We start from the raw sequence: 57,671 nt of genomic DNA on the forward strand, positions 1-57,671 counted from the left end.
TGAAACTGGAACAGCCAAGCTGCAAAGTGGTCAGCAAAGAACGCAGCGAAGTGACCTTCACCCAGCAATACCACTCGCAAGACTACAGCGACACCGTGCAAAAGACGCTGGAGCTGGTGCAGGAAGGTGGCAAATGGAAGATCCAGCGCGAGCGCGTGACCAGCGGTCGTACTGAGTAATACTACCCCCACCTATTGGGCTGCAGGCATTAGCCATAATGCCTTGCAGCACAATACCCGCTTAGATTGGAATACGCATGAGTCAGTTGATTTATCTGCTCAGCCAAGATGCCGGCCTGCTTAAGCACTGGCAGCAAGCGTGGGGGGAGCGTTGTCAGCCCGTCGCTTATCCACTGCCGGATTTGGCTCCGGACAGCATCGTGGTGCTGGATACCCAGCACCCGGCGTGTCAGATTGTTGAAAAATGGCGGGCCGCTTTACAGCGCTACGCCAGCATTGCTACCAGTACCGTGCCCAGCGATGAGCAAGGTCACCAGTGGCTGAGCATGGGAGCACGCGGCTACTGCCACGCGCTCGCACCGAATGAATTATTGCAGCAAGTTATGGCCGTGGTTAGTGCTGGCGAAATCTGGGCCGGCCGCAGCCTGGTACAGCGGATTCTGGCCGCGATCAACCATTTACCCGCGCAACAGGCGCCCGATTTATCGGCCCTGAGCGAGCGGGAACTGGAAACCGCCCGCTACGCCGCCAAAGGCTATGCCAATAAGGAAATCGCCCGCTTTTTGAATATTTCCGAACGCACGGTCAAGGCGCACTTGACCAGTTGCTACGAAAAACTGGGCATTGCCGATCGGGTGCAGCTCACCTTGCGCTTAAATGGCCTGAACTAAACCCCGCCTTAAGCTTGGGCTGGCACAAAGTAACGCAGGCGATGGCCATCAATATCGGCCAGCACCAGCGTCGTGCCAAAGTCCATTTCCGTAATCGGCTGGATTAGCGTCCAACCCGCCGCGAAACCGGCGGTTTGGGCGGCTTCCAGCGCTGCCAGATCAGCTACCGTACTGCACAATTCACCCCGCGCGCCCTGCCCCTCTGCCATCGGCAAGACCCCAGCCTGCTGCCACAAACCCAATTTGCGCCCAGACGGCAGCACAAACAACGCAAACGTCGCGCTCTGCTCTACTGGCGCTTGCCCCAGTAAGCGCTGATACGCGGCCGCACTGGCTTGCGGGTCTTGGACATACAGCAATACATAGCTAGGGTCAAAAGCAGTCATGGTCATTCTCCGTGGTTTGGTCAGTGGGCCGGCCGCTGCGGCCTGCCCGTACCGCCACTATGCGCCATGCCAGTGTCAGAAAATGTCAGCAGTCGCCACGCTGCGGGCAATGCCTTCTTGCGCGCGCCAAGCCTGCAGTAACTGCGCCCGCGAGCCAGCATAACGCGCCCCCGATGGTTCGCAATGGCTAATGCGGTCGGTGCGAAAATGGCGAAAACTCTGGCGCAGCTCGCACCAGGCCACGAGCACCCGCACTTGCTCAAAGTAGCCAATCGCCAGCGGCCAGATGGCGCGGCGGGACGGAATCTGCTGCAGATCGAGGTAATGTATCTCCAGCACCTGCTGGCGGCGTATCGCCTGGCGCAATTGCGCCAGCAAGGTATTACTCTCTGGCGCCAAGGGCACAGGCCCCACCAGCTGCACAGCTTGCCCCGGCAGCGGGCGGCGCTCCGGCGGCAGTACAGCACTGATTTTGGCCAAGGCCTGCCGCGCGGCGCTTTGCAAAGCCGGATCGGTACGCTCGGCCACCCAGCTCAAACCAAGCAAGACAGCATCCAGCTCATCTTGATCAAACATCAGCGGCGGCAAAACAAAGCCGGGCTTGAGCACATAGCCCAGCCCGGCCTCGCCGCTAATTTCCGCGCCCTGCGCTTGCAGGGTGGCAATATCGCGGTACAGCGTGCGCAAACTGATACCCAGCTCCGCCGCCAGCACCTGCCCGCTCACCGGAAAACGATGCTGGCGTAAGAGCTGCAGCAAATCCAGCAAGCGGGCTGCGCGCGCCATTTTGATTAAGCCCCCGCAGTTTTAGATTGGATGGTACAGAGTGAGGAAGGTAATCCATGTGAGTTGTTTTGAGTGCACGCAAAGAACTCACTATCGTTAAACCTACAAGGTGCCCCAAGGTTATCTGGAATAAACTGACAGTTGATAAATTGGCATTCAACAAATCGGCAGTCTGCAAATGCTGCGCCGCGAAAGACGCAATTTTCAAATCGAACTTGAACGAACACTGCCATATTAAACAATGCCCAATACCAATCACATTGCTTAAAGACACAAGCGTAAAAGATTGAGTCGATCTGAGCACCTTCACCAGATATCAGCTCAAATTCACAATGTCGATAAGCATGCTCAGACCAAGAAGCGGGCTTTAACAAGCGATCTGTAAAGTGTTCATTGACGAACAGTCTGGGCGTAATTGGAGCTTGGGACATTTAGTGCACCGCTTTAATCAGTTCTGCCAAACGACATAGAGCACGGTATACCGTGGCCGCCCTGATCTGTGAACGGTTTCCGGCAAATACCTGCCGTTCGGTCACAATACCAGCCGGGGTCGCCCAAGCCAGCCACACCGTACCAACCGGTTTTTCTGGCGTACCGCCGCTCGGCCCGGCGATGCCGGATACCGCAATCGCCCAGCGGGCGCTGGCATGGCTCGCCGCGCCTTGCGCCATCGCCGCCACGACCGGCTCGCTCACCGCGCCCAGCCCGTCAATAAACGCCGGTGGCACATCCAGCATCTCGGCCTTGGCGTGGTTGGCATAAGTGATATAGCCGCGCTCAAACCAAGCGCTGGAGCCGGCAATCTCGGTAATCGCCGCCGCAATCAAACCACCGGTGCACGATTCAGCCGTCGCCAGCGTTTCACCCCGCGCGAGCAAGAGCTGGCCAATTTCGGTGGCCAGTGCGTCAACTTCGCGGGCAAACGGTGCAGGAAAATCAGTCATCGCCGCTCCTGGGCCGAATGCTTACGCGTCATCTTCTTCGGTTTGCAGTAGCGTCACATCCACGCCCTGCCCCGGCAGCTTGATGAAATGCTCACGGTAAAATTTCATCTCGTCGATGGATTCCTGAATATCCGCCAAGGCCGTGTGCGCGCCACGTTTTTTAAATTGCTTAGCCACTTGTGGAGCCCAGCGTTTGCACAGCTCTTTCACGGTAGAGACATCCAGATTGCGATAGTGGAACCAGCTTTCCAGTTGCGGCATGTATTTCACCAGGAAGCGGCGATCCTGATGCACCGAGTTGCCGCACAAAGGCGAGGCGCCTTTGGGGCAATATTGCGCCAGAAACTCGAGCATTTGCGCTTCAACCGCGGCTTCATCCAGCGTTGAAGCTTGCACGCGGGCGGTAAGGCCGGAATTGCCGTGCGTTTTCGTGCACCATTCGTCCATCGCATCGAGCACGCTCGCGGGCTGATGCACCACCAGCACCGGGCCTTCGGCCACGATATTCAGATGGCTGTCGGTGATGATCAGCGCGATTTCCAGTACGCGGTCGGTTTCAGGCTCCAGGCCCGTCATTTCCATATCAACCCACGCCAAGTAGTTCTGGTCTTGTGGCATACTTACTCGCTTGAATTTAATCCAAACCGCTATTTTAGCCGCAAACCGTACCGCTGGGCGCACGCCCGCTACGGCCGGCTTGCCCACCGATGACTGCCAGCCAATTTTCTATTCTGTTTGTGTTTGCCCTTGTCTCCAGCGTTGCGCTGCAGCTATGGCTGGGCATGCGCCATATCAACCATGTTTTGCGCCATCGCCAGACGGTGCCGGCGGAATTTGCCGCGCAAATCAGCCTCGAATCGCATGGCCGGGCGGCGGCCTATACCGTGGCCAAAACCCGCTTTGGGCTGTTTGTGAGTATTTTTGATGCCATGGTGCTGGCCGCCTTCACCCTCGGCGGCGGTATCGAGTGGTTTAGCCAGCTGAGCCAAAGCTGGTTCAGCCATGAAATCGCCCAAGGGTTGGCCCTAATCAGCCTCTTGGCCATCGCCAATTCGCTGCTGAGCCTGCCGTTTGCGTGGATTTCCACCTTTGTGATCGAAGCGCGCTTTGGCTTTAACCAGATGAGCCCCAAGCTCTTTATCGCCGACACCCTCAAATCCACCGCGCTGGCGGCGCTGATTGGCCTGCCGCTGGTCGCTGCGGTGCTGTGGCTGATGGGCCGCATGGGCGAGCAATGGTGGTTGTATGTCTGGGCGACGTGGCTGGGCTTTTCGCTGCTCTTGATGTGGCTATTTCCGACCTATATTGCCCCGCTGTTCAATCGCTTTGAGCCGCTGGCCGATGGCGAAATGAAAACGCGGATTGAAGCCTTGCTGGCGCGCTGCGGCTTTCAAAGCAATGGCCTGTTTGTGATGGATGGCAGCAAACGCTCCAGCCACGGCAATGCCTACTTTACCGGCCTGGGCAAAGCCAAGCGCATTGTGTTTTTCGATACCCTGCTCAACCATCTGGCTCCGCAAGAAGTGGAAGCCGTGCTCGCGCATGAGCTGGGGCATTTCAAACACCGCCATATTGCCAAACGCCTGATCTGGACTTTTGCCCTGATGCTGGGCCTATTGTGGCTATTGGGCCAACTCAAAACCGAGCTGTGGTTTTATCAGGGCTTGGGCGTGCAAAGCGCTTCAACGGCCAGCGCTTTATTGCTGTTTTTCCTGGTCTTGCCAGTGTTTACCTTTATCTTTTCGCCGCTGGGCTCACTGATGTCGCGCCGGCATGAATATGAAGCCGATGCCTACGCCGCCAGCCAGACTGCGGCCAGTGATTTGGTGGCGGCTTTGGTGAAGCTGTACCGCGATAATGCCGCCACGCTCACACCCGATCCGCTGCACAGCATGTTTTATGACAGCCACCCACCGGCCAGCTTGCGAATTGTCGCCTTGCAACGCTTAGCCCAAGGATGAGATTGCGCTGGCGAGGGTAAAAAACCGTGCTAGAAAGACACTGTTTACCCCCGCCAAATAAGGAGCGCACCATGGCATTGGCTGACGAACACTGCGCCGCAAAAGCAGACAAACTCGACGAAGTCGCCGCCGAAATGTTGTGCACCGAGGTGCACGACTGGATTATCAATAATGGCTCGCTGGAAAAAATATTCCGCTTTCGCAATTTCCACGAGACCATGGCCTTTGCCAACGCGGTGGCTTATCTTGCGCACCAGCAAGATCACCATCCGGCCATGGAGTTAACCTTTTCACGCTGCAAGCTGAGCTGGAATACCCACTCGGCCGGCGGCCTTTCACGTAATGATTTTATTTGTGCCGCGCGGGTGGATTTACTTAAGCCCTAGCGACTTCAGGACCTCATGACCGACACCACCGCCCGCATCGTTACCAGTTACGGCAAAGTTTATATTGTGGAATTAGCCGATGGCCAACGCCTATCGGCCTCCACCCGTGGCAAAAAGACCGATTATGCCTGCGGCGATCGGGTAGCCATCACCGTACTGAATCAAGAGCAAGCGGTGATCAATAAGGCACTAGAGCGGCAAACCCTGCTCTATCGCTCTGATCAGTGGAAAAGCAAACTCATCGCAGCCAATGTCACGCAAATCATCATCGTGGTGGCGCCAGTGCCCAGCTTTTCGGATGAACTCATTGGCCGGGCCCTTTTGGCCGCCGCCGAGGCCGGTATCCGCCCACTGATTTGTCTGAATAAATGTGATCTACCCGAAAGCGAGCAAGCCCGCGCGCGGCTGGCCTACTATCAGCGCTATGAATATCCGGTCGTTGAAATCTCGGCCAAACAGGATTTAAGCCCCTTGCGGCCATGGCTAGCCGGCCAGGTGAGCGTACTAGTGGGGCAATCGGGGATGGGCAAATCCACCATCACCAATGCACTGATTCCTGACGCGAATGCGCGGGTGAATGAGATTTCACAGGCGCTGGATTCCGGCAAACACACCACCACCCACGCGCAGCTATATAAGCTGGACGAAACGGCCGAGCTGATTGATTCGCCGGGTTTGCAATCATTTGGGCTCGCCCACGTGGCAGCTGAAGACTTGCCGCGCTTGATGGCCGATTTTGTGCCGTATATTGGCCAATGTCGCTTTGCCAATTGCCGCCACCGGCAAGAGCCCGGCTGCCAAGTCACCGCCGCCGTGGCCAGCGGCGACATCGCCCCCGGCCGACTGGAGCTTTTGCACCGGCTGCAGGATGAAATCTACCTGGCCAAAAACAATTACTGAGTCAGAGCACTAGCTGCGGTAAAAAGCGAGCGATTAGTTCGCTTTTTTATACCCGCCCTCAGTATTGGCCTGTACACGTTGATTACGCTTGGCTACCGAGCGATACACCGATAGGCGCCATCCCAGCTGCACCAGTACAAACGCCCCGAGCGCCAGCAAAATCCCCAGCAGCGGCAGCCCAACCAATAAAGGCGCGCCCAGTGCCGCCAGCCAATCTGGCAACGCCAGCAGCCAATCCCACAGCCCCAGTTGCCACAGCGACGGCATTTGCGCCATAGTGGCAACGCCATCCTGGCCCGTCACCCAACTCCCCAAGGTGAAGGCCAGCCAATACAATGGGCCAATAGTCAGGGGATTGGTATAAAAAGTGCCCAGCACCGCCACCGGTAAATTCACCCGCCACCACCAGGCCAACAGCGAAGCCGTGATAATCTGTAAAGGCCCCGGAATCAGCCCCCCCAGCATGCCGGCCGCCAAACCACCCGCCACCGAGCGTCGATTAAGATGCCAGTAATTGGGGTGCTCAAACCAGTGCGCAAAGCGCCGTAGCACCCGGTTTTCTTGCAACTGGGCTTGATCTGGCAAATATCGACGCAATAGTTTTCTGGGCATGACAGGTTTCAGTTCATAATTTCGCTATCACAGACCCACTATTTTCGGCAAAATTCAGTGTGCTGGCAGTTTTTTCTGCCAATCGGAGCTCACCGGCGCCTGCCGGCACCCGCTTGTGCCCGTTTTGCTGGCCGCCCGACTGTTAGAGGCTACGTTTTTCATGGTTGCAGTTACCCGCCCCCTTGCCCAATCGATTGCTGAAGCGGCCGACCCAGATCGCTGGCTGGCCGCGCTGGCCGAGCGCTATGCTCCGGCCGAGCTCACGCGCCTGCGCGAAGCGCTGGACTGGATTGCCGAGGTGTATGGCGATGCACTCAATACCGATACCGACGAGCCGCTGTTTTTACACGCGGTGGCGAGTGCCTCTATCGTGGCCGATTTGCGCATGGATGCCAACGCCGTCATTGCTAGCCTGCTGTTTTGCATCCCCGATAAACTGGATAAATCCGCCGAGGCGATTGAAAAACGCTTTGGCCCAGTGGTCAGCAAACTGGTGGATGGCGTGAGCAAAGTGCGCAAGCTGCGCGCCTTGGCCAAACCCGCCAGTGGTAAAGCCGATGACTACGCCCAGCAGGTTGAAGCGCAGCGCAAAATGCTGCTGGCGATGGTGGAAGACATTCGCGCAGTGCTGATCAAATTGGCTTGGCGCACCCAAACCATGCACAGCATTGCCAAATTGCCCGAAGAGCGCCGCCGTAAAATCGCGCAGGAAACACTGGATGTGTTCGCACCGCTAGCCAACCGGCTGGGGGTGTGGCAAATCAAATGGGAGCTGGAAGACCTCGGTTTTCGCTTCCTGCATACCGACACCTACAAAAAAATCGCTAAGCTCCTGGATGAGCGGCGGGTAGATCGCGAGCATTTCATCACCGATGTGCTCGAGACGCTGCGGCACGAGCTGGCCAAAGCCGGCGTCACCCACGTGGATTTGATGGGGCGGCCCAAACACATCTACAGCATCTGGAAAAAGATGCAGAAGAAAAAGCTCGATTTTTCCGAGCTCTACGATATCCGCGCCGTACGCGTGCTGGTGGATGATGTGAAAGATTGCTACACAGTGCTCGGGATTGTGCACAACCTGTGGCAGCCGATCCCGGGCGAATTTGACGACTATATCGCGCAGCCCAAAGGCAATTTCTATCGCAGCCTGCACACGGCGGTGATTGGCCCGCAGGATAAAGCGGTGGAAGTGCAAATTCGCACTTTTGAGATGCACGATCATGCCGAACATGGCGTGGCGGCCCACTGGCGCTACAAAGAAGGCGGTCATGGTGATGCGCGCTATGAAGAAAAAATCGCCTGGCTACGCCAGCTGCTGGATTGGCGTGAAGATGTCGCCGCCGATGATAAATTCACCGACGCCTTCAAAGCCGAGCTGTTTCAGGACACCATCTATGTGCTCACCCCCGCCGGGCGGGTAATTGCCCTGCCCAAGGGCAGCACGCCGGTGGATTTTGCCTATCACCTGCACACAGATCTGGGGCATCGCTGCCGTGGGGCCAAGATCAACGGCCAGATCGTGCCCTTGAATACCGCGCTGGAAAACGGCCAGCGCATCGAGATTCTGGCCACCAAAGAAGGCGGCCCTAGCCTTGATTGGCTGCACCAAGGTTATGTGAAAAGCCACCGGGCGGCGCAAAAAATCCGCCACTGGATTCGCCAGCAAAATCTCGATGTAGCGCTCGAAGCGGGCAAAAACCTGTATGACAAGGAAGCATCGCGCGCCGGCGCGAGCAATCTGAATCAGGATACCGTCGCCAGCCGCCTGCAGTGCAAAACCATTGATGAGGTGTATGTTGGCCTGGGCCAAGGTGAAATCAGCCTGCGTGAGCTCAATCTGGCCTTTAGCGATGCACAGCGCCCCGCCGAACCACCGGCCGAAGAAACACCAGAAGATTTCGTAAAAGCGGCTCGCGCCAGCCAGTATGGTGAGGGGATCTTGATCGAGGGCATCGACAAACTGATGACCATGCTGGCCAAGTGCTGCAAGCCCGTGCCACCCGATCCGGTCATGGGTTATGTGACCAAGGGGCGCGGCATTTCGATTCACCGTTGCGATTGCTTAGCGCTGAAACGCCTCGCCGCCGATACACCAGAGCGACTCATTAAAGCCGAATGGGGTAATTTGCAGGGTAATGGCCATGTATTTGCGGTCGATATTCAAGTGGAAGCCAATGAGCGCCCTAATTTATTGCGCGATCTCACCGATATTATGTCGCGCGAAAAAATCAATGTGAGCGCGGCGAATATGCAAGCCCGTGATGGCCGCTCGCGGATCGCGCTCACAATTGAAATCCGCGACAACGAACAATTACAAAAAATATTCGCCAGAATTCAGGAAGTGTCAGGCATTATTCGCTGCCAACGCCATTGATGCTATTAAAAATGCGACAGCAGAAGCGCATAGAATTCAATTACTTGAAATAAAGGCGAAAGCCAAACCCATGTTGGCTTTCCATCCCTAAACCGGCCCTTTAGAATTTGGCAATATTACCGATCTTGGTCTATTGCTAGATAACCACCTCGCAGTTCAAAAGGGCCTCACTATGTTTACTTCTCTGCGCGTTCGTCTGATCGCCTTCGTTGCCGTTCTGGTGCTCATCATCGCCTCCCTGCTCACGATGGGCGCATACATCAAGATGCGCAGCCAGATGTTGGAACAGGGCTTACGCAGTGAAGTGAGTGGCATTGCCACCGGTTACAACGTGATGCTACGTAACTGGATCGACGACAAAAAAATGATCGTCAGTTCTGTGGCTAAAGCCCTAGAAACTGCACCAGATCCGATCCCTACCTTGCTGCAAGCAGAAAAAAGCGCCAAATTTGATTCGGCCTACTTGGGCGTACACGACAAACAAATGATCACCACTCGTGATCTGGGCCTGCCTCCCGGCTACGACCCAACTGGCCGCCCTTGGTATCAACAGGCGCTTAAAGAAGACAAAACGGTGATGACCCCGCCTTACATTGATGCGGGCACCAAAAAACTGATTTTGTCGTTTGCCGCCCCCGTCAAAAAGCAAGGTCAAGTTTATGGCGTGATCGGTACCGATATTATTCTGGATGACATCGTTAAAGACGTACTGAACATCAAACTCATCGGCGATGGCTACGCCCTGCTGGTGGATAAAACCGGTGCCGTTTTGGTCGCCGCGGATCAAAGCAAAGTCACCAAACCCAGCACCGAGGTGAGCCCAGCCCTGACTGCCGATGCGCTGGCGGGCATTGCCAGCAGCGCTGATATGCTGCGTGCTGATGTCGCAGGTGCCGGTAAATTTATCTTCGCCCGCGCGATTGATAACAGCGATATTTACCTAGTGTTGATTATCGATGAAGCCGCAGTACAACAACCGCTGCAACAATTGCTGCTGCTAGCCGTGGGTACTTTGGTGGTGATTCTGCTGGTGATCGTACCGGTGGCAAGTGTGCTGGTGAATCGCATGCTCAATGGCCTGCGCCGCGTCCGCGATGGGATGATTGAAATTGCCCAAGGTGAAGGTGATCTCACCCGCAAAATTCATATCGAAGGCAATGACGAAATCGCCGAAACCGCCAAAGCCTTTAATCAGTTTACCGATCGCCTGCGCCTCATGTTTAGCGACCTGCGCAAGGAAACAGAAAACCTCACCAGCGGGGTGCAGCAGATTAATCAGGTGATCAATACACTAGCCAATGATTCACGCGTACTGTCGGATATGGCCGCCACCAACGCCGCCACCATTGAGGAAATCACGGTCAGCATCAGCCACATTGCCGACAACGCGGGCGAAGCCAATGATCTGGTGAACAACACCGGTGCCCTCTCGGCCGATTCAGCCAAAACCATGAACGAAGTCGCGGCCGAAGTGGGCAAATCAGCCAGCGAAGTCAGCGAATTGTCTTCCCTGCTCGATCGCCTGAATCAGCGTAGCCAAGAAATCAGCGGCATTATTCAGGTCATTAAAGAAATTGCCGACCAAACCAATCTGCTGGCGCTGAATGCAGCGATTGAAGCGGCGCGGGCTGGCGAGCAAGGCCGCGGGTTTGCCGTGGTGGCGGATGAAGTGCGCAAACTGGCCGAACGCACCAGCTCGGCCACGCTGGAAATTACCGGCATGATTGACGGGATTCGTGGCGAGACCAACGCAGCCGTGCGCAATATGGAATCGACACTGAATGCAGTTCAAAGCGGGGTAAGTTTGTCGAACGAAGCCGCTGGCAAGATTGTGGATATTCGCCAGAATATGAGCCAAGTGATGGAGAAAATGAGCGAAATCGCGCTGGCCACCAAAGAGCAGCAAGATGCCACTACCATGATGGCGCAAAGCGCCGAAAACATCACCAACCAGATGCAGCAATCCGATGCGGCGCTGTATCGTGCCAATCAGTCAGTAGAGCAACTCAACCACTTGGCCGGCTTCCTGCGGCAAATGTTTGGGCGCTTCAAAGTTTAATACTCAATCCGGGTATTGCCAGGTAAGAATTAAATTGAAATGCCTTCAGAGCAATACCCCATTAAAAAGCCACCTTACGGTGGCTTTTTAATGGGCGAAACAAGCTCCGCCAATTAGCAGCTTAGCGGCCGGAAAAACCCGCTTTCACAATCTTCAGGCAATTAGTACCGCCACCTAAGCCAACAACATCGCCAAAGGTGAAAGCAATCAGATCGCCTGGCTGCACAATCCCACGTTTAAGCATTTCACTCTCGGCGCGTACCAGCAGCGATTCGCGATCCGTGTTGTCATGCGAGAGCATCACAGGCTCAACATCACGGAACAAGGCCAGCCGGCTGTAGGTTTCAGCTTCCGGCGTCAGCGCATAAATCGGTACACCCGAAACCACGCGCGACATCCACAATGCAGATGAACCTGACTGGGTCAGCGCCGCGATCACCTTGATATTCAGATGGTTGGCACTAAACAGGGCAGCCATCGAAATGGCCTGATCAATGCGCGAAAACTCACCGTCCAGCAAGGCTGCACTGCTCACCTTATAGTCTTGCGATTGCTCGGCCTCCAAACAAATTCGCGACATGGCTTCGACGGTTTCCACCGGATACTGGCCTGAGGCGGTTTCGGCCGACAACATCACCGCATCGGTCCCATCCAGCACCGCATTGGCCACATCCGACACTTCGGCGCGCGTCGGCACCGGGCTGGAAATCATCGATTCCATCATCTGGGTGGCGGTAATGGTCAGTTTGTTCTGTTTGCGGGCAGCCTTGATCATGCGTTTTTGCAGCGCCGGTACGGCTGCATCGCCCACTTCCACCGCCAGATCACCGCGCGCCACCATAATGCCATCGGAAGCTTCAAGGATTTCATCCAGATTGATAATCGCTTCGGTGCGTTCGATCTTGGCGATCAGCAGCGCTTTGCTACCCGCAGCGCGCAGCAAGGTGCGCGCCATATACATATCGGCCGCACTTTTCGGGAACGACACCGCCACATAATCTGCATGCAGCTTCGCGGCCACTTTGATGTCTTCCATATCTTTGGCCGTCAGCGCTGGCGCAGTCAGCCCACCGCCTTGGCGGTTGATACCCTTATTATTGGAGAGCACGCCCCCCACCAGCACGGTGGTATACACTTTCGGGCCTTCGACCGCATCGACAATCAGCTGGATCTTGCCATCGTCCAAGAGCAAAATCGCCCCCGGCTCCACATCGTTGGGCAGCTCTTTATAATCCAGCCCCACGGTATCTTGGTCGCCCATTTCGCAATTGGCATCCAAAACAAATTTGGCCCCTTTGGCTAATTCAATTTTGTTTTTCTTGAATTTGCCGACGCGAATTTTCGGTCCTTGCAAGTCGACCATAATCGCCACGGCCCGACCTAGCTTTTTCGCCTGCTCGCGCACCAGCGCCGCGCGATCCAGATGATCCTGCGCGGTGCCATGCGAAAAATTCAGCCGCACCATATTCACGCCCGCCGCGAGCAAACGCGCCAAGGTAGCTGCATCTCCCGAAGCGGGCCCCAAGGTGGATACAATCTTTGTGCTACGTAACATGCAGGACTCCTTTGCGGATTAATTCGAAGACTGACATCGACCGGTCATGGTCCAATGATTGTTAAGTATTGTGACAAGATATGGCGCTCAGGCTCTGAGCATGATCAATTTCCGCCAAATTGCTTTCAATAATAGAAAAAATGTGGCGTAAACGCAGAAAAGTACGGTGAGAAGATGGCGTCCCCAGCGGGAATCGAACCTGCATCAGCCCCTTAGGAGGGGGCCGTTTTATCCATTAAACTATGAGGACGCAATGCCGAATGGCAGGCGCCATTCTAACAAGAAAGCCGCCTCGGCGCACGGTATGTCGCGCGAGGCAAAGCGCAATCAGTGCTCGCGGCGGATACGGCTATTAAAATCATCGAGGATTTTTTGCTCGCGTTTGTTTTCTTTGGCCATTTCGCTGCGCTCGTGCCGATCGCGTAGGGCTTCGAAGGCTTTCACCTTACGCTCACAATCCTGCCAGCTGATTTTGCGCTCTTGATACAACTGGGCCAGCCGCTGCACCTCATTCCCCTGCTGCTGGGCGGCGCCATCCAGTTTGGCCAGAAAAAGCTGAAAATCCCGCCACTGAATCACCGACATGCCTTGCTGGCCATTTTGGGTCAGGCGGGCACGGTATTCATTGCGGAACGCGTCCACCTGCTCGAGTTTGGCTTGCGCTTGTAGCCACGCGGCTTGCGCGGTTTGCATCGCGCGCGAGGCTTCCTCGCGCTCATCCAGCGCCAACTGCAGTAAAAAAGCAAAACGGAATGCGGCCACGATCAATCCCTAGCGGGTGGCTTAGCCAAAGAGCTGCGCCAGCTTCATTCTAGCGCCCTCATACCCTTCACGCTCGGTGATGGCCTGCTGCAAGAAAGCCTCAAAGGCCGGATGGCGACGAATGGCCTCATCCAGCACCGGATCGGAGCCGGGCACATAGGCGCCGACGCTAATCAGATCTTTACTGCGCTGATAGCGCGAATACAGATATTTAAAGCGGCGTACCAGCTCGAATTCGTCGTGGCGGATAATGTCGTGCATCACCCGCGAGATCGAGGCTTCAATATCAATGGCCGGATAATGGCCAGCCTCGGCCAGCTGGCGGCTTAACACAAAATGCCCATCCAAAATAGCCCGGGCATTATCGGCAATCGGGTCTTGCTGATCGTCGCCTTCCGAGAGCACGGTATAAAAAGCGGTAATCGAGCCACCACCTTCGCGGCCATTCCCGGCCCGCTCCACCAATTGTGGCAGCCGGGCAAACACCGAGGCCGGATACCCTTTGGTGGCGGGGGGCTCGCCCACAGCAAGGGCAATTTCGCGCTGCGCCATCGCATAGCGGGTCAGCGAATCCATAATCAGCAGTACATTCCGCCCCTGATCACGGAAATACTCGGCAATACTGGTGGCATAAGCCGCACCATACAGCCGCAACAGCGGCGAGGTATCGGCTGGCGCGGCCACCACCACACTGCGCGCCCGGCCTTCTTCACCCAGAATATTCTCGATGAAGTCCTTCACCTCGCGGCCGCGCTCACCAATCAGGCCCACGACCACCACATCGGCTTCGGTGTAGCGCGCCATCATCCCCAGCAAGACCGATTTACCCACACCCGAGCCCGCGAACAAGCCCAAGCGCTGCCCACGCCCAACGGTGAGCATGGCATTAATGGCGCGTACCCCTACATCCATCACGTGGCGGACGGGCTCACGATCCATCGGGTTGTAGGCGCGGGAAAACAGCGGGTAGTAGGCTTCGTTATGTAGCGGGCCTTTGCCATCGAGCGGGCGGCCCAAGCCATCCAGAATCCGCCCCAACAAACCCCAGCCTACCGGCACTTGCCGGCCATGATCTTCGGCGCGGCGCTGCGCGGGTCGTGGCCGGCCGTATTCGGGCCGCCACGCCGCCACGTCTTCACGTGGCATCACGGCCGCCCCCGGCTCTACGCCGTAAATCTCGGTAATCGGCATCAGAAACAGCCGCTGCTCGTGAAAGCCCACCACCACGGCTTCGACTTTATGCCCGCTAGGTGTCATCACATCGCAGGATGCGCCAATGGGTAAGCGCAGGCCCACAGCTTCCAGCACCAAGCCGGAAACCCGTGTGAGCCGTCCACGTGGCAACCATGGCCGCACCGCCTGCACCGCGGCGCCGCAATCACGCAGATAGGCCTGCAGATCATTAAGCATGGCGATTAGCTGTCCGGCGCGGCTGGCGCGGCATCATCCGGATCGCGCAGCAAATATTCATCCGCGACTTCGGGCTCGGCAAGCGGTGCAGTCGGAGTAGTCGCAGATACATCACCCATGTATTGCTCGCCAGACCATTCAATAGGCTGCTTTAAGGGCAATACCCCGGTTATTTTATCCCAGCGACTAGCCAGCGAATACTCAAGCTGGGTCACCGGGGTTTCGATTCGGCAGCTACCACTGGCCAGCTGCTCATCGGGGATGATTTTCCAAACATCGGGGGGTAATTCAAACTGCAAATCTTGCGCCAGTAAATCCAGATCGCTGGGCGCCAGATACAGTCGTGAAGGATTGCTAGGGCTGGGGATCAGATCGAGCGCCTCGCGAATCTGCGCTAGGCGCAATTTCGGGTTCTCGTGCATTGCTTCACCCACCATTTGCCGCGCCACCAGCAAAGCCAGTTCCAGCACGCTATCGGCCAAAGTGGGCTCCGCTGCTTGCAGCTGCGCGGTGGCATTACTGAGCACGTTTTGCAATTGCTGCAACTCGGCGGCCGCTTGCGCTCGGCCTTCAGCCAAGCCCGCCTGATAGCCTTCTTCATGCGCCTGCTGCTGAATCGCTTCGATTTCTTCGGCCGTTGGATACGGCATCGCATCGGCCACTGGGGCGAGATCTGCAGCCACATCCGCCTGCTCTTGCTCTACCGGCTCGTGCGCTGGCTCAGCCAGTTCCGCAGCTACTGGCTCAGCCTCGACTGACGCGCTCATTTCGGCAGTGGGCTCGGCCTCGGCGCTTGCTGGTATATGCGCCAGTGGGTCGAGAAAAGCCGGGCGCTTATGGTCGCCCAGTAGCGAATTAAACTGCCAGCGCTGAAACTCCGAAAGCTCTTCGCTCGGGATAATACGACGGTTTGGTGCAGTCACAGCGCGCCTTATTCAATCATGCCTTCGCCGCCGCTACCGCCAAGGACAATCTGCCCTTCATCGGCCAAGCGACGAACGATTTTGAGGATTTCTTTCTGCTCGCCTTCCACCTCGGACAATTTAACCGGCCCTTTGGCTTCGAGGTCTTCGCGCAGCATTTCTGCCGCCCGCTGTGACATATTTTTGAAGATTTTTTCGCGCAGCGCCTGGCTGGTGCCTTTCAGAGCCACCACCAGCGCATCGGATTGCACTTCGCGTAGCAGCAACTGAATACCACGATCGTCGATGTCCATGACGTTGTCGAAGGTGAACATCTTGTCCTGAATCTTCTGCGCCAGCTCGGGGTCGTATTCGCGAATATTGGCCACCGCCGAAGCTTCGACCACGCCGCCCATAAAGTTGAGGATGTCGGCGGCCATTTGCACCCCGCCCATCGCACTTTTCTTGAGTTTATCCGAGCCGGACAACAGCTGGGTCAGCACATCATTCAGCTCTTTGAGCGCAGCTGGCTGCACGCCTTCCAGCGTGGCAATCCGCAGCAAGACATCGTTACGTACCCGCTCGCTGAAATTACTCATGATTTCGGACGACTGATCGGGCTCGAGGTGCACCAGAATCGTGGCGATAATCTGTGGGTGCTCATTGCGGATTAATTCCGCCACCGCGGTGGAATCCATCCACTTCAGAGATTCGATGCCGTTATTGTCATTGCCCTGCAAAATCCGGTCGAGCAGATTGGCTGCTTTATCGGTACCCAGCGCTTTGGTCAATACCGAGCGAATGTACTCATCGGCCGCGCCCAGATTAGCGCGGTTTTGCGTAGCGGCGATAAAGTCGCCCAGCACCGAGTCGATTTGCTCGCGGGTAACCGATTGCATATTGGCCATTTCAAAGCCGAGCTTCTGCACTTCTTTCGGGCCAAGAAACTTAAACACCTCAACGGCGGCTTCTTCACCCAGCGACATCAGCAGCAGCGCGCTTTTGTGCACACCATCTTCATTCATATTGGACGGCATATGAGCTCCTGCTTACGCGACCTTGTTCGGGTTTTTGTCCTTCTCATCCGGTGGATTCATCCACTCACGCAAAATGGTGGCCACCATCCGGGGATCATTTTTAGCCAGCTCTTTAGCCTGCTGCAAGAGATCGGCAAAGGCCGCCATTTTGTTCTGTTCTTCCGGTGATTCATCACCTGTGCCCTGCTCCAGCGCAAAGATATTGCCGCTGCCAGCCTCGCCCAAATCGAGCTCGACATTAGTTTCCTGCTCTTTGCTGCGAGTCAGGTCTTTCATCAGCGGCCGCACCACGAAGAACAGCAGATACAGTGAAGCAATACCGATCACCAGCATCTTAATCACGTCGAGCGCATTGTTCTGTACGTAGGTCAGCGCTTTATCCTGTAGCGGTTTTTCTTCCAGCGGAATCGACTCCGCAAAGGCTGCATTCACCACATTAATCGAATCACCGCGCTCTTTGTTGTAGCCAATGGCTTCGCGCACCAGATTATTGATCTGGGCCATTTCCGCTGGGGTAAATGGCACGTAGGCCACTTTACCACTCTTATCCTTGCCCGCTTTGTAGTTCAGCACCACCGCCGCCGACAAGCGCTTGACCACGCCAACGGGCTGTTTCACATGCTGAATGGTTTTATCCACCTCGTAGTTGGTAGTGGCTTCTTTGCGCAAATTGGTGGCGCTCACCGCCTCCGCCGCCGAAGCGCCACTGGCGACTGGCGCTGTAATCGGCGCAGTAGCCGCGCCTGGCGGCTGGTTGGACAACGCACCCGGCACGCCCATCGCGCTATCGCTGGCAGAGCGCCCGGACTGATCCAGCGTCTGCTGGCTGCGAATAGCGGCAGCATTGGGTGGCGAGTTGGGTTTAAAGGATTCGGAGGTTTGCTCGATTTCGGCAAAATCAATTTGGGCAGTCACTTCGGCCCGCACATTGTCTTTGCCCACAATCGGGGTGAGGATGGCTTCAAGCCGCTCAACAAAGCCGCGTTCGATTTGCCCGACATATTGCAACTGCCGCTGATCAAGATTCCCACGCGCATTTAGATCGGCACTGCGCGACAAGAGATTGCCATCCTGATCAACCACGGTAACATTCGCCACCGGCATACCGGGAATGCTGGAAGAAACCAGATGGATAATCCCAGCAATTTGCCCACCATCCAGCTGACGGCCCGGATGCAGAGTAAGCACCACTGAAGCTGAGGGCTTTTGCTGATCCCGCAGAAATACCGTCTGCTTGGGGCTCGCGAGGTGTACGCGCGCTTTTTCTACCGCCGAGATGGATTCGATCGAGCGTGTCAGCTCACCTTCCAGCGCGCGTTGATAATTTACTTGTTCGGCAAACTGCGACACCCCGAATTTCTGGTTGTCCAGCAATTCAAAGCCTACATTGCCGGCTTTGGGGAGACCTTGGGCAGCCAGCTTGAGGCGAACATCATAGATCTGCTCGGCGGGCACCGAGATCATGCCGGCATCGAGTTTGTAGGAGATTTTCATCTGCTCGAGCGACTGAACGATGGCGCCGCCATCTTTGTCGGGCAGATTAGTAAACAGGATACGGTAGCTTGGCTCGCGGGTATAAAGCAGTGAGCCCGCAATCGCCGCAATCAAAACGGCGAACACCACCATGGCAAGAATCTTGCGGCCAGCAGGCAGCGCGTCAAAGCGTTGCCGCAGACCACCAATATTTCTTCCCGTCACCAAGGTGTTATCTGCCGCGACGCCTGCTTCTGCCATACCCTACCGATAAGCTGGTTGCAGGATTAAACCTGCATGTTCATAACTTCCTGATAGGCAGTCACCAGCTTATTGCGGACTTGGACCATGGTTTGAAAACTTAAGCTCGCTTTTTGCAACGACACCATCACATCTTGCAAATTGGCATCCGGGTCGCCTGCTTGAAAAGCGACCTGTTGAGCTTGAGCATTCTGCTGCACTTGGTTGACTTGATCGATCGATTGCTTGAGCACGGCCGCAAAATCGGGGCCTTCGGTCGCACCTGTCGGCGCATTTGCTGGTTGCCCAGCAGCCAGAGCCGACATCGATCGTAATTCACCGAGCAGCTGATCAATTCCTTGCACGCTCATGACTACTTACCTTCCTTGCAAAATTGTAGGGGCGCACGCTGCGGGCAGCAAGCACTTCCTACACCCTGTCGTCTTTTAAATGGGCAATTCGCCATCTTCTTCACGGTATTGCGCTAGCTTATAGCGCAGAGTCCGCTCACTCATCCCTAATCGTTCTGCCGCTTGCTTACGTACGCCGCCACAGGCCAGTAATGCATCGAGGATCATGGTCTTTTCCATATCCTTGATATTTTTGCCTACCGGCATGGGTTCAAGCGTTGATTCAACGTCCGCAACCGCGGCAAAACTTGCCGCTGCATGCGGCAAATGCAAATGTTCGGCGGCAATTTCTTCCGCCGGCGCCATAATTAAGGCTCGCTGAATAACATTGTCGAGCTCCCGAATATTGCCCGGCCAGCGATGCGCACATAGGGCTTGCTGGGCACTGAGCAGTAAAACTGGCACTCGGCGTTTTTGCGCACCGGCATACCGATGAAGCATGTTTTGTGCCAACGGCAAAATATCCGCCGCCCGATCACGTAGCGCCGGAATCGCCAACGGAAACACATTCAGCCGATAAAACAGATCCTCGCGAAAGCGCCCTGCTGATACCTCCGCCGCTAGATCTCGATTGGAGGTGGCCAAGACCCGGATATCGAGTGCAATCGGCTTGTGTCCGCCCACTCGTTCCAGCTCGCGCTCTTGCAACACCCGCAACAACTTGGCCTGCAGTGCCAGAGGCATTTCACTCACTTCATCTAGCAGCAGTGTGCCGCCCTGCGCCTGCTCAAACTTACCCAAATGTGTGGCCGCAGCGCCAGTAAACGCCCCTTTTTCATGGCCGAATAAAGTGGATTCCAGCAGTTGCTCTGGGATCGCCGCACAGTTAATCGCCACAAATGGCTTGTTCGCACGAGGGCTTTGCCGATGAATAAAACGTGCCATCACCTCTTTGCCGACCCCCGACTCACCAGTCAACATGATCGAGGCATCTGAACTCGCCGCCCGCCGCGCAATTGCCAGTAGTTGCTGCATTGGGGCCGACTCGGCCACCATCGCATCCTCGCCCAAATCAGGTAACAGGAAGCGCTCCACTTGCTCCAGCAATTTGTGTGGCTCGAAGGGCTTGGGCAAGTAGTGACTGGCGCCGGCATGCATCGCGGCCACGGCCTTCTCGATCACTCCATAGGCGGTCATCAAGATCACCGGCAAGCATGGGTAGCGCAGCTTGATTTCCTGTAGCAGGGTTTCGCCATCCATAGGCTGCATCTGCACGTCCGACACCACCAATCCCACTTGATGATTTTCCAGAATTGCCAACGCGCTTTGGCCATCTTCCGCCACGAGCACGCTATAGTGATCCAGCTCCAGCGTATCAATCAGTGCCTCACGCAGATCATCGTCATCTTCAACGATCAATACCGGCAAACCCATCCATTTTTCCTTTTTACTTCAAATCACTCAGCGCAATCTTGCTTCTGAAAATGCGCATTAAATCCGTAACGCGCGGCTACTATTGGCATTTACCCACGCCATTACGCGCTGCGACATATCTTTCAGCGGCACAATCTCGTCCACGCCGCCCATCGCAATCGCTTCTTTCGGCATGCCAAACACCACGCAGCTTTGTTCGTCTTGCGCAAAATTGTGCGCCCCCGCCTGATGCATTTCCAGCATGCCCTGGGCGCCGTCTTTACCCATTCCGGTAAGGATCACGCCTACCGCGTTGCGGCCGGCGATATTGGCTGCAGAGCGAAACAAAACATCTACCGAAGGCCGATGCCGATTAACCGGCTCGGCTTTCGAGAGCTCGCAAATATAGTTGGCTCCGGATACACCCAGCAGCAAATGCGAATGCCCCGGCGCAATATACGCGTGCCCCGGCAAAATACGCTCGCCATGCTCGGCTTCTTTCACGGAAATACGGCATAAGCTATCAAGGCGATTGGCAAACGATTTGGTAAACGACTCGGGCATATGCTGGGTAATCAGCACCGCAGGGGCATCGGGCGGCAAAGGCATCAGAAAATCTTTCAGCGCCTCGGTTCCGCCGGTTGATGCGCCAACGATAATCAGTTTTTCCGACTTCAGCAGAGGCCGCGAGGTTTTAGGTAATACTGCGTCCGCCGTCCGATTGGGGGCAACTGGAAGATGCGTCATGCTATGGGGTTTCGCTTTGGCGGCCATGCGGATTTTTTCGCGAATCTCTTCGGTGTAAGCATCGATTTTACTTGCAATATCGACTTTCGGCTTAGCAATAAAATCAATTGCCCCCAATTCCAGCGCTTTAAGTGCCACCTCGGAGCCTTGCTCAGTGAGCGAAGAGATCATTAGCACCGGCGTCGGCTTGAGCCGCATCAGCCGCTCTAGAAAATCCAAGCCATCCATTTTGGGCATTTCGACATCAAGGGTGATGACATCGGGATTCAAATTGCGAATTTGCTCCCGCGCTACCAATGGGTCTGGAGCAGTCGCCACGCATTCCATGTCCCCGGATTTATTGATAATTTCCTTGAGCAAGCTGCGGATTAAGGCCGAATCATCCACAACTACAACTTTGATCTTTGCCATTTTGTCACTCCCTACGCCACGCCCTAGCTAAATAGCTCGACATCGCCACCCATATCCAAATGAGTAAGGCGAGATTCGTAGCTTTTCTCGCGCTCCACGATGGTGTTGTTGTGGACTGTTTTGAGTTTTTTTACCAACACTCGGCCCGTTTGCGGAAAGAAATAGACTTTCCGTGGATAAATATCGAGCAAATCCTGCGCCACAATCGGGATGCGTTCGAGCGCTAAAAAGGACTTCACAAAGTCTGCATTGCGCAGCCCTACATTGTTGACCGTAAACCCGCGCAGCACATTGCCACCGCCAAATACCTTGGCCTCGAGGCGGTTTTTGCTCGCGCCATTTTTCAGCAGCTGATTAATCAGCATTTCCATCGCATAGGTACCGTAGCGCGTTGAGAGCCCATTCACCGAGGCCATCTCTTCGTGCGAATCGGGCAGCATAAAATGATTCATACCACCAATCCCGGTCACCACATCGCGGATACACGCGGCCACACACGAGCCCAGCACGGTCACCAGCACCATGTCGCGGGTGGTGACGTAGTATTCACCTGGCAAGATCTTGGCTGCCTCGGATTGAAAATTCTTGTCAAAATACAAGCTAGGCGCGAGGACTTCTTCGTAAGGATGGGTCATGAGCGACGCCCCCACTCCTGCAGCGCCCGCTCTGTGAGGCTATAAGTGGTTTTGCCAAAGGGGCGATACCAATCGGACATATAGTGCAGATTTTCGGAGTGGCCCACGTATAAGAGCCCGTCAGGCTTTAAACGTCGCCCCATTTTTTCCAGAATTTGCCGCTGAGTGGGCTGATCGAAATAAATCATCACATTGCGGCAAAAAATCGCATCAAACTGCCCTTGAAGTGGCCATTGTTCACTCAGCAAATTAATCTGCCGAAAATCGATGAGGCTACGCAGCGGTTTTTTCACGCGGACTTTACCTTCATTGGGGCCAGCGCCTTTCAAGAAAAACCCCCGTTTACGTTCTAGCGACAATTTTTCTACTCGATCCAAGGGATAAACCCCGCGCTCGGCGGTAGCCAACACATGGGTATCCAGATCAGAAGCAATAATCTCAACGGCGGGATTGGCGCTTTGGCAGGCTTCAAAAGCAGTCATCGCCAGCGAATAAGGCTCTTCTCCGGTGGATGATGCGGCACACCAGATCCGAAATGGTCGCTCACGCGTCCGTTCAATTTGCTCAGCCAGCATATCGAAATGATGTGCTTCGCGAAAAAACGCCGTCAGATTCGTGGTAAGTGCATTTACAAATTGCTGCCACTCCTCCGCATCCGGATTAGCCTGCAACATATCCAGATACCCCGAGAAGGTATCCATCCGTAAAGCACGCAATCTGCGGGATAGACGGCTATACACCATCTGCATTTTGCTTTCATTGAGCCGAATACCGGCATGCTGATAAATCAGCGCCACCACCCGATTAAAGTCTTTTGGGGTGTAGGAAAATTCGTGCTCATTGGGCATCAACAAGCCAACGGGCTGCTCAGGATTGGGCACCATCAACTCCCGCCTTCAGAGGGAAAAATGGGGGCCGCAGCCCCCAACTGGTTTGGGCGAGGCTCGCTTAAAACTCTTCCCAGGCATCATCATCGCCACCGATCTTGGGCACCGGCCGGCTCGCTTTTGGTGTTGCCGCGGCAGTGGTTCGCTTTGCCACGGGCGCACTCACTGCGGCGCGCTTGCTCAGCGTGGGCAAGGCTTTGCCACCCGCTAATTTAAAGATCCCAACGGTTTGCGTGAGGTTGCCCGCCTGCTCCTCTAGGCTTTCTGCCGCCGCAGCCGCTTCTTCGACCAAGGCGGCATTTTGCTGGGTGTTTTCATCCATGTGGGTAATGGCCTGATTCACTTGCTCGATCCCAGCGCTTTGCTCGTTAGAGGCCGCCGAAATCTCACTCATGATGTCAGTCACTCGCCGCACCGCCCCCACGACGTCTTCCATCGTGTGGCCAGCCTGATCGACGAGTTTCGAGCCAGCCTCGACTTTCACCACCGAATCACCAATCAGGGTTTTAATTTCTTTCGCCGCCGCCGCTGAACGCTGCGCCAAATTACGCACCTCAGAAGCCACCACCGCAAAGCCACGGCCTTGCTCGCCCGCACGCGCCGCTTCTACCGCGGCATTCAAGGCCAAGATATTGGTCTGGAAGGCAATGCCATCAATTACCGCGATAATGTCGACAATTTTCTTGGCGGATTCGTTAATTTCCGACATGGTCGCTACCACCTGGCTGACCACTTCACCGCCTTTCACTGCGATATCCGAAGCTCCAATCGCCAGCTGATTCGCTTGCTTAGCATTTTCGGCATTTTGTTTCACCGTACCGGTCAGCTCTTCCATGCTGGATGCGGTTTCTTCCAAGCTTGCTGCTTGCTGCTCAGTACGACTAGATAGATTGCTATTTCCGGCCGAGATTTCCTGCGCCGCCACATTAATGGCCCCCGCCGCTTCCTGAATGCTGAGTACGATCTCAGCCAAGCGCGCACAAGTGAGGTTGCAATCGTCTTTCAAACGCCCCAGCAGGCCGTGGTAGTCGGCAGTAATATTTTGCGTGAGATCCCCCTGCGCTAAACCGGCCAGCACCCGGGCGATATCGTTCATCGCCCCTTCGGTGGAACTCGCCATCTGATTCATCCCTTCGGCCAGTTTGAGCATAAAGCCCTCTTTACCTTCGGGATTAATCCGGTGACTGAAATCGCCATTGGCTGCCCCCGCCACCAGCGCATTCACCTCATTTTCCACCGCCACTTCCGCGGTGCGATCAACCCATTCCACCACTGAACCCAACCGTTTACCGGTGCTATCAACCACGGGATTAGCAATCAGCACAAAGGTCTGCCCGGCTACCGTGATTTGCGAGCGATAAGTACCCTGCAGATTGGAGAGCAAGCTGGCTTGATGACTTGGATTGCGATGGAAACCATCCATACTGCTACCCAGCAACTTATTCACATCAAAATTCGGCAGCACTTTGCGCAATTCATGCTGCACTCGCGACAGCATATTGGTCACGGCACGGTTCATATAGATGATGGTGCGGTTTTCGTCGGCCAGCATCACATTGGTGGAAGTGGAATCCAGCGCGCCCAAAATACGGGCTCGCTCATCCGACACCACTTTTTCGCGCTCCATCTGTGCTATCAATTGCGTCTGATCCAGCCACTCCACCACATACCCGCTGCGCTGGCCGTTTTCGCCCCAGACTGGATTTATGGTCAAGGCAAAATTACGGCCACCAATCGTGAGCTGGGCTTTATGGGTATGGCTCAGTTGCGCCAGCATATTTCGTTGATGCTGCGGGTTTTTATGGAAGCTATCGATATTGGTGCCAACCACTGTTTGGGCGCTAAATTGCGGCAGCTCTTTGCGCAGATCGGCTTCGGCCGCGGCTAGAAGCTGATTTTGCGCTTTATTGCAGTAAATGATATTGCGTTCGGCATCTGCAATCATCACGCTGGTTGATACCGAATCAAGTGCGGTACGGATACGGGCATTCTCAATCGCCACACTCGCAGCTTGGCGCAGCGCTTGCTGCATTTGTCGGATGCGTGCGAGCAAACTCTGCTCATCGCCGGCATGGCTGGGCAAGTCTTGTTGCAAATTGCCTTGGGCAATATTGGCAACCATTGCTTGCAGATTTTCCAGCTCATCGCCCAGTTGGGACCGAACTCGACGCAATAGCACAAAGCCGATAAACACGGACAAACCCACTGCAATCGCCCCCAACAAAAGGGCTAATTGCTCCGCATGGCGGGCAGCCTCCTGCAGTTCTTTCGCGGAGCTCAAGGCGCCCTGCTCTTCCTGACTACCCATCGCCAAAATGGTGTCGCGGTAACTGTTATACACTGTGCGCATTTCACCCAGCACCAGCGAACGTGCGCCTCCTACATCACCACTATCCAAGAGTTGCTTAAATTTATTTTGCACCTGAATAAAATTGGTGCGCTGAGCTTTAATACTTTCCAGCTCTTTTAATGCTTCATCATCTTTCAGGCTTTGTGCTTGCTGATCTAGCTCGGTTACCAATGTGCCGATCTTCTGCCGTGCTTCCAGTATGCGCTGCCACTCTTCTTCAACCTGGCGTTTATCCTCGGGCGTAGCGACACCAATAATTTGCATATTGCGCAGGGCGCGCGCAATCGTATTCACTTCATTAAAAATATGCTGGGTTTTTACATAATGCGGCAAGTGATCACTGGTTAATTCATCCACGGCATAAAATGTATTACTTGCCGCCCGATAGGCTGAAATGGACTGCACCAGCAAAACGACAATAATAGATAAAATACCGAGCAGCAGTAATCGAGTTAATCGCAGATTATGCATTTCACCCCTCCCTAAGCGGCCACAGCTTCAACCAAAGCCATATCCGCACTGGTCATTAGTTTTTCGATATCAACCAAAATAATCATGCGCTCTTCGACGGTACCCAAACCAAGGATATAAGCGGTGTCGAGTGCACTACCAAACTCAGGGGCCTGGCGCAATTGCTCGGTCGACAAAGTCATTACATCCGAAACACCATCCACTACAATCCCGATGGTGCGCTGAGCAACATTTAAAATAATCACCACCGTAAATTGATCATAGGTCACATTGCCAATATTGAATTTAATCCGTAAATCAACAATCGGCACGATATTGCCACGCAGATTAATCACACCTTTAATAAAATTCGGTGCATTCGCAATACTGGTTACGGCGTCATAACCCCGAATTTCCTGCACTTTTAAAATATCGATCCCGTATTCTTCACGCCCCAGCGCAAATACCAGCAATTCGCGGCTGACGTCGTCTTCTTTATGAGCCAGTTCCATGACCCTACTCCTTACACCAGTTCAGCAATTTGTTCGGCGGGCGTAACTTGCTGGGCCATTTTTACCAGCGCCGCCACATCGAGAATAAACGCCACATGCCCATCGCCCATGATGGTGGCCCCAGCCACGCCGCTCACTCGGCGGTAGTTGGTTTCCAGATTTTTCACCACCACCTGATGCTGACCGAGCAAATCATCGACAAACAGCGCTACTTTCTGGCCTTCGGCCTCCAGGATAATGACCAGGCCTTCTTCGTAGCTGGTCTTGCGCGCGGTCAGGCTGAAAATGTCATAAAGGGCAATTAAGGGCAGGTATTCACCACGCACATTGATCACCGTACCGCGCCCGGCCATGGTTTTGATGTCAGCCGCGCGCGGCTGCAGCGATTCGATAATGAAGGTGAGCGGAATAATATAGAGCTCATCAGACGCGGAAATCGACATGCCATCCAGAATGGCCAGCGTCAGCGGCAGGCGAATGCTCATGGTTGAGCCCACCCCGGTCATTGACTGGATTTCAACCCGGCCGCCCATCGCCTGGATGTTTTTGCGCACCACATCCATCCCTACACCGCGACCGGACACATCGGTGACTTCAGCGGCGGTGGAGAAGCCCGCCTCAAAAATCAGCATCCAGACTTCGTTGTCGCTCATATTGTCGTGGACATTCAGCCCACGCTCGCGGGCTTTGGCGAGGATTTTCTCGCGATTCAGGCCCGCGCCATCGTCGCTGACTTCAATCACGATATTGCCGCCTTGATGAAAGGCTTTGAGCGTGAGCGTGCCCTGCGCCGGTTTATTGCGACTTAGGCGCACTTCCGGTGCTTCAATCCCGTGATCGAGGCTATTGCGCACCAAATGCGTTAAGGGGTCGCTCAGTTTTTCGATAAAGCCTTTATCCAACTCGGTGTTTTCACCGATCATGCGCAGCTCAACCTGCTTATTCAATTTACCCGCCAGATCACGCACCAACCGTGGATAGCGATTAAACACAAACGAAATCGGCATCATGCGAATTGACATCACCGATTCTTGCAGCTCGCGGGTATTGCGTTCTAGCTGTGCCACCCCAGCCAGCAGCCGCTCATGCGTAACGGGGTCAAGTTGCAAAGCGTTTTGCGCCAGCATCGACTGGGTGATCACCAGCTCGCCAACCAGATTGAGCAGCTGATCGACTTTTTCGACACTAACCCGGATCGAAGTATCACCGCCACGTTCGGCCTGACGCTCGCTACTGGCGCGCGCTGCGCTGGGTTTAGCCTCAACCGGCTTCGTAGCCACGGCGGCGGGCGTGTTGCTACCCGCAACGGGCACAAAAAAGCCATAGCCCTCGCCCCCTTGTTCCGCCACTGGCGGCGCCGGCGGCGCAAAGAAGCCATAGCCTTCCCCATCCTGCAAAGCGGGCGCTGATGTCGCGGGCAACGGGTCAAAAAAGCCAAAACCTTCATCCACGCTTAAATCAGTAGCCGGGAGCGGCAAAGGCGCAAACAGACCAAAATCTTCATCCTGCGACCCCGTTACCTCGATACTGATGCGGGCCGGATCGAGCAAAAAAGCCATCGCATCAATGAGCTTGGCCTGACTGCTGGCAGTTTTCAGACGGAATCGCCACGGCGTCTGGGCGTCGCCCGGCGAGAAGTCTTCCAGCTCACCATGCCGCTGCAATTCATGGCACAACACGTCATGCTCGAAACCTTCACCTGCCGCGATGATCACCGTTAGTGCCTGCTGCGGGTTGGCCACGGGCAGCACTTGCTCGCTAGAGAGCTGATTCAGCTGGGCGGTAATCTCGGCAATCGGCACTGCATCGACAGGGGCATTGTCGCGATGGGCGGCGAGCATGTCTTTTAAGACATCACCTGCGCGCAGGAAAATATCCACCATCGCCGCAGTGAGGGTGATTTCCTGTTTACGCACCCGATCCAGCAGGTTTTCCAGCACATGGGTTACTTCCGCCAGATCGGCAAAACCAAAGGTGGCGGCGCCGCCTTTAATCGAGTGCGCGGCACGGAAAATGGCATTCAGGTCTTCGGGATCGGGGCTGCCAACATCCAGTTCAAGCAACAAGGATTCCATATTGGCCAAATGTTCTGCCGCCTCGTCAAAATAGACAGCGATAAACTGGCTCATATCGATAGACATACATCCCCCTAACCCGCGCTGCGGCTAGCCAATGACTTTACGTACGACTTCGAGTAATTTCTGCGGATCAAACGGCTTAACCAGCCAGCCAGTAGCGCCCACTGCGCGGCCTTGCTGTTTCATCGCATCGCTGGATTCGGTGGTCAGCATCAAGATCGGCGTGGCGGCATACTGAGGCAGACCGCGTAAGGTGCGAATGAGGGTCAGGCCATCCATGCCGGGCATGTTTTGATCGGTGAGCACCAGATCGACCTGTGTGGTTTTGGCCTGATTCACCCCGGCATTACCATCCGGTGCTTCGACCACTTCATACCCTGCACTGCGTAAGGTGAAACTCACCATTTGACGTATGGATGCAGAATCGTCAACCGCCAATATCTTCTTGGCCATACTCCCCCCTCGTACAATATCGTTTACGCCACCATGCTGCGGGTGCAACATGACGAGAACCTGTTTTTTTATAGGCAAGAGTTTGGCGGATTGCCATGGCGCAGCCCGTCTTATTTTCAACCCTTGTCAAGTTAAGTTGATTTTTATGCCAGCTTTAACGAAGTCCAAACCATCATGCCGCTGATTTCGCCCCTGCCCATTTTGTATTCTTTCCGCCGCTGCCCCTATGCCATGCGCGCACGGCTGGCCTTGTGGCTGGCCAAGCTGCCACTGGAAATTCGCGAAGTCAGCCTGAAAGCCAAACCTGCCGAACTCTGGGCCTGCAACCCTGCCGGCACCGTGCCGGTGTGGGTCAATCCCAACGGCGAAGCCATCACTGAAAGCTTGGAGATCATGCGCTGGGCGCTGGCGCAACGGCCCGAGCTGGCGAGATTACTGCAGGATGAAAGCGCGCAGCTCACGCTAATTCATGCGCATGATCGCGAATTCAAGCCGCTACTGGATCGCTATAAATATGCCGACCGCCACCCAGGCAAAACCGCGGCCGAGCACCAATACCTTGCCCTGTATTGGCTGCAAAGCCATATCGAACCTAGGCTAGCTGGCTATACCTACCTTTTCGGTAATGAACTCCGCCTTGCCGATCTGGCCATTGTGCCCTTTATCCGCCAATGTGCCGCCGTGAATGCCCATGCTTTTGCCACGCAGATGAGCGCGCCGCTGCAAGCCTGGCTAGCCCAGCTGACGAGCAGTGATTTATTTACCGAGTGCATGCACAACTACAGCCCATGGCAAGCAGGCCAAGCGCCGGTGTTTTGCCACCTTGGTGAATAAATCGACGACAGGACGACGCTCAGCCGGCTTGATACAGCGCAAGCGCAGCGCTGTCGGGGCAGTGGCGGCTCATGCTAGAATACGCCCCATTTTTCGAATGAACTGATTTCAAGGTGCATCATGGCTGGACACAGTAAATGGGCAAATATTCAGCATCGTAAAGGCCGTCAGGACGCGAAACGCGGCCAGGTCTTCACCAAGCTGATCAAAGAAATTACCGTTGCGGCCAAAATGGGCGGCGGCGATGTGGCAATGAACCCGCGCTTACGTCTGGCTATCGATAAAGCCAAAGCGCAATCGATGCCCAAAGACAATATCGAAAGCGCCATCAAACGCGGCACCGGCTCGCTGGAAGGCGTGGATTACATCGAAACCCGCTATGAAGGCTATGGCTTGGGCGGCGCGGCAGTGATGGTGGATTGCCTGACCGACAACCGCACCCGTACCGTCGCGGATGTACGCCACGTGTTTAGCAAATACGGCGGCAATATGGGTACCGACGGTTGCGTGAGCTTTCAGTTCAAACACTGCGGCTACCTGATTTTCGCCCCCGGCACCAATGAAGACGCCCTGATGGAAGCAGCGCTGGAAGCCGGCGCCGAAGACGTTGTTACCAATGAAGACGGCTCGATCGAAGTGATCACCCCGCCGTACGAGTTTGTAACAATCAAAGAAACGCTGGAAGCCGCCGGCTTTAGCGCCGAAATGGGCGAATCGACGATGCGTCCGCAAGGTGAAACCGAGCTCACCGGCGACGATGCGATCAAAATGCAAAAACTGATCGATGCAATGGAAGCGCTGGATGACGTTCAAAGCGTTTACACCACCGCAGTGTTCGACGAACAAGACTGATACACCCCAGCCGTATAGCCAGCTAAGCCTTACTCGAAAAAGGCTGTAGCCATATACCCCAAAGCCCGCGAATGCGGGCTTTGTTTTTTGCTGCGTTACAACTTACTGTCCTTCACGGGCTCACGGGTTTGCTTTTGGGCGCGCTCGCTGGCGGGCGTATAAAGGCGCCGCGCACTTCAAATTTCACGGCTTCAATCGCTGCACCGCGCGCATCGCGTAATTCAAGCTGATGCCGGCCGGGCCACGGAAACCATTTGCAAGGATTGGCGCGGCAAATGAGCTTGCCATCCAGCAGCCATTGCGGCTGGCTGACGCCGCGCGCGCGCAGCAACACGCGCTGATGCTTGGGCGGCACATCGGGGTCGACGGCATAAATACTGCCATCCAGCGGGCTGATGATGCCCGGCGCCTGATTTCGGATCGCCTGGGTTTCGGCCACGATCTGCTCGCGCTCGGTGCCGGCCAAAAACCATTCCACTCGGCTGGCTTCGATCTGATTCTGATAGCGCACCGTGCGCTGGGTTACGCCGGCGGGCGCCGCGGGGGAGCGGCTGGCCGGGGCGGTTTGCTGCGCCCGATCCAGCACCGCCAGCCATACGGGCGCCGCACCATGCATGCCCGAGACGTCCCACATCGGCTCGCCATTGGCATTGCCCACCCACACCCCGACCGTAAACTGACGGGAAAAACCGATCGTCCAGTTATCGCGCATGTCTTTGCTGGTGCCGGTTTTCACTGCGCTCCAATAGCGCGTAGACAGCGCGCTTTCCAGCCCGAAGGTGCGGGCCCGAGCGGTACGATCAGCCAGAATATCCGCCACGATAAAACTGCTAGCGGGGCTGAGCAGCGCCTGCCGGCGCGGCAGCGGATCAGTGCGCAGCCAGCGCAGCGCACTACTTTGGCCGCCGTTGGCCAGCGTGCGATAGGCATTGGTTAGCTCCAATAGCCGCACATCAGCCGCCCCGAGCGCGAGGCTGGCGCCATAGTAATCCCCGTCTTGCTGCAAACTACTGAGCCCCAGCGCTGCCAAGCGATCCCGCAAGGCTGTGGGGCTCACCATTTCAATCGTGCGCACGGCCGGCACATTCAGCGATGCGCCCAAGGCGCTGCGCACCGACACCAGCCCTTTGAAATCTTTGGCGTAATTTTGCGGCGCATACAGGCCGCCGGCGGTTTGCAAATCCAGCGGGCTATCGTCGAGCAAACTGGCGGCGGTGAGATAACGGCGCTCAAACGCCAGCTGATACAAAAAGGGTTTGAGCGTTGAGCCGGCCTGCCGCAGCGCGGTTACTCCATCTACCTCGGCGGCATTCGACAACCCCGCCCCGGCCGAGCCCACCCAGGCCAGAATATCGCCACTGGCATTATCCAGCACCACCACGGCGCCATCTTGCACATTGCGTTTGGCCAGCGCCGCCAAATGCCGCTGTAGTGCGGCAGTCGCAAAGCGCTGCAAGGGCAAAGACACGGTACTGCGCACCGTGGTTCCTGCCGCGAGCGGCCGCTGCGCCAACAGTTTGCGCGCGAAATGCGGCGCATCGTGCTCAGCCAGCGCATTGCCCGCCCGACTGCGCGACAGTGCCATCTCGGTCTCCACGCGCACGGTGCTGCAAGGCTGGGGTTTGGCCATGTCTTGCAAAATTCTGCAGGCCCGGCTGGCGACTCGCGCCGCATCCGCATTGGGCCCGCGCAGCAAAGCAGCAGCAATCGCCGCCTCGGTGGCATTGAGGCCACGCGGCAATTTGCCAAACAGGGTGTGGCTGAGGGCACTGAGCCCCACCAGCTCGCCCCGAAAGCTCACCAGATTAAGATACGCTTCCAGAATCTCGCTTTTCTGCCAGTGTGTTTCCAGCCAGCTGGCCGACCAGCCCTGCCCGACTTTTTGCCACAGCGAGCGGCCCTGCTGGCCAGCACGCAAATCCGCATCCAGTAAGCCTGCCAGCTGCATGGTGAGCGTCGAGGCACCCCGAGTGCGGGTATTCCATAAATTTGCCCAGGCCGCGGCGGCCACGCCCGACCAATCGACGCCGCTGTGCTGATAAAAGCGCCGATCTTCCGACACCACCAGCGCATGGCGCATGGCGGGCGAAATATCGGCCAGCGCCACCCAATCGAGCCGGCGCTGCTGCATATCTACGCGTAGCCGTTGCAGCGGCTGGCCCTGACGATCCAGCACCAGCACATCGGAGGAGCGCCAGGCGGCCTTGACCTCACGAAAACTCGGGTTAGCCAAGGCTACCTGGCTGGCCAGCAGTAGCGCCGCCAGCCCCACGCCCCAAGCGCTAAGCCCGGTGATTTTCAAACCTAACATCACAATCCTACGGCGCGGGCTGCACCTTCAGCGCCGCATTGGGCAACATACCAAACACATCGGGCGCGTACATCGCCTCAACCCGGGTTGGGGGAATCTGGAAAGTACCAACCTGATTGAGCCGCACCGTGTATTCCAGCACCAGCTCGCCGCGCGGCACATAGCTGTAATACGCGCGATAGCTGCTGAAAGTACGCTCCACATAATCCGCACCGCCATCGCCAGTGGCCGTTTTGGCCTCGATCGCCGAATCGCGGCCCAAGCCGCTGCCCAGTATCGTCGCCCCGGCCGGGATGGGGTCATTCACCACCACCCAAGTCATATCGCTTTGGGCGGTGACTTCAAGCCGCACTTTCAGCACATCGCCCGGCTGATACTGGCCGGCGACTTTCTGACTGACCGGGGTCACAGTTTTCTTGATGCCATAGCCGGCATAGCGCGGGGCTTTGAGCACAATCGCCGCCTCGGCCTGCACCGTGGCCCATGGCTCGCCACTGCCGCTGTGTTTCACGACCAGATTACCCTTACCGCCGGTTGGCCAAGGCAAGAGGCCCAGTGCTTGGCTGCCCTCTTTAGGCCAATTCAGCGCCAGGGTTTTCTCGCCCAGCTGAGCGCTTGTGCTCCCCGATACCGGCACAGTTTCATACTGGCGCGAGAAGGCCGCCACCGCCAGAGTGCCCCACAAATTGGCTGTGGTCGTTTGCCAATGGCCTTTTTGTTGGCGAGCCAACAAGCCGGTGAGCAGACGCGGGATATCGCCCTGCCAATCGGGCAGGCTGCGCGCCACCAGCAAGAGCCGCGCGGCATTGACATCGGGGCTGCCCATCAGCCACCACGCATAATCATCTCGCTCGGTGCTAAAGCCCAGCCGCGGCCCTTGGTAAGTCAGGCGGGCGCGCAAGAGATTGCTGGCTTCCTGCTGCTTGGCCGCCAGATTAAAGCTCGCCGGCAGGCTGGTCTTGGCGCGCTGCAAAAGCGACAGCCAATCAATCAGCATGGCGGTGTTCATTTTTTGCGGATTAGGCTCCAGCACATCGAGCATGGCCGGCTTGAACTGGCCATAGCGCGCCAAGACTTCCATCGCGGCCAGCAACCGGGCTTCCTGATCTTGGCGCCCCAGTGGCAGCTGGCGTTTCAAACGGCCTTCCACCAGTGCCACCAACGCATTGAGCATGCGCTGCCGCGGCGCATCGGGGAGGGTCTCACCGGCTTCCTGCGCCGCCGCCAACAGATACACCGTGAGGGTATCGCTACCAATGCTGCCATTTGATTCGCTTACCGGCCAATACCATGCCAGACCATCTTGATCGAGATACAGTGGCAATTCGCTCATCAGCCGCTGCCAGCGGGTTTTGTCCCCCAGCCCCAGCGCGACCGAAGTACGCTGCTCCAGGCAGGAATACGGGTATTCGCTGAACCAGCGTTTCACCGCCGGCAGCTCATTGCCCAGTTTGCTTTGCAAGCTGATACGAATACCGCCACGGCCCGCCAGCGCATTGGGCGGCAAGCCCACCGGCACAGTCACACCAGCGCTATTCACCCGCAGCAAGGTGGCCTGCTCCACCGTCACCGGCACCGCCGGCTCCACTTGCTGCTGCACGGCCAAGCGATCGCTGGCCTTGCCGCCCACTTCCTGCGCGCTAAATTGCCACGCCAGCTGGCTAAGATTTTGCCCCACGGTCAGCGGCCAGCTGACAAAGCGCGCTTCACCCGCCGGAATCTCCACCTGCTGCGGCGTCAGCGCAGCCACACCCGAGGCGCTGGCCGTCACTTTCACCGCCATTTTGCGCTCGCTGCCATTGCGCACATTCACCCCGGCCGCCAGCTGATCGCCTTCGCGTACCAGCGGCGCCACGGCCGCGGTCAGCTGCAGATCTTGCCGCACGCTAAAGCTGGCTTCACCGGTGCCAAATAAATCGGGCCCGGCATCCACCACCGCCACCAGCTTGAAGGTTGTCAGCGCATCATTAATCGGCACCTGCACCCTGGCCATGCCCTTGGCATCCAGCACCACGGCAGGCTGCCAGGTCAGCAGCGTTTCCAGTAATTCGCGGGTGGGGGCTTTGCCGCCACCGCCGCCTGGTGGCAAGGCTTTGCGGCCGTAATGGCGCTTACCGACCACCTCGAGCTGCGCGGTAGCGATTTCCACCCCAAAGCTATGCCGCTGATACATGGCTTGCAGTAAATTCCAGCTCTCATTGGGCTGTAATTCCAGCAAGGCCTGATCGACCGCGGCAAAGGCCACCTCGGTGCCGGCGGGCGCTGGCTGGCCATTTGGTAGCGTGACTTTCACGGTAACTTCGGCCTGCTCGCGAATACCATAGCTCGCCTTCGCCGGGGTAACGCTGACCTGCAGCCGCTTGGCCGCTTCACCCACCTTGATTTCCGTCACCCCATATTTAAAGGCCGGCCGCGATAGATCAACCAAGGCCGTTGGCGGGGTGTAATCGCGCCCTTCCTGCCAGTAGGCCTGCCACCATTCCACCGGTGATTTCCAGCCCCAGGTAAAGAAGGAATACCACGGCACATCACGCACGCGGCCGCGCACCGCCAGCACCGACACATACACATTGGGCGTCCAGTCAGCGGCAATCGGCAGGCTAAAGCTAGCGGTTTTGCCCTCTAGCTCGACAACGCGGGTTTCCAGAATGCCTTCGCGCTCAATCCCGATCCAGGCCGTGGCTTTGCGAAACGGCATCCGCACCTGGAAAGTCGCGGTTTCACCGGGGGCGTAGCTAGTTTTCTCGGGCAGTACGTCAATGCGGTCATTGTTATCGCCATCAAACCACAACTCGTCATGCTGACTCACCCAAACTTCCTGCGCACTGCGCACGCGCTGACCTTGTGCATCCTGCACTTCGGCCACCAGCTCCATATTGCCGGCGGCTTTAAAATTTACCTCGCAATACGCCAAACCCTGCGCATCGGTGGTGGTGCTGCACACCTCGCCTTTGTCCTCGATCTCTTCGTTGTGCTCCCAGGCATAAAAGCCCCCCACCAGCCGCTTGCGGCTAGATAGGTAGCGGTGCTCGCGCAACTTGATGCTGACTTTCTGCCCTTTCACCGGCTGATCATTGGTATCCAGCACCACGGCCTTGGCTTGCAAAGCCCGGGCGGTGGTAATCCAGCTATCCATCTGCAAACCCACTTGCAATGCGGCAGGCCAAAGTGGAATGCGCCGGCTGATGGTTTGAACTTCGCCATTCGGGTCGGCCAAGGCCATTTCGCTCACCAGCTCATAGCGCCGATCTAAGGCGGGTAGATTTTGCACCACCACCTTGCCGTTGCCATTGGCATCAAGCTTGACAGCGGCTTTATCCAGCACCACTTTGCCATCCAGCGACGATTCGCTTTGATTGGCCGCGCGCGGGGGATCAAAAGTGAACGCTTCATAATTGGCCGGCGAGCCATAGCGGCTAGCCAGCATGGCGCTCACTTGTACCGGCCAGTTTTTCGCCGGCCCACCATTGCCCCATGCCAGCGAAAGGGCCAGGGGTATTTCCTTGGCGGCCACACCAGCGTTCTTGTTGGCGACAATACCCCCTGTCATGGTCGGCAACTGGAATTGCTCGACCCGGAAAGTGCCGCTTTGAAGCGAATAGCCATCCAGCACGGGATTGGCGGCCTCACCGTGCATTTCGCGCTGACGCGTGCCTTTGCGCTCAAGGTAAAGGCTGTATTCACCCAGCTTGGCCGCTGCCGGCAAGGTAAAGCGGCTCTCGGCATAGCGGCCTTTGCGCCAGCTGAGCGGAAATTTAAATTCATCGCCGCTGGCTTCGTGCACGATGCGCAGCTGCTGCGGCAACGCTTCGGCTTGCAACAGCTTCAGCCCGCGCGGGGTGCGCAAGCGCAGGTAATGCTTCATCGAGATGGTTTCACCGGCGCGCAGCAGGCTGCGATCCAGCACACTGTGCGCAGCAATGGCCGAGGTTTCGTCAAAATAGCTCGGATAAGGGAAGCGCCAAGCTTCCAGCCCGCGATTCCAGCTGGAGCGCACAAACGAAACGTCTTCCTGCCCCTTGGCGTCTTTCGCCCGGGCAAACACATAAAGATCACGATCATCGTCGCAATCGCGCCGCTCGGTGAGCGCGCGCTCCACCAGCACAAAGCCCTGCGCATTGGTCTGCCCTTGCCACAAGGCCTGCCGGCGGCAATCGTAAATCGCTACCTTGGCCCCAGCTACCGGCTTGGCTTTATCCAGCGTGGTCACCCACACCGCCTGATTATTGGAAGAGGTTTTCAGATGCACCGCCAGATTGGTGACCAGCGCCGTGGTGCGCACATACATCGGCTTATCCGCCCCCAGCAAGGCACGGCCCAAGAGGCGGGATGAGACTTCCAGCACATAAAAACCTGGCTGTGGCAGCGGCACGCCCACTACCTCAAATGGCCAGCGCCCTTGCTGATCGGGCTGGCTGGGTAGTTTGAGCGCTTGTGCATGGGGGTCTTTATTCAGCAGCGACAAGCGGCGGGTTTGCACGTCTTTATTGTTTAGCCGCACCGTGGTTTCGTGGTAATCATTGACCTTGCTGTACCAGGCCATGATGTCGGCGTCGGATTTGAGCTGCAGGCTCTGCCCACCCAGCTGTACGCTTTGAATGGCGAGATTTTTTTCCACCCCGCGCAGGGTGAGCGGCACCAGCGCATCGGGGCCCGCTTCGATAATGCCAAAGGGTGCTGCGGCAAATTTGGCCAGCGGTGGATAATCACCCAGCTTCACCGGCAGAGGAAAACGTGCCGCATTCACCAGCGGCCGGCCCACTTCGTCGACCAAATCGGCGGGTAATTTAACCGTGAGCTCGGCCAGCGCGGGAAACGGCGGCTTAAAGCTAATGCCCTCTACTGGCTCACCCCGATTGGCGCCATCAACCTCAGGGCTGCGCTCGACACCATCGCCCACCAGCCGAATCGCATTGGCCAATGCAGCCGGTACGGCCGAGCTAAATTGCAGCCGGATGGGCTTGAATGGAATACAAGCGCCCTTGGCATTTTCACGCTCGCAGCTGAGCGTGGCCTTAAATGGCGCGCGCACTTTAAAGCGCAGCCGATCCGGCTGGCTCTGGCCACGCTGATGCACGATCAGGACATCACTCTCCGCCGGCAGTGGCTGGGCGCAGCGCGCCACTAATAACTGCCCCGCCACTTTGCGTAAATCCAGCGCTTGCACGATTTGCTCGCGCTCGCTGGCCGACACCAGCTGCATGCGCAGGCGCTCGGGCAAGCTGCTGGCCTGGCAATACAGCTGCTCAATCGCCGGCGGCTGGCCATTAAATTGCAGCACAAAGGCTTGCTCTTCTTCGATCAGTGTTTCCTCCGGCCAGCTGCGGGTGATTAGCGGCAGGCCGGTATAAAAACGGAAACTCAGATTGGCCGGCAGCGGCTGGCCTTGCAGATCTTTCCAGCCAGCTTTGGGGGTAAAGCGGCAATCGGTCTTGGCAGGCAAACGCTGCTGCAGATCAAGCACCCAGGTTTTGTCATCCACCCAGTGGCCTTGGCCTTTGAGTGGGCAGTTCCAGGTCAGCGGCGCGGGGGCTGCGCTATTGCCCAGCGCCACCACCGGCGCGGCAAAGCTCACTCTAACCTGATCGACCTGTTTCACTTCGCCCTGCGGGCTAAACACCGCCACCGTGGCGGCTTGCGCCAACGCGGTCAGGCCGCCCAGTAGTGCACTCAGGATGATTGCCGCCGATTGCTTGCGCATAGCCTGTCCTCGTCTGCCGGGATAAACAACCCGTGCTTTCAAATTGATTACAGGATTGTACTTGGGAAGACAGGCGAGCAGAACCCTAGCCACGCAGACGGTGCGCTAGCGCACAGCGCCTTATGACTTGCCATGCGCGAAATACAGGGCCTAGCATGGCTTGGCCAATGGCGCCGTCGCGCGTTGCCCTTGGCAACACGGTTGGCAACCCGGCTAACTACGGGCTCCCACATCACGCCCAGCAGCCCAGCGCTGGCTCAGCTATTGCAGCTGGCGTTTAGCGCCCAGCCTTTCCAGTGTGCGGATCAAATCAGCACTGCTGCGCCGGCAGGCCACGCAAGGCAGCTGGCGATGCTGGGCCAGATCGCGGTAATTGCGCATGGTGTTGTGATTAAGAAAATCAGTAAACAAAATCACCACCTCCATGCCTTTGAGGTTTTTCGGGCTGCGCTGGTGCACTGGATTACGGCCGGTCACATGATGGCCGACCGAAATGCCAAACTCGGCCAGCGTCGCGGGAATAGCGCCCAGATGATCAGCGCCGACGATCAGTGCCTGCATGGTGAGCTCCTTGCTGTGCGGCTTACACAATGGCTACTCAGGCTACCACCATCACTATATTTCTTTTAATTATTAATTTGAATTTACATATAACTAAGTATGCAATTTATTACAACCAAACCAAGGTGTGTTTTTGTTATATGAAAATTACATTTAATTATTGTTAAGAAAATATGACATCCAGTAGGATGCAGCTCATCGGCACTGCCACTGCGCAGTCACCCAGTTTTGAACCAACCTGAGGATGAGCACATGCATAACAAAACCCCTATTCTGGCCCTAGCCTTAAGCCTGAGCGTGCTAGCTGGCAGCGTTAGCGCCGCCAGCGTGGATATCCGCGGACAATATCGCAGCGAGCAAGATAAATTTGAATCCCGTGTTTTGCTGAATCATGAGTGGAGCAACGGCATTGGCGCTGGCTTTGAGTATGTGGTCGACAATACCAGCAAAGCAGGTGAAGGCATTGATCAGGCGCGCTGGAAAGAAAACGAGCTGGAGCTGTATTACAAATACAAAGTCAGCGACACCCTGACGCTGCTACCGAGTGTCCTATTCCAAGATACCAAGGCCAGCGGCGACATCGCCAAGATCGGCTTGCGCGCCAACTGGGCTTTTGCCCCTACCTGGCGCCTGGATGCCCGCGTACGCTACGAGCACAAAACTCGCGATACCCGCGATCTGGCCAAGCAATGGGATAACGATGACACCACCCGCAGCGAATTGTGGCTGCGCAAAACCTTCAATAAAGATCTGGAAACCTATTACAACTTCCGCTGGGATCACAAGCTGAACAACTACGCGTACCCAGATAAAAGCAGCAATCTTTATGAGCACAATGTTGGTGCCGCCTACAAGCTGAACGCCAACTTCAAACCCTATGCCGAAATTGGCTACCTGCCCGATGCGCTGATCAAAAACAAAGCGCTGACCGACGATTGGCGCTTCCGGCTGGGTCTGGTTTACAGCTTCTAAGACACGCCCCCACCGTAACTTACGGCTGGCCGCTTCCGCCGCCGTCTCACCCCTTTGCGCGCAAAGGGGTTTTTTATGCCCCAAAGATAAAACGGTTATATCAAAATCACCTTAAATTCTTTGTTCTGGCTTCGGCTGCTTGTTACAGTCAGGGTCACCTCAATCAATTTGGAGCTTCACCATGACTTCATTGCGCCACTGGGCAGTTGCTCTTGCTTTGGGCTCAGCCGCAGCCTTGAGCCACGCCGATACCACTTTGCTGAACGTCTCCTACGATGTGATGCGCGATTTTTATAAAGATTACAACCCGGCCTTTAGCAAATACTACGAAGCCAAATTCAAAGACAAAGTGATTATTCAGCAATCGCACGGTGGCTCAAGCAAACAGGCGCGCTCGGTGATTGATGGGCTGGAAGCCGATGTGGTCACCATGAATATGGCCACCGATATTGATGCGATTGTCGAGAAAGGCAAACAGATCAACGCAGGCTGGGATAAGAAATTCCCGAATGAAGCAGCGCCATTTTCCAGCTTGCAAGTGCTGATCGTACGCAAAGGCAACCCCAAAGGCATCAAGGATTGGGCGGATCTCACCAAGCCTGGCATTCAGGTGGTGGTACCCAACCCGAAAACCAGCGGCAATGGTCGCTACACTTTTCTGGCAGCCTGGGGCGCGGCGCTGAAACAAAATGGCGGCAACGAAGCCAAAGCGCGCGAATTCACCCAAGCGCTGTTTGCTAATGTACCGGTGCTCGATGCCGGCGGCCGCGCAGCCACCACGACCTTTATGCAGCGACAGATTGGCGATGTGCTGGTCACGTTTGAAAACGAAGCCGAAATGATTGCTCGCGAATTTGGCCGCGGCAATTTTGAGGTGATCTACCCAAGCGTATCGATTGATGCCGACCTGCCGGTGGCTGTGGTGGATAAAGTGGTCGACAAAAAAGGCAGCCGCAAAGCCGCCACCGAATACCTGAGCTATCTGTGGAGCCCGGAAGGCCAGGAAATCGCCGCACAAAACTACCTGCGCCCCCGCAATGCAGCGGTCGCGGCCAAATACGCGAAGCAATTCCCGGCGATCAAACTGTTTGGCGTGGCCGAATTTGGTGGCCTGAAAGCGGCGCAGAAAAAATTCTTTGATGATGGCGCGATTTACGATCAGATTGCCGCCGAGATCGCCAAAAAGAAATAAGCCCACTAGGTATAGCCAGCCAAGCCAATCCCAAGCTTGGCTGGCGAGCAATACCCTGCAAAAGGAAATCCCATGAAGTTCAAACAGCACAGTGTGCTGCCCGGCTTTAATCTCTCGCTGGGCTACAGCATGCTGTATCTCTCACTGATTGTGCTGCTGCCGCTGGCGGCGCTGATCAGCAAATCGCTCGGCTTAAGCTGGGCCCAATTTTGGGCCACCGTCAGCGAGCCGCGCGTGGTGGCCACCTATCAGGTGACCTTTGGTGCGTCGCTGCTGGCGGCCTTGATTAATTTATTTGTGGGTCTTTTGATTGCCTGGGTGCTGGTGCGCTACCCCTTCCCCGGCAAGCGCTTTATCGATGCGCTGGTCGATCTGCCCTTCGCCTTGCCCACTGCGGTGGCGGGGATTGCGCTGGCCACCCTGTATGCGCCCAATGGCCTTCTGGGTGAGCCACTGGAAAAGCTCGGCATCAAAATCGCCTTTACCCCGGCCGGGATCGTGCTGGCGCTGACCTTTATCACCCTGCCTTTCGTGGTGCGTACGGTACAACCGGTGCTGGAAGACATGGAGCGCGAGCTGGAAGAAGCCGCCTCAAGTCTGGGCGCCACCCGCTGGCAGATTTTTAGCCAGGTGATTTTGCCCACGATTTTCCCAGCGCTGCTCACCGGCTTTACGCTGGCCTTTGCCCGCGCAATTGGTGAATTTGGCTCGGTGATTTTCATTGCCGGCAATATGCCGTTCAAATCGGAAATCACCCCGCTGATGATTATCTCCAAGCTTGAACAATATGATTATCTGGGCGCTACCGCGATTGCTGTGGTGATGCTGCTGGTGTCGTTTGCCCTGCTGCTGCTGATTAACGGCCTGCAATGGTGGATGGCCAAACGCCTGGGGAGACGCAAATAATGGCGACAACAACGCGAAGCCTCGCCACGACCGAAGCGCCGTGGATCCGCTACACGCTCACCACGCTGGCACTGGCACTGATTACCCTCTTGCTGATCGTGCCGCTGTTATCGGTGTTTTATGAAGCGCTGCATCAAGGCTGGCAGCTGTATCAAGATTCGCTACTGGAAAGTGATGCCCTCGCCGCGATCAAACTCACGCTGATCGTTGCTGCGATTTCGCTGCCACTCAATCTGGTGTTCGGCGTGGCAGCAGCCTGGGCGATTGCCAAGTTTGATTTCAAAGGCAAAAGCATACTGATCACGCTGATCGACCTGCCCTTTGCCGTCTCGCCCGTAGTGGCCGGCCTGATTTATGTGCTGCTGTTTGGCGCGCATGGCTGGTGGGGGCCGTGGCTAGCCGAGCATGACATCAAGATCATCTTTGCGGTGCCCGGCATTGTGCTGGCCACGGTGTTTGTCACCTTCCCCTTTGTGGCGCGCGAGCTGATTCCGCTGATGGAAGCGCAAGGCAGCGAAGAAGAGCAAGCCGCCTTGGTGCTGGGCGCCTCGGGCTGGCAAACCTTCTGGCATGTCACGCTGCCCAATATCAAATGGGGCCTGTTGTATGGCGTGATTCTGGCCAATGCCCGCGCCATGGGTGAATTTGGCGCGGTGTCGGTGGTGTCAGGCCATATCCGCGGCATGACCAACACCATCCCGCTGCACGTCGAGATTCTTTATAACGAATACAACTTTGTCGGCGCTTTTGCCTGCGCTTCGATTCTAGCCCTCTTGGCATTGGCCACGCTGGCCATCAAGAGCTACATCGAATGGCGCACCGAGCAGCAAGCCGCCGAAGATCGCAAACACGCGACCGAGGAATAAACCATGAGTATCGAAATTCGCAATATCGTGAAAAGCTTTGGCGAGTTCAAGGCGCTCAATGATCTATCGCTGCAGATTGATTCTGGCGAGCTGGTGGCGCTGCTGGGCCCATCGGGCTGCGGCAAAACTTCGCTCCTACGGGTGATTGCTGGCCTGGAAACCCCCGACAGTGGGCAGATTCTGTTTCATGGCGAAGACACCACCGAGCGCCATGTGCGCGAGCGGCAAGTGGGCTTTGTGTTTCAGCACTATGCGCTGTTTCGCCATATGACGGTGTTTGACAATGTGGCCTTTGGCCTGCGCGTGCGCCCCAAGGCCACGCGCCCCACGGATGCTGAAATCAAACGCAAAGTGCACGAATTACTCAATCTGGTGCAACTTGATTGGCTGGCAGATCGGTATCCGGCCCAGCTCTCGGGCGGCCAGCGCCAGCGGATCGCCCTGGCGCGGGCACTGGCAGTCGAGCCTAAAGTGCTGCTCCTGGACGAACCTTTTGGCGCGCTGGATACCAAGGTGCGCAAAGAGCTGCGCCGCTGGTTGCGCCGCCTGCACGATGAAATGCACATCACCTCGGTGTTTGTGACGCACGATCAGGAAGAAGCACTGGAAGTCGCCGATCGAGTGGTGGTGATGAATAAAGGCCAGATCGAGCAGATCGGCACGCCGAGCGAAGTTTACGATCATCCGGCCACGCCATTTGTGTATCAGTTTTTGGGCGATGTAAATCTATTCCAATCACGCGTGCATGATGGCTGGGCACAAGTGGGCGACGCCAAATTTGCCAGCGATGGCGAGCACGCTACCGTGTATGTGCGCCCACACGAGATTGACCTGAGCCGGGTGGCCACCGCCAATGCCATTCGCGGCACCATCACGCATATTCGTCTGCTGGGCGCCACAGTGCGGCTGGAAGTCGAAGTGGCCGAGCATGATGTGGTGGAAGTCGAGCTAACGCGCGAGCGCCAGCAGGAAGGCGGCTGGCAAATTGCCGAGACGGTGTATCTGATTCCGCGCGAAGCCAAAGTGTATTCAACGGCGGCTTAATACGCCCCAATTCACGGCTAGAACGCCCCAAAACCGCCCGCAAGGGCGGTTTCAGGCTGCTGACAAAGTAGAAACCACGATTTTTCAAGTCTCGGCAAAGCCGAGCCTAGGAAATAAGGGCCTGAATCTGCAGCCTTTATGTTTTATTCCCACCCCTCCCGTCCCCTCCTTGAGGGGAGCCTCGCTTTGCGAGTGGGGTTTGTCATCAATCTAAAACCGCCCGCAAGGGCGGTTTTTTCTTCGCCATTGGCTCGCGCAAACCGCACCGCGGCACCCCGAATCAGCCCAGCTCATTTAATAACATCGGAATATAAAAAAAGCATTTCAAAGTATTTAGTAAACTAAAAACAATCCGGCATGATGGCTACATCAACTCCACACCACCGAGAAAACCACGATGAAAACCACTCGCGCTCTCCTTGCCGGTCTGCTCCTCACCACCTTTGCTGGCAGCACCTTTGCCGCCAGTTTTGAACTCTTGAACGTCTCCTACGATCCGACCCGTGAGCTGTATCAGGACTATAACAAGGCCTTTGCCGCTTACTACAAAAAGAAAACCGGTGATGATGTCACCATCAAGCAATCACACGGTGGCTCGGGCAAGCAAGCCCGCGCCGTGCTCGATGGCCTGGAAGCCGATGTAGTGACACTGGCGCTGGCCTATGACATCGACGAGCTGGCCACCCAAGGCAAATTGCTCAAACCCGACTGGCAAAAACAATTTAAAGAAAACTCATCGCCCTACACTTCCACCATTTTGTTCCTGGTGAAAAAAGGCAATCCGAAAGGCATTAAAGACTGGTCGGATCTGATTCGCCCCGATGTCAAAGTAATCACCCCTAATCCGAAAACTTCGGGCGGCGCACGCTGGAATTACCTCGCCGCTTGGGGCTGGGCGAAGAAAACCTACGGCTCAGATGACAAAGCCCGCGATTTCGTGCAAAAGCTGTATAAAAACGTGCCCGTGCTGGATACCGGCGCCCGTGGCTCAACCGTCACCTTCACCCAGCGCGGCATTGGCGATGTGCTGATCGCGTGGGAAAACGAAGCCGAGCTGGTGTTCCGCGAGCTGGGCCGCGATAAATTTGAAGTAGTTGCTCCATCGCTGACGATTAAGGCCGAGCCCCCTGTGGCGATTGTCGATAAAAACGTCGACAAAAAAGGCACCCGCAAAGTAGCTACCGAATACCTGAGCTATCTGTATTCGAAAGAAGGCCAGGAAATCGCCGCCCAAAACTACTATCGCCCAATCGATAAAGAAGTGTTTGCTAAATACGCCAAGCAATTCCCTGCCGTGAAGCAGTTTGATATCGATGATGAATTTGGCGGCTGGGCCAAAGCACAGAAAACCCACTTTAGCGATGGTGGCGTGTTCGACCAGATCTACAGCAAGTAATCCTGCGGGCTATCCGCTGCCGCACGCCCTGCTTCGTGCGGCATTTTTTATTGGGTATAGCACTGCAAATCAATCACTATAAGTATCACAGCACTATACCCCTGATCTTTTAAACCGCCTTGCTCTAGTGCGTGCGTACACTGGGCGCGGGCGGGAGAATGTCGCCATGAATCAGATCGTGCAGCCCCCTCTCAATTACCCGGTGCCCCCGGAAATCCGCCAGGATTGGCCGGAAAGCCTGTTTCAGATCGATAGCCTCAAAGGCGTGGTGGTGAAAGCCATGGGCTCGACGCTTTCATCGGCGTTTCAGCCACTGCTTGATCGCAACGGCCAGCGCTTTGCCGATGAAGCCTTGCTGCGCGCCACCGTGCGCGAGCGGCCGATCGCCCCGCAGCAGGCCTTTGGCGCGGCGCGGCAAGGCCATAAGCTGATTGCCTTTGATCGGCTGTGCCGCACCCTGCATGTGATGAATTTTGCCAGCTACGCCCAGCCGGACCGGCTGCTGTTTCTGAATGTGCACCCGGAGCTGCTGGTGCAGATCAACGATCATGGCGCGTATTTTGAGCGGATTTTAAGTAGCCTTGGGTTTAGCCCGCAGCAGATTGTGCTGGAGCTACTGGAACACGAAACACTGGCCAGCGATGCGGTCGATATTTCGCGCGCGGTGCACAACTACCGCAAGAAAGGCTACCGGATTGCGCTGGATGATTTTGGCCATGGCATGGCCAATCTGGATCGCCTGTGGCTGCTCGAGCCCGACTACGTGAAGCTGGATCGCCATCTGATCACGCTGGCCGCGCAGCAAAGCAAAGCCCGCGCTGGCTACGGCCAACTGGTGCAATTACTCAAAAATGCCGGCACCCAAGTGATTGCCGAAGGCATTGAAACCGAAGAACACAAGCAGCTGGCGCTGGCGAGCGGCGTGGATGGGATGCAAGGTTTTTACTTTGCCCATCCCCGCCCTCGCCCGCTCTAAGCGCAAGGGAGAGCTGATGCAAGTAAGCGAACAATGCCCGCTAGAAATCGAACAATGGCTGGCCGAGGGTAAACGCATTTTGATCGCCCCGGGCTGGAAAAACTCGCCCGCCGGGCATTGGCAAAGCGAATGGCAAGCGCAGTTTCCGGCCATGCAGCGGGTGGAGCAGCCTGATTGGGATTATCCCGTCGCCGCCGACTGGGTGCGCCAGCTGGATCAGACCGTGCGCGCCAGTCGCGCACCGGCGCTGATTGTGGCCCATAGCCTCGCGTGCCCAACGCTCGCGCACTGGGCCGCACTGCATGGGCGCGAGAGCCCCGTCAAAGGCGTGCTGCTGGTCGCGCCTGCCGATGTGATGCGCCCGGAAGCACCCGAAGCGTTTACCGGCTTTGCACCGTTGCCGATTATACCGCTGCCGTTTTTTAGCTGGATTATCGCCAGCACCACCGACCCGCATTGCAGCACCGACCGCGCCAGCCAGCTGGCACTGAATTGGCGCTGCAAGCTCTCGCTGATTGAAAACGCCGGGCATATCAATATTGCTTCCGGCCACGGCGAATGGCCGGAAGGGCTGCAATTGCTGGCCAAGCTGATTCAGATTGTGAATGGCGATCAGGATGAATAAAGCCCGGCTGGCAGGCTGAACTTTTTGCCCGCCGGCCACTCCATGCCAGAGCAATATGTCACTGCCCGCGCTGGAGCCGCTATGCCGCAACTGAGTTTATTTTTACTGATTTTCGCCGCCGCCTGCCTGATTGCCCTGGTGAGCATGTGGGTCCAAAAAGCTGATAAGGTCGAAACCGGAATTATGGCCGGCACCGGCGGGCTTAGCCTGGCTGGCGCACTGCTCGCCTGGGCCAATGCCTAAACCAGCCTAAGCCAGCTACCACCCAATAAAAAAGCAGCTCTGTGGCTGCTTTTTTATTGAGGTACTCAGTGCCCAGAAGCCCCGAGCGCCTGTAAACACCTTTACTTTATAAGAAGCGCAGCGCCGCCATGGCCACCAGGGTGGGGGTGAGCGCAGCCAGCGCCAAGTAGCCGGCATTCACCGTGCCATCGCTAAAATGCCCGCGCAAAATCGTCAGCCCCGCCGGATTGGGGGCATTAGCAATTACGGTTAAACCACCACCTGCCACCGCACCCGCCACCAGCGCATACTGAAACTCGGGCGAAAGCCCCGGCACCAGCGAGCCCAGATAGGTGAGCGCGGCATTGTCGGTAAAGGCGGTCAGCGCGGTCGCGCCAAAGAACACCGCATCGCTACTCATACTCATCAGCACCGGTTGCAGCCACCATTGCTGATGCCCGCCCAACACCACCAGGCCGGCAAGGAAAAACGCCACCAGCAGTGCCTCGCGCAAAATCAGTCTGTCTTGATGGCGCTCATAGGCGTGGGTAATGCCGATAAAAAACAGCAACAGCCCCATGAAAATGGGTGGGTAATGCGCAAACACCACCACCCCAAGCAGAAACAGCAAATGGGTAATCACCAGTGTCATGGGTACTTTCGGCGCGCTACTGCTATCCGCACTTGGCGCTTGCAGCTGCGCCAGCTCGCGCCAGAACAGCAGCGTGAGGCCCACGGCATTTACCGTCACGGCAATCGCCGCTTTCCAGCCAAACTGGGTCAGCATAAAGTGCAGATCCCAGCCCCATTGGCCGGCCACCATCAAGACTGGCGGCGCGGCAAACGGGGTGAGCGTGCCGCCGATAGAAATATTCACAAACAGCACGGCCAAGGTGGCGTATTTAAAGCGCTGGCTTAAAGGCTGGGCAAAAAATTGCTGGCTGATAATCAGCGCCGCCAGCGTCATGGCCGCCGGCTCGGTGATAAACGAGCCCAACAGCGGCACAAAAATCATTACCACCAGAAAATAACCCACCCGCCCCGGTAGCGGCAGCAGCCGAGCCAAGAGATTAATCAGCTCGCCCGCCACATACAGAATCGGCCGCGTGGCGGCGATGACCATAATCGCAAACACAAACAGCGGCTCGGTGAAATTGCGGGTGTTCAGATATTCTTTGGTTTCAGGTACGCCCACCAGGCCAAACATCGCCAGCATCAGCACCAGCGCCCAAAAGCCAAACACCACCTCCACTTCACCCAGCAAATGCCAGATGCCGCCGTGGCGCGGGTAACGGTGGGCCAGCCCTTCAAAATATTTGGTGGCAAAGGTGTGCAAAATAGCGACAGCAAAAATTGCGGCCGCCAGCAGCTGAAAAGTGCTGGGTGATTGATCCATCGGCGTTCCCTGTCAGATTCATTGTTGTATGCGGCAGTGCCGTGCATAGCCTACCGCCACTGTGAGACTGGCGAAACCGTGCCAGTGTTCCGTGGTAATTTTGCCAACACGCCAGTGATCATCTAGCGCAGCTGCGCCAGATACCCCACCCAGTACTGCCCAAAGCCTTATTAAAATCGAGACTTAGCGCGCCATACCCCGGTAGCCACATCTGGCCTCGCCCTTTTCACAATTGTTTACAACTGAGCAAACTTTGCGCCGGATTGCGTGGGCGCGGCTCTTTAGCATGGCGGCATCTTCTCCAACCCGAGGTGTACCATGCATTTTTCGCTGACGATTCCGCTTTTGTGTGCCCTACCCTTTACGCTGGCAGCTTGCGGTGGCGCAGGCCCTACTACCCCTAGCCCCACCCCAGCACCGACCGCGCTACCCACTCCGGCACCGGTGAACTACGCGCCGGTCATCAGCGCCTGGCAAGCCAAGCTTCAGCAGTTTTTAAGCGCACAACAGCTGGCGGGCCTGAGTATTGCGGTGGTGGATGGCGACCGGGTGGTGTGGGCGCAAGGCCTAGGCGTGGCTGATCTGGCCAGCGGGCAGCCCGCCACGGCCGATACGCTGTTTCGGGTGGGGTCGATTTCCAAGCTGTTTACCGCCACTGCAGTGATGCAGCTGGTGGAGCAGCAGCAATGGCAGCTCGAGCAAAGCCTGCCTAGCCTCTTGCCGGGTTTTAGCGTGCAATCGCGCTTTGCGGCCAATGCTAGCGCCGCCCAGCAAAGCGTGACGCTGCGCCGCGTCTTGAGCCACCACGCAGGTTTACCGGAAGAGGTGGTCGCCTGCCTGCAGCAATACGATGCCGCGCTCACCCGCTGTAGCCAAGGGGTAGAGCTCGCCCATCGGCCGGGCGAGCAATTTGCTTATTCCAATTACGGCATCGACCTGCTGGGCGCAGCTTTGGCGCAGCATTATCGGCAACCGTTTACCGAGCTAATCCGCAGTCAGGTTTTGCTACCTCTGGGGATGCGCCAATCGAGCTTTGCCCCCGCCAGCGCACCCTTTAACCGCTACGCCCAAGCCCACGCCGGGCGGCAAGCGGTGGGCTACCAGAATGACTATGACCATATGCCAGCCGGGGGGCTATGGAGCAGCGCCAATGAGATGAGCCGCTTTTTACGCTTTGCGGTCAATGGTGGCCAACTAGAAGGGCAGCAAGTCTTGCAGCGCGCGAGCTTGCAGCAAATGTGGCAGGCGCAAAACCCCGATACCCCGCTGGATCTGGATTGCCAGACCGGACTGGGCTGGTTTGCCAATGAATGCGGCGCCCCCAAGCTGGGAGATGGCTGGCGGGTGGTGCAGCATGGCGGCTCCACCAAGCTCTTTAATGCCGAGCTAAGCGTGCAGCCCGAACACAAGCTGGGCGTGTTTATCGCAGTTAATGGCGATGATCAGGACCAGCTGAGCCAACTGGCGCGCGACTTGCTGGCCGATTTACTGAAACAGAAAACTGGCCAAGCGGTGAAAAAAACCACCCTGCCCGCCGCGCAAATCACGCAGCCTAGCGCTGCCGAGCTGCAACGCTATGCCGGCTGGTATTACCTGCACTCGATTGACCTACCCGCCGCCGCCTTGCTGCTGAAGGTACAGCAGGGCCAACTCCTTGCGCAGTCGGCCGACCCCACCGCGCCGGCAATACCGCTGCAGCGCGACCAGGATGGTTGGTATCGCCTGCAAGGCCTGAGTGATGTACGCATCCAGCTGCAAACACTGGCCGGCCGCGAGATGCTGGTGGCACAAACTAGCGATGGCCGGGCGCTGCATTCAGAGCGTCTCCAAGCCCAACCACTCAGCGCAGCTTGGCAGCAGCGCATTGCCACGCAGCTGCAGGTGGATGATGTTACGCTGAGCTGGGAAGTGCTGGATGGTCTGTTGCTGCTCTTAGCCAATGATCAACCGCTGTATTTCATTGAACCCTTGGATGACCAGACCGCCGTCGTGGCCGGACAAGGCCGTGGGCGGGGCGATGTGCTGCGCTTTACGGATACCGGGGTACTGTATCAGGGCCTAGGCATTGAAAACGCTAGATTTATCAGAGATACCTACTAGGCACACCCCCAGCCGTACCGCTTGGCGCGGCTGGGCACAGGCGCAGCCCGCGAAAAGCGGTACACTGCGCCAGCCACCGAAGGAGCGCGCATGAGCCGCATTTTGCTAATTGAAGATGATCTCAAACTGGCGAGCCTGACCAGCCGCTACCTGAGCCAGCAAGGTCTCACCGTGCGGTGTGTGCACGATGGGCGCGAGGCGCTGGCCGCCTACAGTGCGTTTCAGCCCGATCTGGTGATTCTGGATGTGATGCTGCCCGGCAAAGATGGCTGGCAAATTTGCCGCGAGCTGCGCCAGCACAGCGCGGTGCCGCTACTAATGCTCACCGCCCGCGATGAACAATACGACCAAATCCTGGGGCTGGAGCTGGGGGCCGATGATTATGTAGTGAAACCGGTGGAGCCGCGGCTGCTGCTGGCACGGATACGCGCCATTTTGCGCCGGCAAGAAGGCCATCTGCCTGCCCCGGCCGGCTTGCTGCAATATGGCCAGCTCAGTATCGACACCGCCAATCGGCAAGTGACACTGGCCGGGGCAGACATCCCGCTGGGCAGTGCCGAATTTGAGCTTTTGAATTTACTGGCCAGCCAGCCGGGCAAGGTGCTCTCGCGCGAGCAGATTATTCAGGCGCTGCGCGGCATTGAGTTTGATGGCCTCGATCGCACCGTGGATGTGTGCGTGAGCAAGCTGCGCAAAAAACTGGGGGACGATCCGCGCGAAGCCCGCCGCATCAAAACCGTCTGGGGCAAAGGCTATCTATTTAGCCCCAACCAGTGGGAGGGCTAAGCCATGTTGCGGCTGTTTTTCCGGCTGTATCTGCGGCTGATTTTGGGGTTTATCGTGTTTGTGGCCGGCGTAAATTACGCCCTGTATGGCGTTATGAAACAGGAAAACCTGCGCATGACCCGCGCGATGGCCAGCGGGCAGGTGTATCAGCTGCAGCAGTATTTTAATCCGCTCACCCCCGGCGCGCGCCCGGCCGCGCTAACCGCGCTGCAAGCGCATTTTGGTCTGCAGCTGAGTTTGCATCCGGCTGGCGGGCTGGCTCTGAGCCGCGCGCAACAGCGCGAGCTGGCGGCCGGTGATTTTGTCGTGCTGAGCGAAGATGGCGCGCTCACCAGCACTGATTCGGCTTTGATTTTGCCCTTGCAGGGCGGGCAATGGTTGCAGGTGACGATCCCGCCCGACCCAAGCTGGCTCGGCTGGGCCAGCCTGGGCGCCAATCTGGTGGTTTTTGCGCTGTTGGCGGCGCTGCTGTGGCACTGGAGTAGCCGCCACTGGCGCGATCTGGCCCAGCTGGGCGCAGCCGCCCGCGCCATGGGGCAAGGCCATTTGGAAGTACGGGCCGATTTACCGAAAAAATCCGATCTGCATCAGCTCGCCACGCATTTTAATCAGATGGCGGCGCAGCTGCAGCTCTTGGTCACGCAACAAAACGAGATGATTCACGGGGTGGCGCACGAGCTGCGCACCCCGATGGCGCGCATGGCCTTCGAGCTGGACTTACTTGCCGCCAGCAGCGATGCCGCCGAGCAGCAGCAATTGCAAACCGAGCTGCGCAGCGAGCTTCAGGAGCTGGAGCAACTGATCAGCGAAATGCTCAGCTATTGCCGGCTGCAACAGCAGGCCCAGCCCTGGCAAAGCGTGCCCGCCGCCGACTGGCTGGCCAGCGCGCTGGCCGATGCCGAGCTAGAAGCGCGCCAATATGGGGTTACGCTGATTGGCGAGGCGCCGGCACAGCACTGCCAGCTCGAGCCGCGGCTGCTGGCGCGGGCGCTGAGTAATCTGCTGCGCAATGCGCTGCGCTATGCCACGCAACGGGTCGAGGTGCGGCTGACTGCCGAGGCGCAGCACTGGGTGCTGACGGTGGATGATGATGGCCCCGGGATTGCCCCGGATGATCGGCTGCGGGTGTTCGAGCCCTTTACCCGGCTCGATCAAAGCCGCAATCGTGCCAGCGGCGGCTTTGGGCTGGGGCTGGCCGTGGTGCGGCGGATTGCACAATGGCATGGTGGCGAGGTGAGCGCCAGCCAGTCGCCGCTCGGTGGCGCACGGCTACAATTGCGTTGGCCGCTGAAATATACCCCTGCTGGTATTGGCCAGCAGGAAAATAAAGATATAGATCAGCCATCTATACCCCCGACATTAAATTGAAACGATTGTTTTAAACCTTTGTAATAGTCGCCGCGCATCATCGCCATCCTTTGTATCTGCCCGAAAGGATTGCATGATGGATCGTCGCCAATTTCTGCGCATGGCCGGTTTTATGACCGCCAGCGTGGCCACCCCGGTTTTATTAAGCGCCTGTGGCGGCGCCAGCGTCGAGGCCCCGCAGCCGACAGCCAGCCCCAAACCGCTGCTGCTGCAGTTTCCGCAAGGGGTAGCCAGTGGCGATCCGAAAGCGGATAGCCTCGTCTTCTGGACACGCGCCCTGCCTGCCGGGCTCGACCCCATCGCCGTTCACCCGGCCAGCGCCAACAGCACGCTGGAACTGATCGTGACCGAGGGCGACCCGGGCGCTGCCGTGGGCACCACCGCTGAGCTGACCGGTAAGATCGTTGCCCGCGTGCAGCTGGCCGCGCTCACCGAGTGGGATCACAGCGTGCGCCACAAGCTGAGCGGCTTGAATGGCAATACCGTGTATGGCTATCAATTTGTGGCCGGCACCAGCCGCTCGCTGATTGGCCGCGCCAAAACCGCCGCTGCCGCCAATGTGGCCCTGAATCAGCTGAAATTTGCCTTTTTGTCCTGCCAGGATTGGAGCGTAAACCACTGGGGCGCGTTTGATTTGCTAGCCAAGGAAGAACTGGATTTCATCGTGCATCTGGGCGACTACATCTACGAAACCGTGGGCGAAGCCTTCCAGAAAGGCGCAGTTGAAGCTGCGCACCCGGCACTAAAATTGCCCAATGGCCCGTACAAGAGCGGCAACAGTGGCGCGCGCTATGCCAACACCATCGACGACTATCGCGCCCTGTATAAACAATACCGGATGGATCCGCGCCTGCAGCAAGTGCATGCCCGCTTTGCGATGATTGCGGTGTGGGATGACCACGAGTTTTCCGATGATTGCTGGGGCGATGCCACCACCTACGACAACGGCAGCTTTGATCCGGCTAAAGGCGGCGACAACAAGCACGAAACCGCCCGCCGCCGCGCAGCCAATCAGGCCTGGTATGAATTTATGCCGGCCGATGTGGCCTTTGATGCCAATGCCACCGGCTTTCAGACCATCCGCCTCTATCGCGATTTCCAGTTTGGTCAGCTGATGCAGCTGGTGATGACCGACCAGCGCCTGTACCGCACCGACCACGTTTTGCCCGAAGCCCAAGTGGGCAGCGCCAACGGCAGCCGCTATATGGTGCCAACGCAATATCTGGCCGCGGCCGAAGCGCAAAAGATGAAAGTGGCCGCTGCAGGTGGCGACCCGCTGGCGCTGACCTCGATTCTGGGCAAAACCCAGCGCGACTGGTTTAAAAACAAACTGAAAACCTCCAGCGCCCAATGGCATTTCTGGGGTAATGAAGTCTCGCTGCTGCGCATGCGGCTGGATGCACGCAAGCTAGCGGGGGTACCAACTGAGCTGCAACAAGAATTTGTGCTCAACGCCGATCAGTGGGATGGCTTTAACGCCGAGCGCAGCGATATCCTGGGCTATATCCGCAGCCAGAATATCCAGAACGTCGTCGCCGTCACTGGCGATATTCATAGCTTCTATGCCGGGGTGGCGCACGCCGATTACAGCCAGGACACCCCAGCGGTGGTCGATCTGGTCACCGCCGGGATCAGCAGTGATTCGTTCTATAGCTATCTGGCTAGCGCAGTGCGCGACCCGTCTTTAGCTAGCGCACAGGCCCTGATTTTTACCAGCGAAGCGGGCGCCGAAGCGATTGCGATTCAGATGCTCAGCGTTGCCATTGCCCAGCAAGCTGGCGTGAGCAATTTAGGCGACAAAGCCGCCATTCAGCAGGCGGTGGGCGCGGCCATTCAGGCGGGCCAGCTTCCAGCCACGGCAGTGCAAGCCACGGCAGGCCTCGCCACCAGCGAAATCAACACCCTCAATGATTTGCTGGGTGGCGGCCTAGGCCAAACCATTGCCAGCACCATCGCCAGCCTGGCGGCCCGCAAAGCCTCGGTGGCCGCGCAAACCTTGTATGGCCTGGTAGCCGGCAAAATCGCCAGCCAGATGCAAATCCCGGCAGCGAATGTGCCTGCCAGCGCGGTGCAGCCATTCCTGAATCCATTTGCCGATCAAGCTAGCGGTAAAGCGCCGGTGAATAATCCGTGGATCAAGCATGCCGATACCGATGCCCAAGGCTATGCCGTGGTTACCGTAACGCCAAGTGAAGTGCAATGTACTTTCCGCAAAATGCGCCGCCTCGCTAATGGCGCCGCCCCAAGCACGCCATTGGCGAGCGAAACCCGCGTGCGGATTGCCAGCGGCAAAGCCGATGTCAGTGTGGTGAGCTAGGCCGCCACACAGGCTGATGTATTGAGTTGATGTAGTGCGTATCGCCATCGGGCTGGCCGTCGCCCGCTGGTCTTCGCCCCACCTTCGGGTGGGGCTTTTTTTATCCGCCGCGTGCGGAACTAGACCTTTGCGCACTGTCCCGAAAAATTCGTCTAGACGTAACCGCATTGTCATCTTGCCTAGGCACAATGCCCGCATCCCACAACAAGATGGATTTGCGCCAAATGAAAACCGTAACTCGTCTGACCGCTGCCCTGCTGGCGGCACTCGCTGCCGCACATAGCTTTGCGGCTGATACGCTGACTGTGTACACCGCACTGGAAGCCGACCAGCTCAAAGCCTATCAGGAAAAATTCGAGCAAGAATACCCGAACATCAAACTGAAATGGGTCCGTGATTCTACCGGCATTATCACCGCCAAACTGCTGGCCGAAAAAGCCAACCCACAAGCCGATGTGGTAATGGGTCTGGCCGCTTCTTCGCTACTGGTGCTGGAGCGTGAAGGCATGTTGCAAGCCTACGCCCCTAAAGGCGTGGAAAAACTGAGCAAGCAATATGTGGATGACAGCACGCCACCAACTTGGGTGGGGATGGATGTGTGGGGCGCTACCGTGTGTTTCAATACCGTTGAAGCCGCCAAGCTGGGCTTGAAAAAGCCAGAAAGCTGGAAAGACCTGCTCAAGCCTGAATTCAAAGGCAAGATCGTAATGCCCAACCCAGCCTCAAGCGGCACTGGCTATTTTGATGTGACCGCCTGGTTGCAAATGTTCGGCGAAAAAGAAGGCTGGGCCTATATGGACAAACTGCACGACAACATCGCGCAGTACACCCACTCTGGCTCAAAACCATGCAAACAAGCTGCAGCGGGCGAATTCCCGGTCGGTATTTCGTTTGAATATCGTGCGGCCAAACTCAAAGACGGCGGCGCGCCGATTGATCTGGTATTCCCGAAAGAAGGTCTGGGCTGGGATCTGGAAGCCACGGCCATCATGAAAGGCAGCAAAAACCTCGAAGCGGCGAAAAAACTGGCCGATTGGTCAGCTTCAAAATCAGCCAACGAGCTGTATGAGAAAAACTTCGCCATCGTGGCCATGCCCGGCATCGCTAAGCCCAATGCGCATATCCCGGCTGACTATGAAAAACGTCTGGTGAAACAAGATCTGCGCTGGTCAGCGGCCAACCGCGACAAGATTCTGGCCGAGTGGACTCGTCGCTACGACGCCAAATCAGAAAAGAAATAAGCCTGACTGCATCACCCGGCCACGCCGGGTGATGGCCCGGCCCGCTGCTGGCGGGCCTTTTGCCTATTGGAAGTCCGATGTTGCGCGATTTACCCGAACACCAAAACACCGAGCGCCCACCGCATGGCGCCGCCCCCAGCCTGCATGTGCAGCTGAACGATATTCATAAACAGTTTGGCCGCTTCACCGCGCTGGCTGGCATTCATCTGGATATTCGCCAAGGTGAGTTTGTATCGCTGCTGGGCCCCTCAGGCTGCGGCAAAACCACTTTGCTGCGCATTCTGGCCGGGCTAGAGCACGCCGATCGCGGGCAAATCATGCTGCATCAGCGCGATATCACGCGGCTTCCGCCGGCGGAGCGTGATTACGGAATTGTGTTTCAATCGTATGCACTGTTTCCCAATCTGACCGTCGCGGCCAACATCGCTTATGGCCTCAAAGGCCGGCGCGAAGATCGCCAGCGCCGGGTCGATGAGCTACTCGATCTGATCGGGCTGGCCGGCATTGCCAGCAAATATCCGGCTCAACTTTCAGGCGGGCAACAGCAACGGGTGGCACTGGCACGCGCGCTGGCCACTTCGCCAAGCTTATTGCTACTGGATGAGCCGCTGTCGGCACTGGATGCGCAAGTGCGCGAACACCTGCGCCACGAAATCAAACAACTGCAACGCAAACTGGGCGTGACCACCATTATGGTGACCCACGATCAGGAAGAAGCCCTCACCATGGCCGACCGCGTCGTGGTCATGAACCACGGCGTGATCGAGCAGATTGGTAGCCCGGAAACCATCTACCGCAAACCCGCCACCCGCTTTGTGGCCGATTTTGTGGGCCAATGTAATTGGCTCAGCGGCGCGGTGCTCTCACCCGGCTATTTCCGCTTGGGTAATGCCGCGATTGCCGCGCACAGCCTCGCCCATCACCCAACCGGCCGGCAGGTGGAAGTTTTCCTGCGCCCGGAAGATGTGATTTTGCATCCGCGCTGGGAAGCTGGCCCGAATATGGCGCTGGGCGAACTCAAACAGCTGGAACTCCTGGGCAGCCAATACCGTATGACGTTGCAAGTAGCCGACTGGGGCGGT

48 protein-coding genes and 1 tRNA gene (1 of these 49 running past the window's edge) are annotated in these 57,671 nt (G+C 57.0%); 23 read left to right on the plus strand and 26 right to left on the minus strand.

Features of this window, described 5'->3' with window-relative positions:
• The first annotated feature begins 256 nt into the window (after window positions 1-256).
• Complete coding sequence (locus tag L991_RS01360) at window positions 257-850, plus strand: response regulator transcription factor (RefSeq protein ID WP_047391359.1); 594 nt, start codon at window positions 257-259, stop codon at window positions 848-850.
• Window positions 851-858: 8 nt separating this feature from the next.
• Here the strand turns inward: L991_RS01360 and L991_RS01365 are convergent, their stop codons facing one another.
• From L991_RS01365 to orn, 5 genes are all read right to left on the minus strand, one after another.
• Window positions 859-1,236, minus strand: coding sequence for a VOC family protein (locus tag L991_RS01365; RefSeq protein WP_047391362.1), 378 nt, complete (start codon window positions 1,234-1,236; stop codon window positions 859-861).
• Window positions 1,237-1,311: 75 nt separating this feature from the next.
• Window positions 1,312-2,022, minus strand: a complete 711-nt coding sequence (locus tag L991_RS01370; RefSeq protein ID WP_047391366.1) for a YafY family protein — start codon at window positions 2,020-2,022, stop codon at window positions 1,312-1,314.
• Between the two features lie 5 nt (window positions 2,023-2,027).
• Complete coding sequence (locus L991_RS17960; RefSeq protein WP_081986398.1) at window positions 2,028-2,453, minus strand: pentapeptide repeat-containing protein; 426 nt, start codon at window positions 2,451-2,453, stop codon at window positions 2,028-2,030.
• A complete protein-coding gene (locus L991_RS01375) occupies window positions 2,454-2,966 on the minus strand; it encodes a CinA family protein (RefSeq protein WP_047391369.1) in 513 nt (170 codons plus the stop codon).
• A 21-nt stretch (window positions 2,967-2,987) separates the two neighbouring features.
• Entirely contained in the window at window positions 2,988-3,584 is a 597-nt protein-coding gene (gene orn, locus L991_RS01380) for an oligoribonuclease (RefSeq protein WP_052190494.1), read from the minus strand.
• Window positions 3,585-3,673: 89 nt separating this feature from the next.
• On the opposite strand from orn, the gene L991_RS01385 reads away from it, so the two are divergent.
• From L991_RS01385 to rsgA, 3 genes are all read left to right on the plus strand, one after another.
• Complete coding sequence (locus L991_RS01385; protein ID WP_047391372.1) at window positions 3,674-4,927, plus strand: M48 family metallopeptidase; 1,254 nt, start codon at window positions 3,674-3,676, stop codon at window positions 4,925-4,927.
• A 71-nt stretch (window positions 4,928-4,998) separates the two neighbouring features.
• Window positions 4,999-5,313: a 4a-hydroxytetrahydrobiopterin dehydratase gene (locus tag L991_RS01390; protein ID WP_028449309.1), complete on the plus strand. Its 315-nt coding sequence runs from the start codon at window positions 4,999-5,001 to the stop codon at window positions 5,311-5,313.
• 15 nt (window positions 5,314-5,328) lie between these two features.
• Entirely contained in the window at window positions 5,329-6,213 is an 885-nt protein-coding gene (rsgA, locus tag L991_RS01395; RefSeq protein ID WP_028449308.1) for a ribosome small subunit-dependent GTPase A, read from the plus strand.
• 33 nt (window positions 6,214-6,246) lie between these two features.
• Here rsgA and L991_RS01400 read toward each other — a convergent pair whose 3' ends face one another.
• Entirely contained in the window at window positions 6,247-6,825 is a 579-nt protein-coding gene (locus L991_RS01400; protein WP_047391376.1) for a DUF2062 domain-containing protein, read from the minus strand.
• A 160-nt stretch (window positions 6,826-6,985) separates the two neighbouring features.
• Here L991_RS01400 and L991_RS01405 point away from each other — a divergent pair, with 160 nt between their 5' ends.
• Entirely contained in the window at window positions 6,986-9,199 is a 2,214-nt protein-coding gene (locus L991_RS01405; protein ID WP_047391379.1) for a bifunctional (p)ppGpp synthetase/guanosine-3',5'-bis(diphosphate) 3'-pyrophosphohydrolase, read from the plus strand.
• A gap of 172 nt (window positions 9,200-9,371) precedes the next feature.
• On the plus strand, window positions 9,372-11,258 hold the full coding sequence (locus L991_RS01410; protein WP_047391381.1) for a methyl-accepting chemotaxis protein: 1,887 nt from the start codon (window positions 9,372-9,374) through the stop codon (window positions 11,256-11,258).
• Between the two features lie 121 nt (window positions 11,259-11,379).
• Here L991_RS01410 and pyk read toward each other — a convergent pair whose 3' ends face one another.
• The 16 genes from pyk to L991_RS01490 all read right to left on the minus strand — a co-directional run bounded on the left by pyk (window position 11,380) and on the right by L991_RS01490 (window position 28,923).
• Window positions 11,380-12,813, minus strand: coding sequence for a pyruvate kinase (gene pyk / locus L991_RS01415; RefSeq protein ID WP_047391384.1), 1,434 nt, complete (start codon window positions 12,811-12,813; stop codon window positions 11,380-11,382).
• A gap of 175 nt (window positions 12,814-12,988) precedes the next feature.
• Window positions 12,989-13,063: transfer RNA gene (locus tag L991_RS01420), tRNA-Arg, on the minus strand.
• Window positions 13,064-13,140: 77 nt separating this feature from the next.
• Window positions 13,141-13,575, minus strand: coding sequence for a flagellar export protein FliJ (gene fliJ / locus L991_RS01425; RefSeq protein WP_034619092.1), 435 nt, complete (start codon window positions 13,573-13,575; stop codon window positions 13,141-13,143).
• 21 nt (window positions 13,576-13,596) lie between these two features.
• Complete coding sequence (gene fliI / locus L991_RS01430; RefSeq protein WP_028449303.1) at window positions 13,597-14,985, minus strand: flagellar protein export ATPase FliI; 1,389 nt, start codon at window positions 14,983-14,985, stop codon at window positions 13,597-13,599.
• 5 nt (window positions 14,986-14,990) lie between these two features.
• Window positions 14,991-15,908 (minus strand): FliH/SctL family protein, encoded by a 918-nt coding sequence (locus L991_RS01435; RefSeq protein WP_047391390.1) that lies wholly within the window; start codon window positions 15,906-15,908, stop codon window positions 14,991-14,993.
• Window positions 15,909-15,916: 8 nt separating this feature from the next.
• A complete protein-coding gene (fliG, locus tag L991_RS01440) occupies window positions 15,917-16,924 on the minus strand; it encodes a flagellar motor switch protein FliG (RefSeq protein ID WP_231550461.1) in 1,008 nt (335 codons plus the stop codon).
• A 12-nt stretch (window positions 16,925-16,936) separates the two neighbouring features.
• On the minus strand, window positions 16,937-18,658 hold the full coding sequence (gene fliF / locus L991_RS01445) for a flagellar basal-body MS-ring/collar protein FliF (protein WP_052190484.1): 1,722 nt from the start codon (window positions 18,656-18,658) through the stop codon (window positions 16,937-16,939).
• Window positions 18,659-18,684: 26 nt separating this feature from the next.
• A complete protein-coding gene (fliE, locus tag L991_RS01450) occupies window positions 18,685-19,008 on the minus strand; it encodes a flagellar hook-basal body complex protein FliE (protein WP_047391395.1) in 324 nt (107 codons plus the stop codon).
• A gap of 75 nt (window positions 19,009-19,083) precedes the next feature.
• Entirely contained in the window at window positions 19,084-20,421 is a 1,338-nt protein-coding gene (locus L991_RS01455) for a sigma-54 dependent transcriptional regulator (RefSeq protein WP_047391398.1), read from the minus strand.
• Window positions 20,422-20,478: 57 nt separating this feature from the next.
• Window positions 20,479-21,558 carry a chemotaxis response regulator protein-glutamate methylesterase gene (locus L991_RS01460; RefSeq protein ID WP_047391401.1) on the minus strand — a complete coding sequence of 360 codons (1,080 nt, stop codon included), beginning with the start codon at window positions 21,556-21,558 and terminating at the stop codon, window positions 20,479-20,481.
• 23 nt (window positions 21,559-21,581) lie between these two features.
• Window positions 21,582-22,193, minus strand: coding sequence for a chemoreceptor glutamine deamidase CheD (gene cheD / locus L991_RS01465; protein ID WP_028449297.1), 612 nt, complete (start codon window positions 22,191-22,193; stop codon window positions 21,582-21,584).
• On the minus strand, window positions 22,190-23,074 hold the full coding sequence (locus tag L991_RS01470) for a CheR family methyltransferase (RefSeq protein ID WP_231550462.1): 885 nt from the start codon (window positions 23,072-23,074) through the stop codon (window positions 22,190-22,192). Before L991_RS01470 ends, cheD begins: the two co-directional genes overlap by 4 nt.
• Before the next feature lie 67 nt (window positions 23,075-23,141).
• Window positions 23,142-25,901, minus strand: a complete 2,760-nt coding sequence (locus L991_RS17965; protein WP_052190485.1) for a methyl-accepting chemotaxis protein — start codon at window positions 25,899-25,901, stop codon at window positions 23,142-23,144.
• A gap of 11 nt (window positions 25,902-25,912) precedes the next feature.
• Window positions 25,913-26,392: a chemotaxis protein CheW gene (locus L991_RS01480; RefSeq protein WP_028449296.1), complete on the minus strand. Its 480-nt coding sequence runs from the start codon at window positions 26,390-26,392 to the stop codon at window positions 25,913-25,915.
• Between the two features lie 11 nt (window positions 26,393-26,403).
• The gene (locus L991_RS01485) at window positions 26,404-28,533 is read right to left on the minus strand and encodes a chemotaxis protein CheW (RefSeq protein WP_047391406.1); all 2,130 of its coding nucleotides are present in this window, start codon (window positions 28,531-28,533) and stop codon (window positions 26,404-26,406) included.
• A gap of 24 nt (window positions 28,534-28,557) precedes the next feature.
• Window positions 28,558-28,923 carry a response regulator gene (locus L991_RS01490; RefSeq protein WP_028449294.1) on the minus strand — a complete coding sequence of 122 codons (366 nt, stop codon included), beginning with the start codon at window positions 28,921-28,923 and terminating at the stop codon, window positions 28,558-28,560.
• Between the two features lie 174 nt (window positions 28,924-29,097).
• Here L991_RS01490 and L991_RS01495 point away from each other — a divergent pair, with 174 nt between their 5' ends.
• Window positions 29,098-29,757 carry a glutathione S-transferase N-terminal domain-containing protein gene (locus L991_RS01495; protein ID WP_047391408.1) on the plus strand — a complete coding sequence of 220 codons (660 nt, stop codon included), beginning with the start codon at window positions 29,098-29,100 and terminating at the stop codon, window positions 29,755-29,757.
• Window positions 29,758-29,877: 120 nt separating this feature from the next.
• Window positions 29,878-30,609: a YebC/PmpR family DNA-binding transcriptional regulator gene (locus L991_RS01500; protein ID WP_047391411.1), complete on the plus strand. Its 732-nt coding sequence runs from the start codon at window positions 29,878-29,880 to the stop codon at window positions 30,607-30,609.
• A gap of 112 nt (window positions 30,610-30,721) precedes the next feature.
• Here L991_RS01500 and pbpC read toward each other — a convergent pair whose 3' ends face one another.
• The 3 genes from pbpC to L991_RS01515 form a co-directional block, all read right to left on the minus strand.
• Window positions 30,722-32,920 carry a penicillin-binding protein 1C gene (pbpC, locus tag L991_RS01505; RefSeq protein WP_052190486.1) on the minus strand — a complete coding sequence of 733 codons (2,199 nt, stop codon included), beginning with the start codon at window positions 32,918-32,920 and terminating at the stop codon, window positions 30,722-30,724.
• A 7-nt stretch (window positions 32,921-32,927) separates the two neighbouring features.
• Complete coding sequence (locus L991_RS01510; protein ID WP_047391414.1) at window positions 32,928-38,621, minus strand: alpha-2-macroglobulin; 5,694 nt, start codon at window positions 38,619-38,621, stop codon at window positions 32,928-32,930.
• A gap of 261 nt (window positions 38,622-38,882) precedes the next feature.
• On the minus strand, window positions 38,883-39,182 hold the full coding sequence (locus L991_RS01515) for a DUF2325 domain-containing protein (RefSeq protein WP_028449290.1): 300 nt from the start codon (window positions 39,180-39,182) through the stop codon (window positions 38,883-38,885).
• A gap of 252 nt (window positions 39,183-39,434) precedes the next feature.
• Here L991_RS01515 and L991_RS01520 point away from each other — a divergent pair, with 252 nt between their 5' ends.
• From L991_RS01520 to L991_RS17140, 9 genes are all read left to right on the plus strand, one after another.
• A complete protein-coding gene (locus L991_RS01520) occupies window positions 39,435-40,154 on the plus strand; it encodes an oligogalacturonate-specific porin KdgM family protein (protein WP_047391418.1) in 720 nt (239 codons plus the stop codon).
• A gap of 181 nt (window positions 40,155-40,335) precedes the next feature.
• Window positions 40,336-41,346 carry a sulfate ABC transporter substrate-binding protein gene (locus L991_RS01525; RefSeq protein ID WP_047391422.1) on the plus strand — a complete coding sequence of 337 codons (1,011 nt, stop codon included), beginning with the start codon at window positions 40,336-40,338 and terminating at the stop codon, window positions 41,344-41,346.
• A 72-nt stretch (window positions 41,347-41,418) separates the two neighbouring features.
• Window positions 41,419-42,252 (plus strand): sulfate ABC transporter permease subunit CysT, encoded by an 834-nt coding sequence (gene cysT / locus L991_RS01530; protein ID WP_028449287.1) that lies wholly within the window; start codon window positions 41,419-41,421, stop codon window positions 42,250-42,252.
• Window positions 42,252-43,118 carry a sulfate ABC transporter permease subunit CysW gene (cysW, locus tag L991_RS01535; protein ID WP_034619019.1) on the plus strand — a complete coding sequence of 289 codons (867 nt, stop codon included), beginning with the start codon at window positions 42,252-42,254 and terminating at the stop codon, window positions 43,116-43,118. The genes cysT and cysW overlap by 1 nt, the downstream gene beginning before the upstream one ends.
• A 3-nt stretch (window positions 43,119-43,121) precedes the next feature.
• Window positions 43,122-44,162, plus strand: coding sequence for a sulfate/molybdate ABC transporter ATP-binding protein (locus L991_RS01540; protein WP_028449286.1), 1,041 nt, complete (start codon window positions 43,122-43,124; stop codon window positions 44,160-44,162).
• 397 nt (window positions 44,163-44,559) lie between these two features.
• Window positions 44,560-45,558, plus strand: a complete 999-nt coding sequence (locus tag L991_RS01545; RefSeq protein WP_047391425.1) for a sulfate ABC transporter substrate-binding protein — start codon at window positions 44,560-44,562, stop codon at window positions 45,556-45,558.
• A 166-nt stretch (window positions 45,559-45,724) separates the two neighbouring features.
• On the plus strand, window positions 45,725-46,534 hold the full coding sequence (locus L991_RS01550; RefSeq protein WP_052190487.1) for an EAL domain-containing protein: 810 nt from the start codon (window positions 45,725-45,727) through the stop codon (window positions 46,532-46,534).
• 16 nt (window positions 46,535-46,550) lie between these two features.
• Window positions 46,551-47,159, plus strand: a complete 609-nt coding sequence (locus L991_RS01555) for an alpha/beta hydrolase (protein WP_052190488.1) — start codon at window positions 46,551-46,553, stop codon at window positions 47,157-47,159.
• Between the two features lie 81 nt (window positions 47,160-47,240).
• Window positions 47,241-47,402 (plus strand): hypothetical protein, encoded by a 162-nt coding sequence (locus L991_RS17140; RefSeq protein WP_156128944.1) that lies wholly within the window; start codon window positions 47,241-47,243, stop codon window positions 47,400-47,402.
• Window positions 47,403-47,508: 106 nt separating this feature from the next.
• On the opposite strand, the gene L991_RS01560 is transcribed toward L991_RS17140, so the two are convergent.
• A complete protein-coding gene (locus tag L991_RS01560) occupies window positions 47,509-48,777 on the minus strand; it encodes a putative Na+/H+ antiporter (protein ID WP_047391428.1) in 1,269 nt (422 codons plus the stop codon).
• A gap of 318 nt (window positions 48,778-49,095) precedes the next feature.
• On the opposite strand from L991_RS01560, the gene L991_RS01565 reads away from it, so the two are divergent.
• The 6 genes from L991_RS01565 to L991_RS01590 all read left to right on the plus strand — a co-directional run.
• On the plus strand, window positions 49,096-50,877 hold the full coding sequence (locus L991_RS01565) for a serine hydrolase (protein WP_047391431.1): 1,782 nt from the start codon (window positions 49,096-49,098) through the stop codon (window positions 50,875-50,877).
• 90 nt (window positions 50,878-50,967) lie between these two features.
• A complete protein-coding gene (locus L991_RS01570) occupies window positions 50,968-51,663 on the plus strand; it encodes a response regulator transcription factor (protein ID WP_028449281.1) in 696 nt (231 codons plus the stop codon).
• A gap of 3 nt (window positions 51,664-51,666) precedes the next feature.
• Window positions 51,667-53,031: an ATP-binding protein gene (locus L991_RS01575; RefSeq protein ID WP_052190489.1), complete on the plus strand. Its 1,365-nt coding sequence runs from the start codon at window positions 51,667-51,669 to the stop codon at window positions 53,029-53,031.
• Window positions 53,032-53,107: 76 nt separating this feature from the next.
• Entirely contained in the window at window positions 53,108-55,348 is a 2,241-nt protein-coding gene (locus L991_RS01580) for an alkaline phosphatase (protein ID WP_047391433.1), read from the plus strand.
• Window positions 55,349-55,572: 224 nt separating this feature from the next.
• Entirely contained in the window at window positions 55,573-56,589 is a 1,017-nt protein-coding gene (locus L991_RS01585; RefSeq protein WP_028449279.1) for a putative 2-aminoethylphosphonate ABC transporter substrate-binding protein, read from the plus strand.
• A 77-nt stretch (window positions 56,590-56,666) separates the two neighbouring features.
• A protein-coding gene (locus L991_RS01590; RefSeq protein ID WP_052190490.1) for a putative 2-aminoethylphosphonate ABC transporter ATP-binding protein crosses the window boundary here: on the plus strand, window positions 56,667-57,671 show its 5' portion. 126 nt of this gene lie beyond the right edge of the window; only the first 1,005 of its 1,131 coding nucleotides appear in the window; it begins with the start codon at window positions 56,667-56,669; its stop codon lies off the right edge, out of view.

Origin of the sequence: Chitinibacter sp. ZOR0017 (assembly GCF_000799095.1) — a bacterium.
Classification (GTDB): Bacteria; Pseudomonadota; Gammaproteobacteria; order Burkholderiales; family Chitinibacteraceae; genus Chitinibacter; species Chitinibacter tainanensis.

What these genes read in the sequence shown, in the direction of transcription:
- L991_RS01360 (WP_047391359.1), top strand. Translation starts at nt 257, where the DNA reads ATGAGTCAGTTGATTTATCTGCTCAGCCAAGATGCCGGCCTGCTTAAG.
- L991_RS01365 (WP_047391362.1), bottom strand. Translation starts at nt 1,236, where the DNA reads ATGACTGCTTTTGACCCTAGCTATGTATTGCTGTATGTCCAAGACCCG.
- L991_RS01370 (WP_047391366.1), bottom strand. Translation starts at nt 2,022, where the DNA reads ATGGCGCGCGCAGCCCGCTTGCTGGATTTGCTGCAGCTCTTACGCCAG.
- L991_RS17960 (WP_081986398.1), bottom strand. Translation starts at nt 2,453, where the DNA reads ATGTCCCAAGCTCCAATTACGCCCAGACTGTTCGTCAATGAACACTTT.
- L991_RS01375 (WP_047391369.1), bottom strand. Translation starts at nt 2,966, where the DNA reads ATGACTGATTTTCCTGCACCGTTTGCCCGCGAAGTTGACGCACTGGCC.
- orn (WP_052190494.1), bottom strand. Translation starts at nt 3,584, where the DNA reads ATGCCACAAGACCAGAACTACTTGGCGTGGGTTGATATGGAAATGACG.
- L991_RS01385 (WP_047391372.1), top strand. Translation starts at nt 3,674, where the DNA reads ATGACTGCCAGCCAATTTTCTATTCTGTTTGTGTTTGCCCTTGTCTCC.
- L991_RS01390 (WP_028449309.1), top strand. Translation starts at nt 4,999, where the DNA reads ATGGCATTGGCTGACGAACACTGCGCCGCAAAAGCAGACAAACTCGAC.
- rsgA (WP_028449308.1), top strand. Translation starts at nt 5,329, where the DNA reads ATGACCGACACCACCGCCCGCATCGTTACCAGTTACGGCAAAGTTTAT.
- L991_RS01400 (WP_047391376.1), bottom strand. Translation starts at nt 6,825, where the DNA reads ATGCCCAGAAAACTATTGCGTCGATATTTGCCAGATCAAGCCCAGTTG.
- L991_RS01405 (WP_047391379.1), top strand. Translation starts at nt 6,986, where the DNA reads ATGGTTGCAGTTACCCGCCCCCTTGCCCAATCGATTGCTGAAGCGGCC.
- L991_RS01410 (WP_047391381.1), top strand. Translation starts at nt 9,372, where the DNA reads ATGTTTACTTCTCTGCGCGTTCGTCTGATCGCCTTCGTTGCCGTTCTG.
- pyk (WP_047391384.1), bottom strand. Translation starts at nt 12,813, where the DNA reads ATGTTACGTAGCACAAAGATTGTATCCACCTTGGGGCCCGCTTCGGGA.
- fliI (WP_028449303.1), bottom strand. Translation starts at nt 14,985, where the DNA reads ATGCTTAATGATCTGCAGGCCTATCTGCGTGATTGCGGCGCCGCGGTG.
- fliG (WP_231550461.1), bottom strand. Translation starts at nt 16,924, where the DNA reads ATGCCGTCCAATATGAATGAAGATGGTGTGCACAAAAGCGCGCTGCTG.
- fliF (WP_052190484.1), bottom strand. Translation starts at nt 18,658, where the DNA reads ATGGCAGAAGCAGGCGTCGCGGCAGATAACACCTTGGTGACGGGAAGA.
- fliE (WP_047391395.1), bottom strand. Translation starts at nt 19,008, where the DNA reads ATGAGCGTGCAAGGAATTGATCAGCTGCTCGGTGAATTACGATCGATG.
- L991_RS01455 (WP_047391398.1), bottom strand. Translation starts at nt 20,421, where the DNA reads ATGGGTTTGCCGGTATTGATCGTTGAAGATGACGATGATCTGCGTGAG.
- L991_RS01460 (WP_047391401.1), bottom strand. Translation starts at nt 21,558, where the DNA reads ATGGCAAAGATCAAAGTTGTAGTTGTGGATGATTCGGCCTTAATCCGC.
- cheD (WP_028449297.1), bottom strand. Translation starts at nt 22,193, where the DNA reads ATGACCCATCCTTACGAAGAAGTCCTCGCGCCTAGCTTGTATTTTGAC.
- L991_RS17965 (WP_052190485.1), bottom strand. Translation starts at nt 25,901, where the DNA reads ATGCATAATCTGCGATTAACTCGATTACTGCTGCTCGGTATTTTATCT.
- L991_RS01480 (WP_028449296.1), bottom strand. Translation starts at nt 26,392, where the DNA reads ATGGAACTGGCTCATAAAGAAGACGACGTCAGCCGCGAATTGCTGGTA.
- L991_RS01485 (WP_047391406.1), bottom strand. Translation starts at nt 28,533, where the DNA reads ATGTCTATCGATATGAGCCAGTTTATCGCTGTCTATTTTGACGAGGCG.
- L991_RS01490 (WP_028449294.1), bottom strand. Translation starts at nt 28,923, where the DNA reads ATGGCCAAGAAGATATTGGCGGTTGACGATTCTGCATCCATACGTCAA.
- L991_RS01495 (WP_047391408.1), top strand. Translation starts at nt 29,098, where the DNA reads ATGCCGCTGATTTCGCCCCTGCCCATTTTGTATTCTTTCCGCCGCTGC.
- L991_RS01500 (WP_047391411.1), top strand. Translation starts at nt 29,878, where the DNA reads ATGGCTGGACACAGTAAATGGGCAAATATTCAGCATCGTAAAGGCCGT.
- pbpC (WP_052190486.1), bottom strand. Translation starts at nt 32,920, where the DNA reads ATGTTAGGTTTGAAAATCACCGGGCTTAGCGCTTGGGGCGTGGGGCTG.
- L991_RS01510 (WP_047391414.1), bottom strand. Translation starts at nt 38,621, where the DNA reads ATGCGCAAGCAATCGGCGGCAATCATCCTGAGTGCACTACTGGGCGGC.
- L991_RS01515 (WP_028449290.1), bottom strand. Translation starts at nt 39,182, where the DNA reads ATGCAGGCACTGATCGTCGGCGCTGATCATCTGGGCGCTATTCCCGCG.
- L991_RS01520 (WP_047391418.1), top strand. Translation starts at nt 39,435, where the DNA reads ATGCATAACAAAACCCCTATTCTGGCCCTAGCCTTAAGCCTGAGCGTG.
- L991_RS01525 (WP_047391422.1), top strand. Translation starts at nt 40,336, where the DNA reads ATGACTTCATTGCGCCACTGGGCAGTTGCTCTTGCTTTGGGCTCAGCC.
- cysT (WP_028449287.1), top strand. Translation starts at nt 41,419, where the DNA reads ATGAAGTTCAAACAGCACAGTGTGCTGCCCGGCTTTAATCTCTCGCTG.
- cysW (WP_034619019.1), top strand. Translation starts at nt 42,252, where the DNA reads ATGGCGACAACAACGCGAAGCCTCGCCACGACCGAAGCGCCGTGGATC.
- L991_RS01540 (WP_028449286.1), top strand. Translation starts at nt 43,122, where the DNA reads ATGAGTATCGAAATTCGCAATATCGTGAAAAGCTTTGGCGAGTTCAAG.
- L991_RS01545 (WP_047391425.1), top strand. Translation starts at nt 44,560, where the DNA reads ATGAAAACCACTCGCGCTCTCCTTGCCGGTCTGCTCCTCACCACCTTT.
- L991_RS01550 (WP_052190487.1), top strand. Translation starts at nt 45,725, where the DNA reads ATGAATCAGATCGTGCAGCCCCCTCTCAATTACCCGGTGCCCCCGGAA.
- L991_RS01555 (WP_052190488.1), top strand. Translation starts at nt 46,551, where the DNA reads ATGCAAGTAAGCGAACAATGCCCGCTAGAAATCGAACAATGGCTGGCC.
- L991_RS17140 (WP_156128944.1), top strand. Translation starts at nt 47,241, where the DNA reads ATGCCGCAACTGAGTTTATTTTTACTGATTTTCGCCGCCGCCTGCCTG.
- L991_RS01560 (WP_047391428.1), bottom strand. Translation starts at nt 48,777, where the DNA reads ATGGATCAATCACCCAGCACTTTTCAGCTGCTGGCGGCCGCAATTTTT.
- L991_RS01565 (WP_047391431.1), top strand. Translation starts at nt 49,096, where the DNA reads ATGCATTTTTCGCTGACGATTCCGCTTTTGTGTGCCCTACCCTTTACG.
- L991_RS01570 (WP_028449281.1), top strand. Translation starts at nt 50,968, where the DNA reads ATGAGCCGCATTTTGCTAATTGAAGATGATCTCAAACTGGCGAGCCTG.
- L991_RS01575 (WP_052190489.1), top strand. Translation starts at nt 51,667, where the DNA reads ATGTTGCGGCTGTTTTTCCGGCTGTATCTGCGGCTGATTTTGGGGTTT.
- L991_RS01580 (WP_047391433.1), top strand. Translation starts at nt 53,108, where the DNA reads ATGGATCGTCGCCAATTTCTGCGCATGGCCGGTTTTATGACCGCCAGC.
- L991_RS01585 (WP_028449279.1), top strand. Translation starts at nt 55,573, where the DNA reads ATGAAAACCGTAACTCGTCTGACCGCTGCCCTGCTGGCGGCACTCGCT.